The sequence below is a fragment of the Anoxybacillus andreesenii genome (assembly GCF_030813005.1).
Taxonomy (GTDB): domain Bacteria; phylum Bacillota; class Bacilli; order Bacillales; family Cytobacillaceae; genus Robertmurraya; species Robertmurraya andreesenii.
On record NZ_JAUSTU010000002.1, the window covers coordinates 1 to 57,671 of the forward strand.

The window sequence follows — 57,671 nt, forward strand, 5'->3', positions numbered from 1 at the left end:
AATATATATCGTCAACGAAAATGACGGTTAAAAATTAAAAAAATCACCGCCATTGTCGGTTCCGAAACTACCGACAAACAGGGTGATTAATAACAGCAAGGGAGCTGAACGTTTCTTCTTTACCTCTTCCGCTCGTTCATCTAATATCTTCTGTACTTCATCCCACTTTTTCTTTGGTATGATCGGTTCGTGATGCTCCTCTATATAATACTGAGGTTCTTGACCTTCATTAGGAATGTTTTTCTTTCGGCCATTTTGCACCGCTATGGTTTGTTGGAATAAAATATCGCCTTTATAAACCACATTTCTTAAGATGTTTGTAACCGTTCTGGCTCCCCAGGTTAAATTACCAGTTGGACTAGGAATTTTTTTCTCACTAAGATCAACTGCGATTTGAGCCACAGTGACTCCTTTTCGTACTTCTCTAAAGATGCGCCGGACCACGCTCGCTTCTTCTTTCACTATATGCCAACGGTAGTTATCATCAATGGTATAACCATAGTTCGGTCTTTTCCGATGGAAAATGCCCCGCTTGGCCATGCTTCGAATTCCCCATGCCATAGACCTACCCATACCGATACTTTCCTCTTGTGCAATGCTTCCGAAAATGGATAACATAAGATCTGCTTGAGGGTCCGAAGTCCATATATTTTCACGTTCAAAGTAAATGTAGGTTGGATTGGGAAGCTGACGAAGATATCTCGTGATTTCCAGGGTATCTTGAATATCCCGGCTTAGTCTCGAAACGGACTTGACCAAGATGACATCAATTCGCCCCCGTTCACACTCTCGAATAAGCCGATTCAATTCATCTCGATTTTTCATCGAACGCCCCGATATCCCTTCGTCTGCGTAGATGCCTGCAAATTGATAGTTTTGGTTTTTCAAAATCAAATAAGTATAGTATGCTACCTGTGTTTTGAGGCTTGATTGCTGCTCTAAACGGTCCGTTGAAACACGGCAATAAGCAGCTGTTCGCAGGGCGGTTTTAGTATTTAAATGGGAAGAAGGTTGTTTATTCACCCCCTCCATCGATGCTTCAATCGTCTGCAAGATCGCTTTACTGTTGTTTGGTTCAATCTTCTGTACTTCTCTTTTAGGAATGGATGATTTTTTATTTTCCTTTTCCTTTATCATCAAATCGCCTTTATCATTCAGTATTTTCAATTCAGAAGTCACCTCCTTTGTTGTTTGGCTTTCTTCAGTCGGTGATGAGTCTATATCCTTTAATAATGGTGAGCCTATGGTTGTCACCGTTCCATCCAACCATTTCACCTCATAGTCTTGTTCAGTCGTTACCGATGCGCTTAAAACCCATGCCCTGAAGTGTTCTAGAGTAGCTTGTTCGTAAAAAGTCTCCATATTCTGAATGGAATCCAACCATTGAATGGTACTGGTCCGATAAAGTCGTCCTTCTTCCACACTTTCAATATGTTCTTCAAAAGCACGATACGCTTCTTCTTTTTCCTTCAGCTCTTCATCGGTATCCGTTGTTCGAGCCATCTCCATTTCTGTCAGCCACTTTAACCGATGGAATTCAAAATGGTCTTGTTGATTGGCAACGGTCAGTATTTTCTTCAAAGTACCGATTTGAACATTTTCATCTTCTAAGAACTTTTTCTCGAAAGCCTCTAGCATCATGTTTCGTATTTGATGTTCTTGTAATTCTGGCCCTTCACAAACACCCGCATTTCTTGCATTACACCGCCAGATATTACCGCTCTTCCTTTTATGAACTCTTATGAGTTTTCCACAATGCTGGCAGATGACTTGTTTCTGAAAAGCATGTGGTTCAGTGGGAGTGGATCGCTTACGTGGAGATTTATTGTCCAAACTAAACTTCTCTTGAGCCCGATCAAAAACATCAATACTGATAATGGCTGGATGGGTATTTTCAATCGTAATGGGGTCATCCTTGTTAATCGTTTTTTGCTTGGTAAACAAATCAGTCGAATGAAGTCTGGCCACTTTATTACCGGTATAGGTAGGATTCTGCAACATATATTTAATGTTTTTTGTCCCCCATACTTTCCCGCCTTTCATGGTTGGAATCTCTTTGCGTATGAGTTCTCGCTTGATATCTGGGATGGACCAATCTTGTAAAAACCAATCGTATATCAAGCGAACTACCCTTGCTTGTTCCTCGTTGATTTCAAGGGTGGGCTGTCCATCTTTTGTGACTTTTCGATAGCCGTATGTCGCTACAAACTTTGGCTTTCCTTTTTGCAAACTTTTTTCATAGCCCCATTTGGTAGAGGCAGAGATCGTTTCAATCTCCTCTTGTGCAAGTGCTGCATACGTGCTCAATAAAAATTGATTGTATTCAACCGAGGTGTCTACCTTCTGTTCCTCAAAATACACGCCCACTCCCTTGGCTTTTAACTCTTCCACGATTTTGATAAGATGCTCAGCATTCCGGGTAAAGCGAGATACATTTTTAGTCAAGATAAAATCGACACGTCCTTCATGGCAGTGGCGGATAAGACGTTGTAACCCTTTCTGTTTGGTCGCATTTCTTCCACTCGTGCCGTTATCAAAATACACACCAACGAATTTCCAGTTTGGCTTACTTCGAATGAGATGGGTATAATGTTGAACTTGGTTCTCTAGCGAATGCAGTTGCTTTTCTATATCTGTACTCACTCGACAATAAGCTGCTACCTTCACTTCATGGTTTCCGATTAACGGACTTTCCTCCCTTGCCTTAACTGGATCCCACAATGTTCGGACCCACATGCCTTTTTGAATTTCATCCAATACAAAAACCCCTTTCCTATAAGTGATAATGGTTCGTGTCCATCTATCACTCACATCCCGAGAACATTCAAGTTCTTTTTCTGGGTGGAAAGAGGTTTATGTTTATTCAATTTGATTTAGCTTATTTCTTCTTAGGAGTTTTACGTTCTCTTACACAGAGAGTCCGTTTCACCCCACATTTAAATTGAAATTCAACTATTCGCTCCTTATAAATAATGCCCCGCTCGATTGTGTTTTTGAAAAGCGTTACATCAAAATCCTCTAGTTCTTCAGTCTCTTCTAATAAGTCTAGAAAGGATTGTAATTGCTTTTCTAAATAAAGTTGTTCTTGCATGTTTTCCTCTAGGCTATCCCGCTCCTGTTGGAGGATTTCCTGTTCATAGATGAGGTGTCTTAATGTAGCATCATAAATGGCATCCTTGGTGGCCGATTCCTTGGCAGCCAAGCCACTGATGCGATCGGTAATGGCTTCAATTTTCGTGTTCAACTCCTCTAGCCTCTGTTGTTCCGGTGGCGAGAGGGATGCCTTTTCAATGGCCTGTTGCGCTTCCTCTATTACTTCATGGAGGTTTTCCTTCATTTCTCTTATTATTTTCATAAATGCATTTTCAAGGTCTGTCTCATGAACATAGCTCGTTTTGCATTCCGTGTAGTCTGGGTCTCGTCCTGCGGTCACTCGGCATTGCCAAGCAGAAATGTAATACTTCTCTCCTTTCCTCGATGAAGTCATACGTCTTCTTATGGCTGGTCTTCCACATTCCCCACAATAAAACTGATTAGAAAATGGGCTGACACTACTAAAATGTTGGCGATATTTTTCATCGGGATCCTTCATCATCAGCCTTCGCCTTTTCATTTCTTGTTGAACTGCTTCAAAAGTTTCTTCGCTAATAATCGCTGGGTGAGTATTCTTCACAAAATACTGTGGTTGGATATCGTTGTTGCGAACGCGTTTGTGAGATAAAAACGCCGTGAGGCTGGATGGATAAAAATACGCAAAATATAGATTAAAATATCCGAGTTTCTTCTATTATATAGAGCGATATTTCTTAGGATTTTCTTGTTTCAGCTCTCATTCTGCTTTAGTTAATTAAATAGCTATAAAACAAAAAAAATTGCCCACCACGTATTGTGATGAGCATACTTTTAAACTTTAACTATGACTACTGTTCACTAGTTTCTCCTTCATCTGATCCACCTTTTTCCTTAAAGAACTCAGCTAATTCCATGCCTTCCTCCTCAGCTATTGCCCTAAACTCATAAATGAATCTCGGACTCCTTTCCATAAAGCTTTCCATCCTACTATACAAATCCCCAAACATATAACTTTTAAATAAAATATTTAACTCACTTACAACTTTTGCATCCAAAGGATTATTTTCTAAGTAGTATACAATTTTCTTGCCATTACTATTGGCAAATTGATAGCCAGTATATACTTTATTTAAATCTCCACTTTCAAACAAGGTATCTTTAATTATTTTAAAGAAATCATGTTTCCGTAATACCCTTGCTTGATCTTCATCTGGATAAGCTCCATTTTTTAGTTGCCTAGATAATTTTCTAACAAATGTCTGTCTCTCCTCTTCTGGAATAACACCACTTGTTAGTAAGGTTATAGCTAATTCCCAAAAAACATGATTAAAATTGCCTATATCTTTGAAAAGAAGTTCTCTCCAGAATACTCTGATTAACTCCTCTTTACCCAAACACAAGGTAAGTCTATCGGGAAACGTTTCAACGAATTGAGTAAATACATCTTTATCAGATGTAATAAATTCAACAAATGACTCTACTATATCTCTGTTTTCTGAGTAAGCAATCGCTCTCCAAAATTCGGTTTCTTGCTTTTTCCTACCAAAAAGGGATAAATTCACATAATCATTATAAATGTCTTTAAGTAACTCTTTTAATTCATCTTTTTTGACAACTAAGGGAATTTCTTTTATAAGGTATGTGAAATCAGAATTAGGCTTAGTATAAGTAGGATCAAAGTGTTTTTTTATTTTCTCTAATAAAGCCTGTTTCCCACCATTTACAATAAATTTTGAAAGGTTAGATCTTAGAAATAGCCAAAACATTTCTACATGACTATGACCAATTATAGTATCTTTGGCATGTGCGCACTCATTTCTTTTCCTTCTCCAAAATGGGATTTCTTCAATGATATCGTTAGTTATTAAAAATACCTTACTTTGTACTTCTTCGCTTTCATCGATTTTCTTTTTCATTTGTATTGCTTGGATGACAGCCTCCTCCCACTTTCTATCATCTTTTAATCTATTAACTAAATTGTTCCAAACCCCTTCTTCGTCTTTCATCAACTCCGGGATTTCACTTCTTAATAAACGATCTTTTATGGTTTTGAAAAATCCTAGATAAGACATAATATATGCTGCACGAAATGCCCCGACTCTATAACACATAATAGATTCATTAAATAAAATTTTTGCGTCTTCTGATACATCTTGTTCTTTAATCCAGTTTTCGAAGTAAATCTCCATAATTCCCTCCAACTAATATTTTTATAAAAATTCTCGTTTAACCACGATATTACAACCCATCTAAAGAAAAGAGCATTACATCATTTAGTAATGCCCCACTTAATTTATTCAATATTGTGTTGATCTAAAAATTCTCGTATCTGATTTGCCTCCTGTTCAGTCAAATGAGCGAATCTATCTGTGTTTGCCCATTTTAACATCCTTCTTCTTATATCCCTTTGACCATAAACATCATAGCGTCTTTCTTGATAAACATATATTAAATTCCTTGTTAACGAAATGAGAACCGCTACCAATAATCCACTTAATGAAAGTATCTCAGCCCAATAATCAACATTTGGTATTATCGGCAGTATCACTAAAACAATAACAAAAGACCCTATAATGGTTGCTGCAAAGGTTGTTGAAGAATCTTGTAATGTAGGTTTTGACGATACCATTATTGTGATAACACCGATAGTCAAAAATACTAGCGAAGATGCAAAGGAACTGTTTTTATCAGGGTCTAAGAATGAAAAGAAAATTAGAACCGACAAAATTCCAGCTACTACTATTAATACCCTTAAATCCCAAGATAGAGATCTCCAAAATTCACCCATATACATGCACCTCCCTATATTTTCCAATTTTAGCAAACCTATTAAATATATGTTCTCGCAGGTTTTATCGACCAATACTCCTATTATTCTACAACATTTAACACATCTTGCGGTTAAATTTCCCAGTTATTTTTACTAACTAATTCAAAAAAAATAAACCCATCAAGTGGCCACTAGCCTACTCAATGGGTACCTAATTAATAGTTATGTTTTTTTATCCGGTAATGAAACACTTCTCTGGTTCCACCCTTTTCCGGTGCTTTGAATCTTTCTAGCTTACCTTGCTTCATTAAAGGTCTCAAAATAACTTGGAAGATGTGCGAATCAGAAATGACCATCCGCTCATTCATAAAACGTACAATCTCTTTAAGATCCTTTGGCTCCTCGCAAAATACTAACAGCTCCTCCACCTCAGGCCCTTTGAGTAATGCCTCATGTTTTTCCTTCGTTTTCTGCTTCTTTTGCTGGCTTTTTAACTTGACATAATCAGCATAGGTTTCCGGCATTTCTTGTTCCAGTTCAAATATGAGATGGTAGGTGACCTTTCCATCTTTACACACTTCTGCTCGACTAATGAATTCTTGAAACAAATCGTCAGGAAAGTCCTCGCTTGCTCCTTCCACATGCTTTTTCACCTTTTTCATGATTTCCTTAAACATTTTTCTCTCATGTTCCACACGTCTTTCTCGTTCACTAAAGTGTTTCAGTCGGTCATGCAACTCCACCAGTTCTTCTGTCAGCTTATCCACCAGCTGAGTGTTTTGGCCGTTTTCATGAATACCCTCTTCTACAGCTTTATACAAGTCTTGGTTTTGTTTTTCCACTCTTTCTTGCAAATCTATTTTTTCCTGCTTCTCTTCCTCTGTTAATTCCAATCTATTAATCCAATGCAAGACGTCATTTTTAAAATTAGGGTCCGCATGAATTTGGTTTAAAAAGCGGATGAAGTTCCACTCTAAATAATCCTGGCGAATACGCCTTGTATCGCATCGTTCAGTTCTATATCTCTGATCATGGCGACAGCACACCCAGAAGTGCGTTTCCATTGGTTTTTTCCATCGTCTCTCTACATGCCGTCTATGCCCCATCAAATATCCACATTCACCACAATACAGTTTTTCAATAAAAGCTTCATTTTTCATTTCATCTTTTTCATACTTCCGATGTCCATCTTTGATAAATCCTTTTTTCCGTTCTTCTAAAATATCCTGAACCCGTTCCCAGTCCTTTGGCTTAATGATCGGCTCATGATGATTTTCAATATAATACTGTGGTTCCTCCCCCTGATTACGGATGACCTTGGATTGTAGTGTATCGACTGTCACATGTTTTTGAAATAAATAATCGCCTTTATATACTTCATTTGTTAACATTGCCATCACTGATTTAGGATTCCAATAGTCTTTTCCTGTCGCTGTTTTAATCCCATCACCGGCTAAGTCTTCACATATTTTATTAACGGTTTTCCCTCTCAACACTTCCCTAAAAATACGTTTGATGATTTTGGCTTGCTCTGGCTGGATATGCCACCGATATTCATCGTCCACCCAATATCCATACGTAGCCTTTTTCCACCGGATAATTCCTCGTTTGGCCTGACTCCGATGTCCCCAAGCAATGCTCCTCCCAACATTCATGACTTCTTCTTGGGCGATGGCACCGTAGATGGACATCATCAACTCTGATTGGGGGTCTGACGTCCAGATGTTCTCCTTCTCAAAATAAATATAAACAGGGGTTGGGAGTTGTTTCAGGTGTCGTGCAATGGAAAGGGTATCTAATGCATTCCGGCTAAAGCGAGAAATGGACTTTGTGATGATGACGTTAACAAGTCCTCGTTCACAATCCTTCAAGAGTTGGTTTAATTGATCTCGCTTTTCCAAGGAACGCCCTGTGATTCCTTCATCTGCGTAGATACCCGCAAATTCATAGGATGGGTCTTTCAGAATGAGATACGTATAATATGCTACCTGAGTTTTCATGCTTGTTTTCTGTTCTAAGCGATCGGTTGAAACCCTACAGTAAGCAGCTGTCTTGAGTGTTTTTTTACTTTTTTGCAAATGATCAGGCTTTTCATTTCCTATCCGTGCATTCTCAATCGTTTCAAGAATGGCCTTCCCCTCACCTGGTTCTATCTTTTGTACTTCTCGCTCAACCATAGTATTCACTTCTTTTTCCCTCTTCTCTTTTAAAGCCCCATGTTCATCGAGAAGGGTCAGTTCATGATTCACCTCCTTCTTGGGGCTAACTTTTTTCTTTGGTTTATTTTTCTGGGTTGAATGAATGGATTTGCTTTCAGATAATTGACCAACCATCAAGCTTGTCCCATCAAACCATTCAACTTGATAGTTTTTTTCATTTTCTATCGTGATTTGATGAATCCATGCACGTAAGTATTCCGTCGTTACGTTTTGATGGAACTCTTCCATAGACTGTAGTTTGTCTAGCCATTCCAATGTCTTCAGACGAAAAGGACGGTCATCTTCTATTTGAGCAACCTGTTTTTCAAACGCTTGATATTCTTTTTCTAAGGCATTTATCTTTTCTGGATCCTCATTACTTTCCTTTGCTATCTCCAATTCCGTTAACCATTTCAACCGATGAAATTCAAAATGGTCCTGCTGATTGGTCGCTTTAAGTTCTTTCTGCAACTGGGCAAGACTATCCGATTGATTCAATTCATATTTTATGCTCATCGCTTGTAATGCCATATGTTTTAATTGCTCTTCATTTATGTTTGGAGCATCGCATGTTTTGGCATTACTCGAAGCACACTTCCAGTAGTCAATTCTAGGACTAGGGAAAAATTTATATCGATATCCACAAGCATGGCAAATGAGCTTTTGGGAGAATGCCGGTCGATTTCTCTTCGTTGGTATTCCTGTATTTCTTTTGTTGCTTTCTATACGCCTCTGCACTTCATCAAAAACTTCCCGACTGATGATTGGAGGGTGGGTGTTTTCTATCTCAATCTCCTCACGATCGTGATAAGTCATTTTGTGAGTGAAAAGATCTCTGGTCGCAGTTCTTGCCATCATATTTCCCGTGTATGTGTAAGTCATTAGCATTTTTTTGATATTGGAAGCCAACCATCTATCTTTTCCGTTAGCTGTTTTAATCCCTTGTCTGTATAATTCTCTTGTAATTTCAGCCCTCGACCACCCTTGTAGAAACCAATCAAAAATGTTACGAACAACCGCCGCTTCTTGCTCATTAATCTCAAGTGTATTTCCTGACTCCCCTCGAACTAGGTTATAGCCATATAGCCTAGAGAATTTAGCTTCACCTTTTTGAAACTTTTTCTCGTATCCCCATTTTGTAGAGGTAGATAGGTTCTCGATTTCTTCTTGAGCAAGGGCTGCATAGGTGGTGAGTAAAAATTGATTAAACGTAATTGATGTATCAATTTGTTCCTTTTCAAAGTAGATCCCCACATTTTTAGCTTTTAGATCCTCTACTATTTCCATCAAATGTTCTGCATTTCTCGTTAGGCGAGATACATCTTTTGTTAGAATGTAATCGACTCTACCTTCGTCGCAATGGCGTAGCAATCGCTGTAGTCCTCGTTGCTTTTTAGCATTACTACCGCTTGTGCCACTATCAAAATACACACCTACAAACTTCCAATTTGGTTTACTTCTAATTAAGTGAGTATAGTGATGTACCTGATTCTCCAGTGAGCGAATCTGATTCTCAAAGTCGGTACTCACTCGACAATAAGCTGCGACTTTAACTTGCTTGTCTCCAAGGAGTGGGCTTTCCTCTCTTTCCTTGACTGGATCCCATAAGGTACGGACCCACATACCTTTTTGAAATTCATTCATAATAAAAACCTCTTTCCTATAAGTGATAATGGTTCGTGTCCATCTATCACTCACATCCCGAGAACTTTCAAGTTCTTTTTCCGGGTGGAAAGAGGTTTATGTTTATTCGTTTATATTAAGCTTATTTCTTTTTTGGTACCTTTCGTTCACTTGCAAAAATGGTCCGTTTCACTCCGCATTTAAATTGAAATTCAACCATCCGCTCTTTGTAGATAATGCCTCGCTCAACTGTATTTTTGAAAAGCTTCACATCAAAATCCTCTAGTTTCTCAGTTTCTTCTAATGAGTCTAGGAAGGATTGGAATTGCTTTTCTAAATAAAGTTGTTCTTGCATGTTGTCCTCCAGGCTGTCCCGCTCCTGTTGAAGAATCTCTTGTTCGTAAATCAAGTGCCTCAATGTTGCGTCGTAGATGGCGTCGTTTGTCGTAGACTCCTTTGCAGCCAAATCACTTATGCGGTCAGCAATTGCCTCAATTTGTGTATTCAACTCTTCCAATCGTTGCTGTTCCGACGGCAAGAGGGATGCCTTTTTAATGGCTTGTTCCGCTTCTTGCTTTACTTCATCAAGGTTTTCTTTCAATTCCCTCATTATTTTCATGAAGGCATTTTCTAAATCCGTTTCTTGGACATAGCTTGTTTTACAGCCCTTGTAGTCTGGATCTCTTCCTGCGCTCACTCTGCATTGCCAACCAGAAATGTAATACTTCTTCCCTTTCCTGCTTGAGGTCATCCTTCTTCGTATGACCGGCCTTCCACATTCCCCGCAAAAGAATTCGTTGGAAAATGGGCTAACTCCACTATAGTGTTGCCGATACTTTTTATCTGGGTCCCGCATCATCAAACTTCGCCTTTTCATTTCTTGCTGAGCTGCTTCGAATGTTTCCTCGCTGATAATGGCTGGGTGGGTGTTCTTAACGAAATATTGCGGTTGAATATCTGTGTTGCGTACCCTTTTATGCGATAAAAAATCGAGCGTGACGGTCTTCTGTGCTAAGCAATGTCCTTGGTACTTCTCTTGTCTCAAGATTTTGTAGACCGAATCTCCCGTCCACGTTTTATTTCCCTTCCCTGTCTTTAACCCATCTCTCATTAAATCTCTAGCAATGCTTGGACAACCTTTTCCTTCTAAAAACTCTCGGAAAATTCTCCTAACCACCTTTGCCTGTTCTTCGATGATGACTATTTCTCCATCCTCAGTTGTGTCATAACCTAGGAAAAACGTGGTTGGCATATGAACTATTCCTTGTTGAAATCTCTTCTGTACTCCCCATTTTGTGTTTTCACTTACGCTACGGCTTTCTTCCTGTGCCATCGACGATAAGATGGTTAAGAAAAGCTCTGACTTTGAATCCAGTGTGTCGATATTCTCTTTCTCGAACCGTAAAAAGTAGTTTCGTAGTGTTTAAGAACGTGCCTGAAACCCGCATAAAATCGGGGTTTGTTGAAAGTTGATTGTGTATCGTACATTTTCGTTTTGGTCTTTATTGCAAATTAAAACACCGGATAAACACCAACTATTTCTCTTAAAGTACACTTTTCTATAAAAAATGTGCTGCAAGGGATTTTTTAGCCTTACAGCACACTCGATTTTGCGTAGTGTACCCGCTTGGAGCACACTAATCAAAATATTTAAATATCTAAATTTCTATAATCAAAGCCGCATGATCTGTCTTGTCATTGTTTAATAAATATGAATCTATACGTATACTATTTAAACATTCGTACAATGATGGGGACATAATTGCATAATCAAGGCGTCTTCCTTTAATATGTGTCATCGTTGAGTTTGGGTAGCCTTTTTCCAACCAAGCATCTTTAGCATTTAATGCCAATAGTTGTAAATACTTTTTCTTTTGTTCTGTCCCCAAATCGTATACATTATAATCCCCAATAATAACAAGTTTTTGTCCTTGCTTTTCTTTATAGAAGTCAATTAATTCCTCCCAAAAGTTATTATCATAAGTTGGTGGAACATGAACACCGTAAACGATACAATCTGCTACTTTTATAACACTAGCTCTAAGAGTTTTGTTACTTTTTGAATTATGTGGATTTACAAGTTTTGTGTATAACAGTTCTTTCTTTACAAACATAATAGTTATGGACGGATTCTTAAAATTATTTTTTTCATAAGGGACTATCTCATAATCAACTTCTTTCATACAACCAATAAACTTTTCTGTAATTTCTGTGTTTAATTCAAATTCATGTAGTATTACAATAACTGGCTTCTCTTGTTGTATATATGCAAGTATTTCAGTAGCTTCACTAGTTTTATCAAGTGTACCCCATTCTGAATATTTATTTTCCTTCTTGTATTGTTCTTTAGATTTTAAGCCACCAAAGTTATTAATATTTAAACTTAATATTTTCATTAGTATCCTCCCGTTTATATCTCCATTATCCTTAATTCTACTAATCTTCATTTCTACATCACATCATCCAAGGCTTGACTGATAGCACTGGCTACCTTTTCGGCTGTTGCATTGTAGACATGGGCGTAAATATCCTCTGTGGTCTTTGTGTTGGAATGCCCTAGATGCTCTGAGATGAACTTGACCGGTACTCCAGCATTGATGAGTAGTGAAGCATTCGCATGCCTCAAGTCGTGAACGTGTAAGTCTGGCAAGTCATGCTTCTTCAGTAGTTTCTTCAGCGTGGCATTTAGATAAACCCCACTGATGTATTCTCCTTCCATGCCGGTTACCACCGCTCCTCGTTCAATCCATTTTGACCCTAGCGACTCTTTGTATTCTTCTTGCCACTTTTTATGCTCTTCTAAAATGGTAATGAGTTCAGCGGGTATCGCAATCATCCTTAAACTTGATTTGGTCTTTGGCGTTGACAACTTGTACTGCCCATCTGCTCGGTAAAGGGTATAGCGTACATGAAGGGTTCCCCTTTCCAAATCAACATCTTTCCAGTGAAGCCCACAAAGTTCCCCCGACCGCATGCCTGTGTACATCAGTGTGGTCAGTGCCACTCTCGCATTATTGTTGGGTACCTCTTCTAAATATTTTAGAAGCTGCTTGCATTGTTTATCATCAAGAAACAGTTTTTCTTTTTCTGTCCCCCTTGGTGAAGTCGCATGTACTACTGGGTTCTTCCATATAATATCTTTCTTAAGTGCGGTGCTAAAAATGGATGATGTTGCGGTTCTGACTCTGGCAATAGAAGTGCTATCTATCCCTCTGTCCTTTTCGGGTCTTTCTTCTTCGACAAACAGATCATTCAGCTTTTTGCCAAATGCCACTGCAATCTTCTCGGCGGTTGCCTTGGACACCCGACCGCCTCTTGCTGCTGTTTTAATGGTACCTAGGGAAAGACCAGCCTTTCTTGCAGTGGGCCTTCTTGTCCCATCACCAAGCAATGATGGTTCTTTCATGATATAGAACCTGCTGATTTTCCCTCGCTTGTGGAGATGGTTCAGCATTTCATCAATTCGTGCGGTGGTAATGTCCTTGAGTTTCAAATGTCCAATGTATGGCAGGACATAACTCTTCATCAATTCCTTATTGGTATACAGTGTTCTTTCCTTTAATTTGTGTGGTGCGATCTGTTCAAAGTACCATTCGCATAGCTCGGAAAACCGCATGTTCTCATTGAAGTTTGTCATTCCCATGCATTTCTTCTCAAATTCATAAGCAAAGGCTGTAGCTAGTTTTTCCGCTTTTTTCTCCGTGACATTGGGCGGTGGTGTAAATGTCGTAGTCTTTCTGATTTGCTTGCCTTCCATATTGTAGCCAAGAGAAACCATGATTCTATAGGTATCTCCCCGCTTTTTGATACTTGGCATTTCATTTCCTCCTTCCTAGAGAGAATTCATTTCTCTTATGGTATCTATCACTCTAACGGTGTTATAAAGCAAGTATATAAACACCAAAATGTGCGGTTATTTTCTCTAGTCTTCACGCAGTGAAATACCTCGTTTTTCTAGTTCCTTCTTAATGATTTCCTGTACATAGGCGTTCAAATCCCATGCCCAATAGCCTTCAACATTTAGACCGGGCATCATTTTTTCCTTCTCGTCTGATGACATCTGGGCGAGCTTTTTCAACTTCTCCATTTTGTAAGATAAGTCTTCCAGAAAGCGATAAAAGTCCACATCTGATAAAAGCTCATCCAACAACGGTACAACTTCTGAACAAGATCCGAATTTGTCTGTATCATGTGCTCTCTTAATAAGGTTGACCGCTACCTCTGATAAACCAAGGACTTTATGCACCTCTTTATTCTCAGAACTAACCCCTGTCAGTAGATAGTCCACAGACACATCAAAATATTTCGCAATCTTATAAAGGTTTTCTGCAGTAGGCTGAGTGGAGCCATCCATATACAAACTAACGGTCTGTGGTCGGATACCAATGGCTTTGGCCAGTGCCTTTTGTGTTGTTTTCTCCCCGGTGTGAGGATGTTCTTCCATCATGTTTCGTAAAGTTAAGGCAAAAATATTATCGAACCCTTTGAATTGATTTCCCACTAAGATCACCTCTATTTTTCTGTTTCACTTGAACTTTAATATTCTAGTTCTCTTATGCTTGTTATTTTGTTTTATCTGAATTACCATAAGAATATCAGATGAAACGCAATACTTCAAGCGAAAGTAAAGCGAAACAGAATTTATAGAAGGAGGTATGTTTCATGGATAAAAACACACTTGAGGCCGCTGCGAGGGAAGAACGATTGAAATACTTTCGAGAGTGGCGCCGCAATAACGCTGATAAGGTGAAGAAACACAACCAGAATTACTGGCTGAAAAAGGCAGAGAAAAAACTCAAGGAGGAGAAAGCCCGTGTCGGAAAACAAGAAACCAACCATGCTGACCGTAAGGGAAACCGCTAAAACAGGCATCCTCCCTGAACACGCCTTAAGGCTTCTGCTGAAAGCAGGCAAGCTTCCCGCTATCTTCGTGGGCAAGAAGGCATACATCAATTATGAAAAGTTATGCGAACAACTTAGCCAACTTGATGGCTCAGAAAAACCGGAAGGAGATGATATTTATGGATATCAAAATCGAATGTAAGAACTGCGATCATGTTGCCACAGTTGATGTAAATGGATTGATTAAATCCATGCATGACAGCATCGACAACGATTCCATCTATGCAGGGTTTCTTTGCAAAAAATGTGCTGATGAACTTTTTGATGAAGACTAAACAGAAAGGGGGCGGCGGCCATGGAAGAATTAAAACAACAGAAGATTTGGGTATGTTGGCGTTATGAAATGCAAAAGGGCCGCCGTACCAAAGTCTTATACAACACCAAAGGCTACAAAACCGGTACCAGTAAGAAATATAAATCCCAGTGGACAACCTTCGAGGAAGCCACAGAAGCCATGAAAGCTCATGCATTTGATGGTATTGGTCTTGTTCTACCCCATGGCATCGGGGGCATTGATTTGGATCATGTGGATGTAGACAGTGAGTTGGCTCAAGAAGTCAGAGCACTGATGAACACCTATGAGGAGGTTTCCCCTAGCGGTAAGGGCATTCACCATCTATTCAAGGTGGATGTAGAAAAGATTCCTTCATCAAATGGAAAATTGTCCAGCGAATATTACTCCAAGAACCCACACAACCAGATGGAAATCTACATCGGCGGACTGACCAATCGCTACCTTACTTTTACCGGTAATGCGATAAGTAATCATCCTGTAATGGATAGAACCAATGAAGTGATTAACTTCTTGAACGGATACATGAAAAAAGATAGTTTCATAGACTCTGAGATTGAAAGTGCTTTTGTTAATGATGACTTTGATATCATCGTTACCGCTAGAAAAGCTAAGAATGGCGATAAATTTATGGCCCTCTTTGACAAAGGTGACATCACCGAATATGGCAGCCCTTCAGAAGCCGACCAAGCACTTTGTAATATCCTAGCCTTCTACACCGGCGGGGATATGGAACAGATGGACAGCCTCTTTAGACAATCGAAGCTATATCGGGAGAAGTGGGAGCGTGATGATTACCGCACATCTACCATAGAAAAAGCCATCGAAGGTTGTCATGGCAAATTCTATACAGGCAGTAAGGACAGGCTCTCCTACATCTATTACGATGAGCGTTCCAAACGCATGAGGGTTAACTGTCCCTTGCTGGCAAGTTACATCCGGGAGAACCTTCATTACATCTTCGTTCGTGATAGTGCTAAAGGCGGCGTTTTACGATATGTCTACGAAGATGGATGTTATCGACTTTATGCGGATGAAATGCTAAAAGGCATCATCAAAAGTTACATCACTGCCTTTGATGAAAATATCCTGCAGATGCGAGATGTCAATGAAGTTTTTGGACAAATTACCACAGATTTGGCCTTTACCACCAACGAGGAGCTGAATGCCGATGAGGATATCATTAACTTTCAAAATGGAATCTTGCGGGTATCTAATATGACTCTCATGCCCCATAGTCCGGATATCAAAAGCACCATTCAGATTCCTTGTAATTGGCTGGGGGTACCTAAACCCACACCGGTCTTTAATAAGTTCATGCATACACTGACCAATGGAGACAAGGCAGTAGAAAACCTGTTGCTAGAGTTTATTGGAGTCTGCTTATCCAATGTAAAAGGTTGGCGAATGAAAAAATCCCTATTCATGGTCGGCAAAGGAGATACCGGGAAGTCACAGCTAAAGAGTCTGACAGAAAGTCTTCTTGGTAAAGGCAACTATATCGGCATTGACTTAAAGGAAATAGAGTCCAGATTTGGGACAGGCAACATTTACAACAAGCGTTTAGCCGGTAGCTCCGATATGAGTTTCATGTCTATTTATGAACTCAAAACCTTTAAGAAATGCACCGGTGGTGACAGCCTGTTCGCAGAATTCAAAGGACAAAACGGATTTGAATTTACCTACAACGGACTTTTATGGTTCTGTATGAACCGGCTGCCCAAGTTTGGTGGAGACGATGGTGAATGGGTCTATAACCGGATTATGCAAGTGGATTGTAATAATGTCATTCCACGGGATAAGCAAGACAAACAGCTATTGGATAAACTCTACGCTGAACGGGATGGCATTGTCTACAAAGCCATTCTTGCACTAAAACAAGTGATCGCCAATGGATATTCCTTCTCAGAACCACAGTGTGTAACAAATGCAAGAGTCGCTTATATGAAAGAAAACAATACAGTGATCTCCTTCTTTAAAGAGTGTATGGAAGAAAGACCGCTTGGAAAAATCCGGGATAGCTGCACAACGGGTAAAGTCTATGATGTGTACAAAGCTTGGTGCTTGGATAACAATCATGGCTATTCTAAGACAGCTAAAGAGTTTCGCACAGAACTGGCCAATTATCTAGAAACCACATTCTCGGAAATGACCGTAAGGCGTGGCAAAGGTGGCACTTTTTATCAAAGATACACCTTAACGGATGAAGCTAAGAATCAGTACCAAAGAGCCTATGGCTACGATGAGTTGCCTCTTCTCTCATGAAATTAGTGACAGTAGTGACAGTTAGGTGACAGTAAAAAAACTAACTGTCACCTCGATAAACCCACAGCTACCAAGGGTTTGAATAGGTTTAGTGACAGTAGTGACAGCTTTTCTAACTTCTAAGCCGACAAAACAAAATAGATAGATATAAAAGATAAATATATAAGTGTGAAGATGAACTTCAAATTACTGTCACTACTGTCACCAAAAGCTCTGAAACCCATGGTGTATAAGGCTTTAATGTGGTGACAATAAGCGAAAACAACTGTCACCGTACTGTCACTACTGTCACCAAATTTTTAGTATCGGAGGTGAAGACCATGGAAGAAGTCGATAAACTACCAAAACGTCTACGGAAAAATCTAGACTTAGAAAATTTTGAAGTGTTTCACGTCATCCCACTTGGCGACTCGCATCCCGTTGTGGTGATGAGAGATAAACGATCAGATGCTAAAGCCCACTGGTGCATCCAATACCAAGGCTCCGGCTATTATTTTCAAACACTGAATGAAGTCATTTATTATTGCATCTCCCGTAACTGGGTTAAAAATCATAAAAATTAGGAGGAAAACACAATGACAATTCAAACTACTTATAACAAAGCATTCTGGAACACAATGAGAGGTCAAGAAGCCTATCCGACTGTAAGGGACATGGCTGATAGCACTGGGAGCTATCCTGCCCCAGATGAATTCATCGACAGCTACACAACTGCTCTTGAAAAGGAAAATCTATTTAGAAGAATCGCCACTGTGGTTAAGACCACATCTACAGAAGGGAAGATTCATGCGGTTACTTCTACCGGTACGGCTGCTTGGGTTGGTGAAAACATTGCTATCCCAGAAAGCGCCGATACCGTTACACAATTCGCATTAGAATCTTATAAACTAGCAAGTTTGACAAGGTTGAAGCAATCCTTTGTCAGCGACAACAAGTTTGATTTAGAGAACTATTTGAAAAATGAATTTGCCCGTAGGTTTGGTAGAGAGGAAGAAAACGCCTTTATTTATGGGGATGGCATGGATGCCCCTACTGGCATTTTGCACACCACAGAAGGGGCACCAGTCGGCGTAACTGCGGCAGGAAGCGATGCCATCACCTATGATGAAGTGATCAAGTTGTACTTCTCACTTGATAAGCATTACCGTAAAAATGGGGTATGGGTTATGAATGATGAAACAGCTCTTTTCCTACGAACGCTGAAAGACACAAACGGAAACTACTTGTGGAATCATGCAGATAACACCATTCTAGGAAAACCGGTCGTCTATTCACCTTATATGCCGGGCATCGAAAGCGGAGAGAAAGCCATTGCCTTCGGTGACTTCAGCTACTATTGGATTATTGAGCGCCAGCCACTTGCGGTGAAGGCTTTAAACGAGAAGTACATTCTAGAAGGTCAGATTGGCTTTGCAGCATTTGAGCGACTAGATGCCAAGCTGATTATCCCAGAATCTATCAAACTACTTCAATTAGCATAATTGAAATAGCGGGTAGGAGAAGACGTTAATGTCCACACTCCTACCCGCTTCTTTTTAGTTTTCATCCTTTTTAGGTCTCCCGTGTTTAAAGGCCGCATTGCCGGTTAAGTTGCGAAGCAAGAACTTTCGAAGTGCCTTGTACTCATCCCCGATAAACCCTAGCCTTAAAAGAAAACATCTGAAGTCGTATTTCTCATTCTCGCTTTTCCTCGGTGTGGATGCAACTCTGTTTCGCTCAATTGCCATTTTGCATAAGGCTTCGATAAAATGTGTGTAATGGTTCACCTCATCACTGTTCTCTGTTTTGGGGAACCATGGAAGCTTTACTTTCACATCGTTTTCGATGATTCTCAAATCCATGGTGCCGATGGCCTTGCTGATGAGTTCTCCTTTGGCGTTTACAATCTTGTGCAAATTTTCGATGGCCTTCTCTGTAAACATGTCCCTTGGCATGGCTACTTCGATGCCGTCAAAGGCATTTCCACCGTAATTTGTGGGCATGAAACCTTGTTCTTCGAGCACCGTGACCATTTTGTCCACTTCCGCCGGGGTCATGCTGTCATTTAGTATAACCGCTCCCTCCCGGTCAACCACCAAGTCTCCTATTTCATAAGCACATGTTGGGACACCTTTATATTTGGGTATGGTGTTTAAGAACTCACTAATTGCCTGTACCAGTTCCTTTCTCCGTTGCCCTTTGACTTCATAAGTGATTTTGAATTCCATTCCTTATCATCCTTTCGTTTTTTGGTTACACCATATATCACTCTGAAGCCACAGAATAGCAAGTCATTTGTGTACGAAAAAAGAGACCATCAAAAGATGATCCCTGCTTCAGCTAATGCTATTCCTCATTTCGTTTACAATCTTTTGAAACCCTGTTAAATTTCCTTTTCCCAAAGTGGAATAGTAGTCTATGTGTTTTTGCGCTGCGTTTAAAGCAACTTCAAGTGAATCCCGGCCATAATCTTGCATTATACTTTCGAGCAAGAATTTGTTTGTGGCATTATTAAAAGCTCTTTTATATTCTTCACCATTCATCATAGCAAGAAATATCGTGATAAAAGCCTGTGCAGAACCTTCACTCATGCCTGTAGCTCTGTTAATTTCAATTTTCCCTTCATTTCTTGTTAGTTGTTCCGAATATACTTTTTTGGCTATTTCATAAGCGCCTTTACTCATCTCCATAGTAATCTTCAAAACTACCACCTCACCTATATTCTTATAGTTATAACATAACACAAAAAATGGTAGCTGAGTTTTAGCAAATTTATCGGTAAAACACTTTCTGTTAATATCTTTTGATTAAGTGTGGTTGCAATGTGATCATTGAAATAAACCAATCCAAGACCCGCTATCTCAATGACTTTTATTCTTCTATGGCAGTGTACCGTGGGTATTCATATCCTTCTGTGTTTACTAAAACCCGCTCACCAGTTTCCACATTCTTAACTCGGATGCAGCGAAGTTCACCTGATGCATTGCTACCGCCATCAGTTCTTTCTATCCAAGGTTGTTCATTAAAAAAGTCGCTGCAAAATTTCTTAAACTCGTGATCACTTAATTCTACCTCTCGGGTGACTGTGTAGTCTGAACCTCTTACGCCTCTTTTCTTCGCATTCTCCGTAGCTTCTCTCAATTCCTTGATATCAGTAAACTTTCGACCAAATAATGCCTTCATTGAAACACCTCCTGCATTTTCACTATTACATACATCACTCAATTTTGCGAAAACATCAAGTCGATTACCTCATTTTATGGGCCAAAAATGGCATTAAATCAAGGTTTTAACAGGTAATTTAATAGCAAAAACATATACTATCAGACGAAACAAAAATAGCCACATAACCCGCAAACCCTTTAATATCAAGGTTTACAAGGCTATGTGGCTCTATTTTGGCACTTTCAGGGTACCCCCCCTATCGAATTATGCGATTTTTCGCGTGTGGTTGGGGCGCGGTCGCCATATTGATAGTTGTAGAGATTTGACCGCCCCTTCGGAGTTCTTCGCCATCAAAGCCACCAATCCTCCCATGTAATCACACCCGTGTAAATAATATTAATTTTTAATGCATAGTATATTTGTACTATGAAGCAACAGTACCTTTAATAAATAACAGCTATAAATTCAACTAAACTCCGTTTGTTTAATATGAACCAGATTTTCTTATCCATTACTTTCGGTGTCAGGTTCAGGTTCTGCGCAAGCACAATCATCACCACAGAAACAACCCGAAAGAGAGAGTGTGGATACTAATGTCAAAGAAAAAATATATTTTTTTATCTAAGAAAACCTTCTTATTTAACAATTTATTTCTAAACTCATTTGCCACTTTATTAAGTACATCATTTCACATTTCCACCATAATCACGCCATTTTACCGTAGAAAGTCAACCGTGAACATAAGAAATATGAAAATATTCAATCGAATAAAATACCGATTATTTTTTATTAAAATTTTGCAAATATTAATTTTGCATCATCTGAAGAAGAACCATGGTCAGTATTATCGTAAGAAATTGAAATAACCTCACCTTCTTTTAAGCTGACAACTACATCATCATTAGTAGCAGTATACATTTGATCTCTGCTCTCACCATTTTCATCGTTATATATTGTAATGCTCCATCCTAAATTATCAAATTCAGGATTTAATTTAACATTAGTTGAAAGTTTATAATCTCCAGGCATGATATCTCTTCCAACTATAAACTCACCTATACCTAACTCATTAGAAGGTTCAACCTTTTCAGGTACTGCATTAAATTTGACTTTAGAAATATCGCTAAATTCAAGAGTATCACCTTCAAAAAGTATCATTCGTATTTTTGAAGGATATCCTCCAGTATTTCCTTTTGCTCCTCCAACCCAATTTATGAATAACGAAGAAACAGAAGAACGGTCACCTAATATATTTCCAGAACCTCCTGTGATTTCTAAATCATAAATACCAGGTGTAACTTCTTCATTTTCGCCAATTACTATATCACCTGTAACATAAAGCTCTTCTGTTTGGGTAGAAAGTGTTGCAAGTTGATTCAAAATATCTAGAGGTGCATACTTCTCTTCGGATTTATCCTCTGTGGTGTTTTCAACTTTTTGTACTTTGTTTTGAGTATCTTCTGTAGATCCACTTGGCTCTTTTTGGAGTTTAACCTTTGTAGTCGTCCCCATAACGGAAACCTCATAACTTAATACTTCATTTTGGTATGTCATAGTTTTAGTATCATCCGAAGATGCAAGCATAGCACTATCAGTTTTGCTATGGTCATTTTTTGAATCCCATGTAAAAGGTTCGTCAGCAGTTGTCGGAGCGATAAAAGAGCCAGCCCAATAAAGTGATTTTGTGTCGCCGTTATCACTTACCCAGTATATTTCAATCATATCGCCACTTATTGTAGCGGCTTGATAAGAGTCTTCAGATTTACTATTTGATTGTTTCCATTCTCCAATTAAGTCTGGCATTTGCTTTTCAGTGGTTTTGAGTGTGGAGCTACACCCAGTAAATAGCGTTATGAGTAGAGTCAGACAAAAGGTAATAATTGTTAGTTTTTTCATTTTGCTATCCTCCTAATCTTCATTAATCCAAGTTTACCAAAAGTTTGTTGCTATCTATGTTTGAATTTATTGTCCATGACAGTTCTAAACTTGAATTTCCAAATTAGTATAATTATTTTATCTTGATAAATTGTATTAACCATTTTTTATCTACAACATCATTACTTCTTTCTTCTTGAGGTCGAATTCTTCTTGAGAAAGAATTCCAGCATCCAGCAATTCTTTTAACTTTTTTACAATTTCAATTTGTTCATCTAATGACATTGCATTCTTAATTTCGGCTTGTGGACTTAGATTTTGTGCCATATTCATTCCGAATATCGTACCTGCGCCATCACCGAAGCCATGATTTTGTATTCCTTGAGCAATTTTCTGTTGTGCGCTTATATTTGATGCTTTTTGTGATACATCGTCATAAGCCTTAATATTCATCTTGTTTGATGAATATTGTTTGACAAGTTCACGAGATTCAGAGGAAAACTCGATATTTTGAATGCCAACCTTAACGATTTCAAATCCGAAACGCTCTTTCCATGTACCGGCATTTACAGAATCTGTAGAAATTTTAGAAGCAATTTCATTTGCTTGTGACGGTAACTGAGAAATTCTGTATATGGTGGACAATGAATTTAATGCAACTGAAAATGACTGTAAAAACTCAGAAAATATTTGTGCTCTAGCTTCCTTATTATCAAACGAATAAAAAGTAACGTTAGCTGGTACATAATTTTTTATAAAAATTTCCGGATTGCTAATCTTTAGAGAAAAGGTACCATATGCTACTATTTCAAGGTCGGTTCCATAAAATAAGTCATTGTATACCAACGGACCCTTTGTTCCAAACTTGATATTTCTTATTTCTCGAAGATTAACAAACGCAATTTGGGTTTGAGATGATGTTTGTCCGCCATAACGAATTCTATCTTTAACTTGGTTAACAATTGCACCTTTGAAACTGTTTCCATTAAAGATACTTTCTTCACCATTTTCATATACATATCCACCAGGTGTTGTAATAATTTCCTCAATTCCAGATTGATTAAAAATGAATGCTGCCGTATTTTCTGGTACAAATATTTTTGAGCCTTTCGAAATCACCGCAACAGAGCTGCTTGTATTGGATCCTCTGCCATTGTTTGTCTTCTTTAAAATGCCCGGACTTACCACAGTATGTTCGTCAAATGGTCCGGCAGTAATAATATCTTTCCATTGATCAGCGAAAGTACCCTCTATTGCCCCCGTAAATGCTTGCATGATACCCATGACTTGTAAGACCTCCCCTTCTATAATTGTTGATCCGTATCACAGTAATCGCAGTGAACTACCTGTCCTTTTATTCCGGAAATAGGTGCACTACACGAACTGCACTTCTTAGCAACCTTCTCGTTTATAGTTTCATTTTGTTTATTCTGTTTTACACCAAAAGCATCCATAAATACGTCGACTGTACCTTTCAAAACTTCAGCTGCTTTTCCAACTCCCGGAATCGAACTATTTCTTAACTCGTAAATATTTTCAGTACTTCCTGTCACAGTATGATTGATGCTGTTTGCCATTTTCTTTACTTCATCTTCACTCTTGTTGATAAATTCAAATGTTGCTTGACCATTCTTAAAGAAAATTATTAATCTCGGATTCTCTCCAATTTTCTTTTCAGATTTCACTTGAGCCTTACCATTAAACACTTTAATAGAGTGTAAAGGATATTGCTGTATGTTTTTTGCCTTACCAATCAAATTCTTTGTATACCAGACTAAATAAAGATTGGTAAGCATTAATTCTCCGCTTATTAAAGAAAACATCGATTTTTTATGTATAACCTGATCGACTTTCTTGATTACCACTTCATCTGGTTGCAAACTGTAACTTTCCATAATATTATTCTCCTATTCTCCATAATTGTAAAATCTATGGATCGTATGGGTTTGGTTTAAAGAAATGAGTTTTTAAATCAAAAAACACACCTATTATTAGCCATTCTACCCTTCATTCTTCAATAAGCTTTATCTTATTTCAGTAGAAACTGGCTCAAGCAAGAAAAGCCCTGAATTTTCATTGTATTCTTCCACTACAGCTGTAATATGAAGATTTTGTCCCATACCAATAGTATCTGGGATGTTAGAACCAATAAGATTTAAATCAGAAACAATATTTACATCCTCGAACTGAAAATTAGGTCCACTAAAAGTTGTTTCACCATAATCACCAGCTAAAATTAAAATGTTATATCTTGTTTTATAATTCCCATGTTGCATCATATTTGCGATATATCCATCAAATTCAATGGTTCTACCTGCATATTTTTTTGCAAATTCATCGATGATTTGGTCAGCTTCATTCTTCACAGCCAAGACAGCTGCAAAATCTTCATTATTTTCTACTGTTAATATTTCCTGAGCGCTTTCGGCAGATGTATCATTGGTTGATTGGGCATCTGTCTCAGAACTGTTTTCATTGGCAGGTTCGGTGTCACTTTTCTCTTCTTCTGAAAATGTGTGATATGTAATGACTACTTCTACGTCGTTAGAGTACCATACATCTGGCGAATAATCTTTATCTCCATCAACCGAAACAGATTCAACTTCGCCATCTTTTGTCAACCAACCTGTTATTAAATCTTCTAGCTTTTCTGTTTTAATGTTCTCGAATCCTTTTCCCTTAAAATCATTAATAACCTCTTGGTAATCTCTACCTTTTTGTATGCTTGAACCTGATGGTGTTTTTGCTTCACCTTCATGTCCATTTGAGTCTCCAGAACACCCTACTAATGTAATAATAATACAAGCAATAAAAATACTAATTATATTTTTCATTTTGCTCCTCCTCGTCCTCATACTTAAATCATACCAGAAGTTAAATAATTTTTGTTACTATTTTCCATACTTATATCAAACTGATTTTGCGTAGTATTTAGGCTACTTCGTAATATAGAATTACTTCTAAATCTCGTTCGATTGTTGAACCAACCTACCCTCTTCATTTTATTGTGGACATTTTAATAATTAGTTGTTTTCACAAAAACAACCTATACTAATAGAAGGAAATAAGGACACTTCCAAAGAGCTAACAGAAAGTGTGGAAAGATCTGCTTTGTATGATATTATTCAGTTTTGTTTACTATCTTTAAACACCAAACAAACACCAAACCAAAATCAAAATCGCATAAAATCGCGTGTTTTCGCCTTTTGTGCCGTATCAGTGTTAATGTTCTCGAAAAAAATTCCAATCCCTAGACCCTTGAGCTCACGGATATATTTCAAACAGTCCAGAGTGTTTCTTGCAAATCTAGAAATGCTTTTAGTCAAAATATAATCAATTTTCCCTTCAATACAATCGTTTATCAAACTTTGAAATCCTAGCCGCTTCTTTGTTGAAGTTCCGGATATCCCTTCATCACAGTATACTTTTACCAACTCCCAGTTTGGATTGCTTTGAATAAATTCCGTATAGTGAGCAACCTGGAGCTCGTAACTTCCCGCTTGGGATGGGTCATTTGTAGAAATCCTTGCATATGCGGCTACCCGCTTTTTTACACCGCCTGCATTGGGTTCATTTCGTCCTGTCCTAACTTTTGCAGGTATAACCCTAACTTTAGGTGAACGTATTTCACTCAATTTTGTTCCACTCCTTTAAAATTCCACTTCTATATTCTCCCCGGTCACAAATGTGAAAGAAAATAGAAAAGGTGATAGTGCCTTCACACGTATCACCCATGCTCTCATACATTCGATTTCATTTAATTCTTCCATTAAGCTATCAAAGGATATACTTGTAAAAGACATGTTTCTTAGTTTTTCAAGTACGTTTTTTCTTAATTCCGTATCGGCTTCAATAAGATTCCACCACTCCTCTTTTTCCTTTATTTCTAGCTCTGTTGCAATCCTCATAGATCTTAAGTACTCAATTTTCTCATCTTTCCCTTCAAGGAGTGCATTACTCTCTTCATAAAGGGTTTTTTCCAGTTTAATGCGAAGTTGGTTATATTCGGCATCACCTTTTATTTCGATGTTATTTATATCCTTCATCATTTTAAGGATAGTTTTTCTTGGTTCCTCATCTTGTTCCGTTGGCTCATACTTTGCTTTTAATGCCGCTAACATTGCTGAATGAACATATTCCTCTTTAATGCCTTCCATCGCGCAAAGCTCATGGCTCTTAGTTCTTTTTCCACATCTCCACGTAACTACCCCTCTACATATGAACCTTTGCAAGTTTCCACCACATTTTCCACATACAATTCTGCTAGATAAGGGGTATCTATTCCTTTTCCCTTCCTTACTTGGCTTAGCTCTTTGCTTCAGTTTTTCTTGAGCTCTTTTAAAAGTTTCCCTATCCACAATTGGTTCGTGATGATCACTGATTAGGTATAAATTTTTCTCGCCCTTGTTTTTTATAGATGCGTGGCTTATGTGATCCTTACTATAAGTTTTCTGCCCCAGAACATCGCCAACATAATTAATATTTTTCAGCATTTCCCTTATCGCTGTTCCAGACCACTCATTCTTGCCTTTAATAGTTTTATAGCCTTTTCTTATAAAGATTCTAGCAATCTCTGGTGGTGTGTACCCTTCAACACATAGTTCAAATGCCTCTTTCACAATACCTGCTTCTTCTTGATTAACTATCCAATTTTTATATTTATCTTGACCATACCCAAGTACACGATGAAACTTTGGCTGCCCTCTTTCCAGCCGTTTGACATTAGCCCATTTGATATTTTCGGAAATACTGCGACTTTCTTCTTGAGCCACTGCCGCCATCATCGTTAATATAAACTCGCTTTGCATGTTCTCGGTATCAAGATCTTCTTTTTCGAAGATTAATCTGACCCCATTCTCCTTCAACATTCGAACTGTCTCCAACGTATCCAGAACATTTCTCGCAAAGCGGGAAACACTTTTGCAAAGAATCAAGTCTATTTTTCCTTCCAGTGCATGTCGAATTAATCGGTTAAATCCAGAGCGGCTTGAAGTTAATGTCCCACTTTTTCCGTGATCCGTATAAATTCCTACCATTCTATAATTTGGGTTTGAACGAATATGTCTAGCATAGTAGCTAGTTTGATTCTCCAATGAATCTTCCTGTTCATCCGAGAGGGTACTAACTCTCACATAAGCTGCTACCTTCAAAGGTTTTAACTGCACTTCAGTTCCTTGCTTTGTTAGTAGGTAATTTGATGTAAACTCACTTAATTCTCCATTGTCTGTCAATGTTTGGCCAAACAAGGTTTCTCCCATTTGACTTCCTCCTTCCTTCGTTCTACCTGATTATTAAGGTAATAGTCATTTAACCATTCAATCAGCCTAGTTTTAAAAAAACATTGCTGAAACCCGCATGGTTAAAAGGTTTTCAGCTATTTGGGTTACAGTATATATCACTCAAACTGGGGTATATAGCAAGAGAATAATTAGATAAATTCCATTAAAAAAGGACCGATATGTCCGTACATACCAGTCCAAAATAGCAAAATTATTTTCATTGATATCTAATAAAAGCATCAGGAAATCCAGCTGATTTTACTTTTTTCAAAAGTGCCTCAGCATTATCTTGATCAGCAAAAGCTCCTACCTGTACCCGATAGTATTTCTGCGCTCCACTTGGTTTTGCCACTCCTTGAGCAAAGCCTTTGATGATTATAAGGGCATCCTTATCAATCCAACTCATAATACCCGCAGATTTTACCCCAGTCTTTTTATTCACTTTCTTGCCAAGGAGTACACAGGTCTTACCCCCTTTTACAACAGGCTTCCCATTTGAAACAACCTGTGACACTTCATGATATGAATCAGTTTTTACCCAAGTAGGAATGGTTGCCCCACCGGGATAATAGGAATTGGCTGATGCTTTTACCTCTACCAAATCCCCTACCTGAATCCCTGTAGGTAAATCCGGTGATTTATTTAAAGCTGCCCTCACTGCTGCCCGAAAGGAATCCATATTTTCTCCGTGCTTCGGGAACCAATGCATGACGTCCCCATGATTACTTGCAATTCCTTTTTCAGCTCCTTCTGAATGACAAATAATATCTTTCTCTGTTAAATCATATTGTTGGCAAAGCATCACACAAAGCTCCACGGCATTTTGCCAAGCCTTTCTAAAATAGGCCTCATTCTTTGAAACATTGTAGCCAACCATCGTAGATCCTTTCCCGTAAGAAAAACCACTCGGCTCACAAATTTCAAAGCCAATGTGCGTATTGTTCCCTGTTCCTCCGCAATGCCACCCTCGGTGATTCCAAGGCAAGTACTGCCACACCCCTTGATCATCAACAAAAGCATGAACAGCGACCTGCCTGCTTGTTTCACCAGCTTTGTAGGATTTATTCCACCGGCTAAACCAATCTGCTGCCATGACTCCTGGTGTTGCAGTGGAGTGGACCATAATTCCTCTTGGAATGATTTTCTTTCCCGCTGTGAAACAGTCATTTCTTGTCATAAACCTTGTGTTTAGTTTCATCCTAACCATTCTCCTTCTTATCCCTTAGCTGAGCTAAAATATCTTTAAGCTTTTCAGGAATAGACAGTCCAATCCGTGAAGCATTTTCGACAATACTTATCCCTTCATTTGAAAGATAAAAAAAGATGACAGCTGTGCGTATTGCACTACCGTCACCGATAATCTTGCTATCAATAATATGGGCAACTCCTACTAGGAAGAAAATCAGTACTTTCTTAAAGATGCCTTTTGCTCCAATTTCACTAGAAAGGTGTTTTTCAATAACCGCACTCATAAGACCAGTAATGTAATCAATGATTACAAAAACAATAAGGGCATATAAGAATCCATCATAGCCACCAAGAGCCCACCCAAACCAACCACCCAACGTTGCAATAACTACCTGAAAATAGTTCCATATTTCTTTCATTTTTATGTTCCCTCCCGAGAGATCATTTATCTATTAAAAAAGAGCCAGTCCTATAAAACTGCCTTCTTGTTGTAATACCTTTATTAATACTGCGCATAATACACATACCCACTCGCCTTCACATAAAATCCATCTCCCGGAACATAGATTGCTCCACCAAAGGTATCTGAATTGGTTGTTGTAAAACCGGGCTGCTCGACCCCTTCCCATGTTAGACCATCAACAGACACATATAGCATGCTTTCCATAAAAAGAGCATATTTCCCCCAATCTTGCATCCAGATGATGTTTTGTGGATTAGGGATACGGTTATCAGCCAAATCTCCAACATGAGAAAGGTTGGTTTCCGTAATCTCAGTGGCGTTGTCATTCATTACGCAGAGTTTCACATGAAAGACACCGCTCACATAACGATATTTCATCACAAACAGTTTATTGTTAATCGAGCGAATATACATATAATGTGTTTCATTTAAATCTTCTGGAATGGTTGTCGTCCATGATCCTGGGGTTGCTGAACTTGCGATAGCGATAGACTTATCACCACCCACAATGCCGATAAAGTTCCCTTGGTGTGCTGTCATGTAGCTAAAAATCGGTACAGAAGTTCCATCAGCCCCCACTAATGTCCATGCTGTTCGATCCATTAATGAATCAAAGCTGTAATAGACAGGCGACTTATAGTACCACCAACTAACAACCCCAGAACCTCGGCTGGTGTCATAGGCTCCTGTCGTCATAGAATTTTGGGCCCCTTGGCAATAACCCGCATTATACCAAGTGATACCATCAAAGGAGGCAATAATATTCGCCAATCCTGTAATTTTAGCGAGAAACACACCATCACCTGCCCACAAGATAACAGGTGCTCCATAGCTCCACCATGAGACACTAACCACTGTCCATTGCTTAGTGGTTTGATCAAAATAGGACATATACGGTGTTTTCGCATGATAAACAGCAATCTGAGCGTTTCCATTATCATGCACATCTATTTGCGTTTCACTACCGTATTGTGTATACCCAAAATCCGAGTAGTATTTCTTTTGCCAATTTAAAGTGGGTGTAGGAAGAATGATGCTGCCCCTGCCGCCAAAAGCGGTCCAAATGGCTACTGTATTATTAAAATTCCGTTCATAACTCATGAATTCCTCCTCCGTTTGAGTATAAAAATCCCCCCCTAACCAACTGAAATAATGAGGGCATTTCCAAATGAATTACTTACTCGTATGGGCAAGTGGCTGCAACAAGTAAATTTTTGATTGCAAGTTAAATGCTCCTATAGAAATGGTTAACTTGAATTCATTTTATTGAATATGGTAATAATAAGAGAATCTTGTATTTAGACAAGCGCATCACATAGGTACTGTGATAAAATTTTTATATACATCGTTTTACCTTGTTCGGAGGATTATTATGGTACCTTTTGATAAAATTTGGTATAGCATTGAAAATATTTATAAACGTCATGGATTGAGCTTTAGCTTAGCAAAAAAATTACACGAGTATGATGACGATTTATTTAACACGATTATAGAAGAGAAAGATAAACTTATTGTTGATACTTTAGATGAAATCATGCACTTAGAAGAAGACATGAATAATATCAACCAAGAAGTTGATTTCTTATATCGCTACAAAACAGAAAATTCTATCCAAAATAAACTAATGAATCAAACACAAGTCAGACAACTTTATAAAGTATGTAATGACATTATTGGGTTTAGATTCATAATAAGAACAGATTCAGATGGGCTGTTAGAGATTGCGAATAATTTTGCAGAAAGTTGCCCTTCCGATAATATTGACTGCCATATTCATGACCAAAGAAGCGGAAAGAGTAACGATGATGGGTACAAAGGCATCCATGTTAACATTAGAATGAAACATAACTTTGCTTTCCCCATTGAAGTCCAATTTTGGACACGACCAGACGCATTGTTAAATGACTATCTACATGATAATATATATAAAACTCAAGATGATGAATTCTTAACTGATTATGCAGTTTCACTAAGGCAATGGTTAGAAAATGTTCCTTCTGCTCCAGGAGATATTGGAACAAAATCTTATGTTGACTATTTATACGAAAAAGCTTATTCGATTGACTTTGGATATGAATTCTAATAAAACATTCCAAAAGAAAGGGTGGTAATAATGAGTAAGGTTTACATTTGTTCAACACACCGTGGTACTAAAGCAAAAGTTATTCTGGAATTATCGACAAGTGCAGAAGCAAAACAAGCTCTTCAACGGATCAAAAGTGTAAATCCCAAAGTGAGCCTTGGTGTTTACGGATCAAGAGATTTAGCTACATTTAAAAGAACACAACGGACTTTTAAAGCCTCTACATTAGTAAAATCCGTAGCTGATTTTGTTGATGCCATGGACAAAAAAGAAATAGAGACTGTTTAATTCACCTAAAGCAGCCAGAAATACTATATAAGCAAGTTTTCTTTTCCCGCTGCGGCTTTTTTGCAGGTCTGGAAAGTCATACAGATATTAAGATAACTTCCCTCGCTACCAATGATGCAGGGCTAAGTTATCTTTTATTTTGCAATCATTATTACACTGCACATCATTCCACCTTTTCAATTGCTGTAATTCTTCCACTGCTATCTGTCGTGTAATTATAGCTTGCCGTTTCTCCATCCACATACGTCACTTCAAACCTTGTAGTATCTACCATTAGTGTGGAGACTTCCTTCAACAACAATTCTGAAAAAATATCCTCTAAGGTAATACTTGTGATTCTACCGTTCGTATCTGTTGTGTAGGAATATTGTGCATGATATTGATGGGTATCCCCTTTTTCTACTTCATATGTGACGTTAATAAAGCCCGCATCAATGGAGAGTTCCTTTACAACCGTGTACGAAACTTCCAGCTGATCGACTTGATATTGCAGTCCATCTACAGAATTCCCAACTTGATTCAATGAGCTCTCCACGGTGTTTAACGAATTTTCTATTCGATAAAACGTATTTGAAATGCTCGGCCTGTAGTTTCCCACCTCCACTCGGATATCATAGCGATAAAAGGGATTGTATTCTAAAGAAATAATCCTCGTTTTCACATCAATTCCTAAAGGTTTAAAAACAATGTGCACATGATCGCCGACTGATAAATTTTGCAGCTTAAAAAAGGAAATATGGTACGAAGAAGCATTTTCTCTAGAGTCATGAGAAACAGAAACATCCGTCACATTTTTTGTATCCATTACAGGTATATAATCCAGGCTGCCACGGTGTTGTCGAATATTGATCTGGTAGCCATCGTATTCGATTTCACCACCGACAATCGCAATATACTGCATGAGAGCCGCTCTCCTTGTGACCTCCTGGTTAATCTTCATCGTACAGCTTTCTGTAAATTCAACCATTCCAGCTGAAAAAGGCGTCCCCATAAGGAGCTGATTCAAACCAGTTGCCGGGTCACCTGTAAAATCAAAAGTATCTATTTTATATATCTCATCATTCAAAATGTATGACACATGTTCACATGTCACCGAACAAATAGGTAAGCTGCTCTGAAGCGATTTATTGATTTGAACAATTTCAAAATATTGATTGTTTAGCTTGGCCAGCTGCTTTGTTTTTAGAGCGAGGGCAGACTTGGCCAGAACAGTAAAGGATAGAATAAATTCGCCTTCAAGTGTTTCTCTGACATTCGCTGTCATGACCTTACGAATTGTTTGAATGAGCGTGTTCCCCGCATAAATTTCAATCACCAATCTGCCCTCCTTTTACGAGCCAGCGATTCCTAAATTTCTAACAGTGACCGTGTTCTGATTCCATTGAAGCTGTGCAATAATTCGAGTTAACACATTTCCATCGATGGTCAAGGGAATCGTAACATCAAATGCAGCAGCGCTATTTCCACCCTCTACACCACTCACCACACTATTCATGTCTAGGTTAAAATCGGTCGGAATCGCTCCCTCCATATCCTTTTCGACATTTCGCATAGCGTCTGTAAACCCTACACCAATTCCTGCCCCCATGTTCTCACCAATTCCTGCAAATACTCTTGAAGGAGAGTGGATTCCGAGGATACCTTTGACACTACTCACAATGCCACCAACAAAGTTGCTAACCTTTTCTTTGATCCACCCAACCATCGAAGCAATTCCATTCCAAAGACCTCGGACAATGTTTACTCCAACCTGTCCAATTGAAACGGCGGCCTTTCCGATTCCAACTAGAATGGCAGAAACAATAGCTGGTAATTGCGCCACTAGTTGAGGAATAGCCCGAATAAGTCCTGCTGCTAATTGAATAATAAGTTTAATCCCCATTTCGACAATTTTTGGTAGATTGGCTGTAATAAAATTGATAATCGTTGATATCAAAGTTGGCAAAGCTTCGATTAATCTAGGTAAAGCATTAATTAGCCCTACCGCTAGTCCTTCAATAATTTTAAAAGCCGCCTCTAAAACCTTATCGAGGTTATTCAGGATGGTTTCTACAATTAAAAGAATGGCTGCAACAATAGAAGGAATGAGATTCGGTAAAGCTTCTCCAATTCCAGTCGCAAGCGTAATAATCATGGTTAAAGCTGCTTCAACCAAGGCTGGCAAGTTAGCAAGAATTCCTTCTACTAATGACAAAACGAGGTATAATGCCCCCTCTGTTATCTGAGGAAGTGCTTCGATAATCCCTTGAAGCAATGTCGTGACAATTTGCATAGCTGAATCGATAATGGTGGGAAGATTATCAATAATCGCTCCCGCAATCGACATGATAATTTGAAGCCCTAATGTCACCAACTGTGGAAGCTGTGAAGCGATTAAATCGGTTATTCCCCTCACGGTTTCACCAATAACCTCTGAAATTTTACTGAAATCCCCTTCCGCTGCATTGATACCATTCGTAAGATTCGAAAATAAGTCCGTTATCCCTGATGACACTTCACTGACAGCAGGTAAAAACACCCCTTGTAAGGAACGCTTCACCCCTTCAAGCCCCTCGGTTAGGTTGTCATATTTCACTTCTTTGATTTGATTCAATGCATCCCCACTTGCAATAGTGCTATCTTTGATGCCTGCAAGAACAGGTAGTACATTGGCCTCCAAATCTTCAAACTGCGTACCGAATAGCTGAACACCAATCGTATTTTTGAGGAGCGGATCTTCAATTTCCTGTAGCTTTTCAACCACAGTGAAAAAAGCAGCATTCGCGGTCTCTCCACCTTCAGCAAACTTGCTCATCATCTCTTCTGCATTGAGCCCCAAAGCCGTGAAGGCTTCTATACTCGTTTTACTTCCGTCTTTGGCTCGGATATTAAATTCCTTTACCGCATCCCCGACCTTATCAATACTAAATGCTCCACTTTCAGCGCCAGCAACTAAACTAGCAATAAACTCATCGGCACTTAACCCGAGTGATGCATATTGAACGGAGTATTCGTTCAAGGTATCTAACAGGTCGCCATTTTTGTCGGCCCCATTTTGAGCACCAGTTGCAATAATGTTGTAAGCTTCATCGGCGGAAATCCCAAAGTTTTTCATAAGAGCACCTGCAGCTCTGGCTGATTCTTGCATATCAAAGCCAAAAGTATCCCGCAAAGCAAAACCGGACTCAGTGGCTTTTTCTAACTCTTCACCCATGAGTCCGGTTATCTTTTGTACTTCAGAAATTCCAATAGCCACATCCTCCAAGTTGTCACCAAAATTGTGCTTGTACACGTTTTGAGCAACCTTACCTAATTCCTCAAGCTCTGCCCCGGTAGCACCTGTGGAGGCGGAGATCTGATTGACCGCCATATTGTACTCATCACCAAGTTTAATCAGGCTTGCACCAGCAGCAACTGCGGCAGTACCAATGGCGGCTACGGCTGCCCCAATCGTTACCCCAATTCCTTTTAAAACACCGCCCAACTTTTCAAAACGACCAGAGGCATTCTCTGTTTGGTCGGCGGCATTTTGTACCTCATCCGCAAACTGCTCTGCCTCATCTTCAGCCTCATTAAACCCCTCGTTCAGCGTTTGAATGGCTTGGTTATTATTATCAAGCTCCTTCTCCATCTTCATTAATTCGGATTTCGCATTATTCAGCTGAATCTGCCAGTTTTGTGTTCGTCTGTCCGTTTCTCCAAATGATTCAGCAGCATTTCTAAGAGCAGCTTCTAATGTTTCGATTTTTTCTTTCTGAGCATCTACGGACTTGTTCAGCACTCCGTTTCTAGTAGTCAAAGCTTCAAGAGATTGATCTTGCTTATCAAATTGAGCGGCAACAAGATTCATTTCACTGCCTAGCACCTTGAAATTCCGGTTGATATCCCTCAACGCATTTTTAAAATCTTTCTCCCCTTCAACACCGATCCGAAGCCCGAAATTATCTGCCACGACTCCACCTCCTCTCTTTTTGGGCATAAAAAAAAGAAACCCTAAATTATAATGGGTTCCATTAGTACTACTTACCTTTTCTTGAGTTTAGTACTCTTTCTGCATTAATAATTCTTTCTGACTTACTAAGTTTCAAATCATTAGGAACATTTGTATGTCTAATCTTAGTACGTGGAGATGATATGAGCTTTTTAGCCGCTTCTTCATCTAAAGTAAATTGTCCAAAAAATGATTCTTGAGGCATTTTAATCCCTTCCTTCATTTTTTGATAACAGTATAACTCTAGAAGGAAACTTACCTCAACAGGTATTGCATCTTTAATTTGCTTTCATGCTTTAATGGCTTTTGATTTGAGCATGAATGCAAAAGTTAAATCCCCACCGGAATCACATCATCAATGAAGATTTCCTGCTTTGGTTTGGTTATTCCTGTAAACTGCTTATGGCATTCCCATAAATCCAATAAATACCCCATGGGCATAAGCCACACTTCTTCTTCACACCTGTTTAATTGGGCAGTTCCATAATAAATAAGTCGGATAAACAATTCATCATCGCTTACCCGACTTCCACGTTTTTTGATGGCTCACTCTCAATATGTCGTTTAGTTCCTTTCAACATGCTGGCCATGATCGCATTTTTGTACTCTGCCAACTCAAAAGGAGTGGTCAATAATTCCACATCCTCCTCTGTCAGCAGCTCTTTCTTCGCATCTTTATTTCGTAAATTATGAATGAGAATCGACTGATTTGCTAATAAGGTTATGAGCCAGACGATTTCATCTAGTGCAAGTTCAAAGTCTTTCGTGTTCATCAGCTTGGCACCAAGATTCTCAAGGCCACCATAGCGTTTCGCGATTTCTTTCGTGGCCTTTGTGGTTAAAATCAATTTATATTCCGTACCACCAATATCAATTACAGCACTTCTTTCTTCTGCTGCAAAATCAATATCTAATGGTGCCGTCTCTACAGTTTTATTACTCACTTTTCATCATCCTTTCCAGCCTATGATACCGTCACGGTCGCTACAGTCGTGGTAACACTATTAGCACCAACAGAACTTAACACGCAGTAATAATAATAAGTTCCTGCTGTAAGATCAGTTGGGATGTCAAAGCTGGCTGATGTTTCCCCATTGATAATGGTTCCACCGACTGTACTATCCACCGAGTTTTCATACCACTGATACGTGATTGGATTGCTGGTGTTAGTCGTTGCAACCACCGATAAACTACCAGAAATACTTCCTGCCACCACTTCCGTTAAATCAGCTGGCTGAGTTGTAATGGTGATGGTTGGCGTTACGGGTGAAAAATCCGGCTCGTAAACGGTGGAAAACCAATTTGTAATGGTTTCTTGAGATACGCCATTATCCCCTTCCGTCACTTCTGCCTTCCAAGGATGCTTGTTTTCTGCATCCAGTTTGTTTCGTCTAAAAACCGTTCCTTCTATGGTGGGACTACTAAAGGTAATCGATTCACCTTTGGTCGCAAGGGAAGTTGTAGGAATGCTAAAGATAACGCGATACAGCCAAAAATATCGATACTTTCCGTTTGATTTCTTTGCACGAAACCCAACTGCGACAGGCTTTCCACCATCCTCACTCCTCGATATCACGACATTATTACTATCAATTTTGCTACCTGTTAAATCCTGGGCTACCAGCGGGCCAATATCATCAATTCCAAGAGTTAACGTGCCGCTATTAAACTCTTTCACTACTTCTGCTGCCCCGTCATCCGCATACAGAATGGCTTCCATCAGCTCGACACTAAGTTCGGCAGTCATGGCTTTTGCCAAGATCTTAGGCGTTCCATAAGTTTCATCACCATTCTCATCTTCCGTGATGTTGGCATAAAACAATCGATCCAATCCTATCGTTGCCATTTACTCATCCTCCATTTCATATTCTTTCAAAACATCTATTGCATAATGATGGTACTTCGTATCATGTTCAAACCCGATATATTGCCGGTCTGTGATAGTCATGCCTCCAGCTAGAAATACCTTTGTTAATTGTTTTTTCAATGCCTGGTAATTTCTTTTCGTAAAAAGTGAAAGTCTTGCTTCCTCAATAATGTTATGGGCCTGGTTGTCCGCGTAAAAATCCAATCGATCTGACATAGGAGTAATGACGATATATTCATCAGGAGGCTTTCCCGAAAAAACACCTGTTTCAATTGGAATGCCCACAGGTTCTAGCAGGTCCATGATGTCTTTTAAAAGACTCATAGTTTTTCAATCTCCTTCTCCAGCGCCTTTTCCATCGCTTCAACACAAGCTTTTCTTGTTGCTGATTTGGTTGGTTTTAACCAAGGCCTAGGAGGCTGTCCTGATTTTCCATACTCGAGTACGGCCGCCTTCAAGGCATTGGATACTCCTTTGCTGTCTTTTGTTGTCGGGACTCCTACTCGCAAATTCCAGTCTCCGTTTGCATTTTGCGTAGGCCTTGTCGTTTCAAGAGAGGCTAACAATTCACCAGTGGATTGAGAAGACTCTTTTGTTCCTTGTCCAATTCTAGCAGCTAAGTTTGTTTTTGCTTTCTGAATAACGGGCTCAGCCCCTTTTTCTAACACTCTTGGAACGATTTCATCAAAGCGATTGTTTAACTTGGAGATTCTTTCTAAAAACGCATCCGGCATTTTCACTGCTGCTCTTGCCATCCCATCACCCCTTCGATCCAGTTACTTTTTCAGCTAGTACCTCCACATATATGCCCCGCCCTTTGATATCCTCAACACTTAAAATGTTATAGCGTTCATCTTTGCAAACAATGATGAATTCAGTCGTAATATTGATGCCTCTAGGTTTTCTAAAACGAAAAAGAGAACTAGCCTCACTAAAGCTAGCCCTATTCTTCCACGCTTCACTTCCATGGCGATTTTCCTTATAAGCTCTCATAGATGTGACAAGCAGGTCTTGTTTGGATACAAACCCTTCTTCATCCCTGATGGATACATTCTCATATATTTCTATAAAGCTATTCATTTTCCCAAAGCTCATATGATCACGTCCCTATTAAGGCGGAGAAGCGTATTAACCACATTCCAAACTTGCTTACTCGCTTCCACATTATCCGCAAAAAAGCCGCCCGTGCTCCCATCCCGACTCTCATAAAAGTGGGAAGATAGCATGATGACGGCTTGTTCGGTCGTTGGACTCATTGGGTTTTCCGCATAAAAGCCCTCTGGTTTCTTTTGATAACTCTCCGCATAGGAAACAGCGGCGGTGATGAAGCTGTTAAGCAGAGTATCATCTTCGTTATGTTCTATGATCAGATTTTGTTTCACTTTTGAGAGTAAGTTCTCCATCACCGCTTACCTCCTATTGTGAATTCATTAAACCGGCAGCTTTTAACTTGGCTAATAGTGCATTAAAATCCACCACTAGCCCAGCGACATCCACCGCTGTACTATCCGCTTGGTTATCGGCTGGTTGGACTTCTGTACCTCCAAACAACAACTTGCCTTCAGAAGTAATTTCTAAAGTGCCTCCAATAACAGTCCTCTCGCCGCCTTGCTCAGTATAGTTTTTTACATTACTCATTAAGCCTCACCTACGCTTTCTGCTGAAGTACTTTAATTGCTTCAGGAAGAATTAACTTTCCATCTACCCGCTGCGATGCCTTAAACCCTACTTGTCCTGTTGCGGCATATAGTTCATTCAATCGTTGGAAAGAACGACCTTGGCGGTCAGCTACCCAGTAATACCCGAAGTCACCAAAAGCGATCGTCTTGGCTCCTGCAGCAACCGTTGGGACGTAAGCGGAAGTTTTCACCGGACGATTTAAAATCGTGTCTGGTTGTCCTGCCTGGATAGATGGTTGCCAGAGATATTGGCCATTGCCGTCTTTTAGCTTACGAATGAGTTTGATTGTGGCATCGTTCATAACAAAGATTGCCTTTTTACGATATGGCGATTTTAATGAATAGAATAAATCCATGATCTCATCCACAGTAATAGCAGTTGCTGATGCGGCTGTGATTCCAAGTTCAGCTCCACCGGTTGCATTAAAAATGCCAGTCGGCTTTCCGGTACCATCTCCCACGAAGAATGCTTCCTCTTCCTTGGCACCAATCCGTCTAGCAAATTCTTTTGCGATATAGGCTTCTAAATTAAAAACACTGTCGTTTAATAACTCTTCTGATACTTTAATCATTGTAGCTAACTTGTAAGCTCCAATGGAAACTTGACCAAAGCTGTCATCTGACTCAGGAATTAAACCTTCTTCATCCACCCATGATGCTGTTCCTTTGGATGCCACAACTGGAATTTTACGATCACCTGATGAAGTGGTGATGACCTTGGCTAAGGAACGGAAGATATTTTCCTCTTCTAGAGCTTCAATAAGCGTTCTTTCAAATTCATCAGGAGCAAGGTAACCTCCTTCAGAATCTGTTCCAATTTTTAAGGAGTTTTGTACGTCAAAACTGCTTTTGTTTCTCATCGCCTTCCAGAATGAATCTCTGTATTCATCAGTTGATCGTCCTGTTTTTTGCCCCTCAGTTCCTGTGGGTTTTGAGGTGATCGGATTGTTTAAAGGTTTGGATAGCTCCAGGTCAATGGCTTGTTGTCGTTCAAGACGGTCGATTTCTTTTCCGAGATTCACAACCTCCGCTTCCATCCTTTCATAAGTGTTCGTATCTTCTGCTGAAAGAATGCCATCTTCTCCTCTTTTTGAATCAAGAAATGCCTTGGCTGCTTCCCATGCCTTTGCTCGTTTTTCACGAAGTTCTAAAACTTTACTCATATTGTTTGTCTCCTCCTTAAAATTTCAAGAGTTCTAGTCTCTTGTCCAAAATACTGATATCTGTGCCTGTTTTCTTTTCCCTTTGCGGTAACTTGTGCAGGAATGAATTGACGACAGCCATTTGGCTATAAATCATTCCTTCCTCTGGTGAGGTTTCTTCACTTTCATTTTGAAACATGATGCCATCGGCGAATCCAAGTTCGACTGCCTTTTTGGAGTTAAACCAGCTCTCCGCATCCATCATGTGCGAGAGTTTTATCCTCGAAAGACCGGTTTTTAATTCATAAGCATTGATAATGCTCTCTTTTACCTCACTCAACATCTGGATCGCTTTCTTCATTTCAGCTGTATCCCCAAAGGCGATGGTCATCGGATTATGAATCATCATCATGGAGACTGGCGACATGAAAACCTCACTACCCGCCATCGCAATAACGGAGGCAGCACTTGCCGCAATTCCATCAATTTTTACTGTTACTTGGCCTTTGTAATCCATCAGCATGTTGTAAATTTGACTGGCTGCAAACACATCACCTCCAGGCGAATTAATCCAGATGGTGATATCGCCACCCTCATTCATTAGTTCTGACTTAAACTGTCTCGGTGTGACTTCATCACCAAACCACGATTCTTCAGCAATGACGCCATCAAGATAAAGGGTCCTGCCCTCTTCGTTCTTGACCCAATTCCAAAACTTCTTCAAGGTTTATCCCTCCTCATACTGTTCTGTCCAAGCACCTGCTTTTGACATATCTACAAAATTCCCATTCACTAAGTACTTGTTTCCACCCTGTTCTTCCGGGATTAAGTTCATCTCTTCCAGTTCGCGGATATCGTTCGCTGACATTACCCCGTTTTGCCGCATGATCTGATAGAATTGCGCTCTGGATCCTGCATCTCCTCTGAGCCGCCCATTTAAATTAAATTTAATAAAGTACTTTTTCTTGTCAGCCTCACTCAACAACGCCTTTTTCATGGACTGTTCGATTCGAGTGACCCAAGGCATGATCGTATTATCAATAAAGCTAATCGATTGGTGTTCAATATTGCTGAAGGTCGCTTTATCGAGATTTGCCACAAGATGAGGTGGCACCCGAAAGATTCGGCAAATCTCTTCTGTTTGAAACTTTCTTGTTTCTAAAAACTGAGCTTGCTCTGGTGGAATGCCGATACTTTGAAATTTCATTCCTTCCTCAAGGACTGCAATCCGATGGGCGTTGCCACTTCCTTGATACACCGCATTCCAACTCTCTCGGATTTTGGCAGGATCCTTCACGACACCTGGGTGCTCCAAAACACCTCCGGGGCTGGCACCATTTGCAAAAAACTTGGCTCCATACTCTTCAGTGGCAATTGCCATTCCAATCGCATTTTTGGCCATCGCAATCGGAGAGTAGCCTACCAAACCATCAAATCCAAGCCCAGGAATATGGAGGACTTCCTCCCTTCGAAGGATTGCGGTGCCCGTGTCCATTCGGTATTCATAGTAAAGTTCCCCGGTAGACGTTCGATCCACCGTCATCCGGTCAGGCAAAAGCGGATAAAGTGAAAGCACATTGCCTCTACCATCCCTAATAATCTGAGCATAAGCATTTCCCCATAATAAAAGATGACTCATCAGTGTTTCCCTAAACACGAACGAAGTCATCTCTGAATTGGGCTCATCATGGAGCTTGTAATATAAGCTGTGGTCCAGCGCTTTTTCCTTACCGTTATTGGTATACTGATAAAGATGAAGCGGAAGGCTAGCAATCGTCTCAGCTAGAATCCGCACACAGGCATAGACCGCTGTGGTCTGCATGGCTGTTCTTTCGTTGACCGCTTTCCCGCTTGTGGTCGTACCAAAGAAAAAGCTGTAGGTACTGCCAAAAAGATTATTTTGGGGGCTGGCCCTTGATTGAAATAGTTTTGATAAAAACGGTATTTTCATAGTTTCACTTCCTAAATTAGAGAATCAATATCCCTCGCCCATCATAAACACTCTCTCGATTTTCATTCCGAATCGCCCGGTCCAATGCCATAATCATTGCCACCGCACCGTCAATTCGTTCTGTACTTTTCTCTTTATCCGGCTTAATGTTGCCCGCCGGGTCTGTTTTCACAAAGATGTTATCCATCATCCATCGTAAAACCGGATTTCCACCGTGAACGATTCGTTTCTCAAGGGTAATTTTCATCAACTCTTTTGATGCTGGCGACATATCCTTATACCCTTGTCCAAATGGAACGACCGTGAAGCCCATCCCTTCTAGGTTTTGTACCATTTGAACTGCTCCCCATCGGTCAAAGGCAATTTCCTTAATGTTGTATTTCATTCCCAGTTCCTCAATAAATGCCTCAATGAATCCATAATGAATAACGTTCCCCTCAGTTGTTTTGATGTAACCTTGCTTTTCCCAAATGTCATAGGGCACATGATCTCTCCTTACCCGCAATTTCAGGTTTTCGTCGGGAATCCAGAAATAAGGGAGAACAATGAATTTCTCGTCATCTGTCCTAGGTGGAAAAACCAACACAAAGGCGGAAATATCTGTTGTACTTGAAAGGTCAAGCCCTGCAAAACATTCTCTTCCACGAAGACTATCAAGATCAATAGGATCGTCACAAGCATCCCACTTCTCCATCTGCATCCAGCGAGTGGATTGCTTCACCCATTGATTGAGCCTCAGTTGCCTGAAGATGTTTTCTTCGGCGGGATTTTCTTTTGCACTAATAAACGCATTTCTTACTTTCTCTATGTCAATGGTATGGCCAAGGGATGGATTGGCTTTATACCAGTTCTTTTCAGCAGTCCAATCATCATTATCATCAATTCCATAAATTACTGGATAAAAAGTCGGGTCAATCTTTCTTCCTTCTAAAATATCCATCGCTTTTTGATGCACTTCATAACAAATCGAATTTCGGTCAGTACCCGCTGTCGTAATCAAAAAGAAGAGCGGCTGGAGGCGAGCATCTCCAGAGCCTTTCGTCATAACGTCATATAGCTCTCGATTCGGTTGCGCATGCAGTTCGTCAAAAATAACCGCATGAACATTGAGTCCATGTTTCGTATAAGCTTCAGCTGATAGTACTTGATAAAAACTATTCGTTGGCTTGTAAACCAATCGCTTCATGGACATGACAGGCTTGATTCTTTTCTTCAGCGCAGGGGACTGTTCGACCATCTCTACTGCTACATCGAAAACAATCGAGGCTTGCTGCCGGTCAGAAGCACATCCATAAACTTCCGCTCCCCATTCACCATCACCACAGGTCATTAATAGGGCAACGGCTGCAGCGAGCTCACTTTTCCCATTCTTCTTTGGAATTTCAATATAAGCGGTGTTGTATTGCCGATAGCCATTATCCTTGACAGTACCAAAAATATCTCGGATGATTTCATCTTGCCAGGGGAGAAGATCGAAAGGAACACCACGCCACTGACCTTTCGTATGCTTTAGACAGTTGATAAAGTTGACGGCGTGTTGAGCTTTTTTCTCATCATACAACCTTACCCACCACCTTTAAAGAGCATGAATTCCATTGGATCATCCGGGTCACTCGGCTTGTCCGCAACAATTCGACTTCTCGAAGATGGGGTCAACCCGAATTGCTCACAAAAGCGATTCATGATTTTAAGATAGCTCTGGGCGATGGATACTTGTGGCACCTGTTGCCAGTATCCCGATGGAGTTTTGACAATCGTTCCATGTTTCGTAATGAATTCTTCAGCTTCTTTCCACCTAGCATAGGCTTGGCAATACCCGGCAAATGCGGCCATATCCACTTCCGTCAGGATCCCTAGCTTCTCCAGCTGCTTGACCATCCTGCGCCATTCTTTTTTGGCTTCCGGCTCTAGCCATGACGGGCATCTTGGTGCTTTGTTTTCAGGTTTGGGCTCATTTAGATTGAGTTCCCTTTTTCCAGGATTGCCTTCCAATACTTTAATTGCTGTAGGTTTTGGTTTCCTTCCTCGTTGGGCCACAGGCACCACCTCCTTTCTCATTGGGCATAAGAAAAGAGCCTACCGCTTGATAGACTCTCATTAAACGTTTATTTAAATCATTTAAATCATTTAAATCTTCCATATCTCCATCTTGAATTCCCCTTCAAAAACCATCCAGCGTACTTCGCCATCTTCAAGTTTCAATACTAACATTCCCGGCAAAAAGTACATTTCGTTTTCCTTGTATCCAGCTGCCAATAATTCTTGTTGCTGCTGAAGTAATAGTTCCATACCTTGTAGCACATCCACATTTCCCTGAAGGAGTTGCTCCCCATCTTTCACCAATGAAAAAACCTCCCTGTGTTTTGGTAGTCTATACATCACTCTAAACACAGGGGATAGCAAGTACTATTTGCCTTCAATGCCTATATAATTGTAATTGCCCTTCTTAATCTCCTCATGTTCCGCTTTGACTGCCTCGCGATAATCAGAACGCTTCGATTCTTTGTCCTTGCAACTCAAGCAAAGGCAATCGGTGTTGTACATGGACATGATCCTTCCGCTTTTTAAACTGCCACCGCAGCGGTCACAATGTGTTTGTGTAAAGAACTTATCCATCGCGCCTCACCTCACTGTACCTCTTCCTTGTGGCTTCAATAAATGCATGGAGGTCGCCGGCCTGCGGATTCAAGTCCTCTTCACTGTTCCAGAACTGGTCCAATTCTTCCAGCAAGTCGAGCAATTCAAGTACATCATTCTTGGCTTCTACTTCCCCGAACACCACTTCTTTTTCAATTATCGTAGCCTTCAGACCCTGGATCATCGCTTGGTAGATTTCTTTATTCATTTGTCTCACTCACCTTTCTAAATGCCCCGCTCCCTTCAAGGTTTTTCATGAGCACCTTTCTCGTTCTTTTGTACTCAGGGCCATTCATCCCTAGTCGAATCAACCAAGTTCTCAAGGCGTATTTTGGATTATCATCCTGCGCTCGTTTGAAAGAAGCCCGCTTTTGCTTTTTCGCATTTTGGTTGATGAAGGCGGCAAGGTCTTGGAAGGCAGAAACCTTTTCAGCATCCAAGTTCCCAGCTGCTAGTTTGATAGTAAAAGTCTCATTTTCAAAATCAAATGCTAAACCCGATATTCTTTCCTTTCCAAGTTCATCCAAAGCCGTTCTGAACTCTTCCAAAGTACCCGTTTCCTTTGTGTTCAAATCTTCCGGGAAGGTTTCATCCATTAGCGGCTCGGTTGTTTCAAAAGCCTTCATGATCAGGTGCTGTTTGCTATAAAGCATGTTTACTAGATTCTTGAGTGTGTTTCCGGTGTGCCCTTCAAGTGGAAGGGTAACCTCCCTTCCATCGAGGTCAAGGATTTCTGGCTGTTCTTCAACTTCATCCTCAGGCGCTGGCGGATTTAAAATCTCCTCAAAGGTCTTTACTTCCCCAGCTGAGTTTGTAATCACCCCATGCCTGTCAATGGTGTAGGTTTCATCTTCCGTTTCAATTTCGTAGTTAAAGGTTGGAACATTGAGATACCTTGGTTTCACTCCAAAAAATTCTCCAAGCTTTTTGACCATTTCTTTTCGGTCCATTCACATTACCTCCTGTGTTTTGGTGTAGTACATATATCACTCTAAACACAGGGAATAGCAAGTCATTCTAAGCCGATATTGGTATATTTATAATCAAATAGAAACAGGCACCTTAAGGCCCGCCTCTAATCCTTTTCTATGGCTGTGTATCTCGGATAACTATACCCTTCGCTGTTCACAAGCACCCTTTCACCGGTATCTTTGTTAATAATCCTAATGCAGCAAACTTCCCTGTTTTCATTCATGCCGCCATCTTCCTCACTGATCCAAGGCTGGTCATTGAAAAAGTCGCTTGCAAAGCTATGAAATTCGCTATCTTCCAACACAACTTCTTTTGCAACGCAGTAGTTTTGGCCTTGCTGACCCTTCCTTGCTGCTTCCTCGGTGATTTCCTTTAGCTCTTTTAAGTTAGCAACTTTCCTTCCAAACAGTGCTTTCATGTAAAAATCACTCCACCTCAACATATTCCATGATAATTTGGAGGGCAGCTTCATAGGAGCCGGATGCCATCACCCGCTCATAGACTTCTTTGGCTTGTTCAGCCTTCCCGTGTGCTTTTAAAGTCCTGCTGACACGCCCAAGAATAGAAAAGATATTTCCATCCTCACCGACTAGTTTACAGGTGGGCTTTAGGTTTTCTTCCATCGCTATGCCTCCAATCTCCTCAAGGTAGTAGCATAGTGCCATACACGTAAAAGCATAGCAACTTATAAGATATTGCTATTTTCATATTCTTCTACACTAGGTTTCGGCACATCCTGATACGGAATCGTTTCTCCATTTCGCTCTAGAAAAACTTCACTATCGGAGCCAACCTGCTCGATATACCGTTTGACAATGACATCTGCATACTTCTCATCCAGTTCAATCGTATAGCAGATTCGGTTGGTTTGTTCGCAAGCCATAAGAGTGGACCCGCTCCCACCAAAAGGATCGAGCACAATGCAATTGCTCATGCTGCTATTCTGGATCGGATAAGCGCAGAGGCTAACCGGCTTCATCGTAGGATGGAGGGCATTCTTTGATGGCCGATCGAAATTCCAAATGGTACTCTGCTTTCGGTCCGCATACCAGTTATGCTTGCCACCCTTCAGCCAGCCAAAAAGAATCGGCTCATGCTTCCATTGGTAAGGGCTCCGTCCAAGCACCAGGCTTTGCTTTGCCCAGATGCATACACCAGATAAATAAAACCCCGCATCCCTGAAAGCTTTCCTGAAATTGTAGCCTTCCGTATCGGCGTGGAACACATAAATCGATGCATCCTTTTCCATACTTGCAGCCATATTCTTATAAGCTTTGAGTAAGAAGTTATAAAACTCTTCATCTTTCATGTTATCGTTCTGGATACTGCCCGCTTGTGAAGAGTAATTTACGTTGTAAGGCGGGTCCGTCACGACAAGATTTGCTTTCCGGTCATTCATCAGCACTCTGTAAACCTCCGGATCGGTACTATCCCCACAAACTAACCGATGTCTTCCGAGCAACCACACATCACCTTTTTGTGTTATAGCTGGTTTCTCGAGCTCCTTCTCTACATCAAAGTCATCTTCTTTTATTTCTTTATCATGAATCTCGTTAAACAGCTCATCAATTTCTGGCGGGTCAAAGCCAGTAAAGGACACATCATAATCCAAGGACTGCAAATCTTTAATAAGGTCAGCTAATAATTCCTTGTTCCATTCACCGCTGATTTTATTCAAGGCAATATTGAGAGCTTTTTCTTTTGTCTTATCAATATCAATGACAACACAGTCAATTTCTGTATAACCTAACGTTTTCAAAACCGTAACCCGCTGATGTCCGCCAATCACCGTCATGTCCTTGTTGACGATAACAGGATCCACATAACCGAACTCCTCAATACTGTTTTTTATCTTTACAAATTCACTATCTCCAGGCTTTAGTTTTTTCCTCGGGTTATAGCTGGCTGGAATTAAATCCTCTATTTTTAGCTTTTTAAACTCCATCTTCTTCACTCCAAAATCGTGATTTGATATAACAATCGTGGCTGCAGAACTTCCGTTTCTTGTTCCCGTAGCAGCTAAACTCTTTTCCGCACTGCTCACAGGTAAAATGATAAGTGGCTGTTTCTCTTTTCTTACGTGCTTGAGGATTTTGATTCCACCACTTCCGTCGGCACTCATCAGAACAAAACTTCCGAGCTCTACCTTTCTTCTTTTGTTTGATCGGTTTGCCGCAGCAGAAGCAGAGCAGACCATTCTTCATTTGCTCATTGATATTAAGGGCAACCACTTTTGAATCACCATCAAGGCCATTCCTTTGGCAAAAAGCACGGACCGTGTCTCGGGACTTTCCCAGCACAGCAGCAATCGCTTTATAACCAACTCCTTTCAGGCGCAGGTCATAGATTAGTTGTTTTTCTAAATCCGTCATCACTCCCACCCCTTTCTGCGCAAACAGTTGGAAAGAGGACCATAAAAAAACACCTTAACCAGCTATTTCACTAGCTTTTAAAGGCATTTAAGTTACTTTTTATGTTTCATGGTCAATACTGGCCAAACCCTAGTGTTTATAAGGCTTGAACCACATTTTTATCATTTCCTCAATTAAATCATTCCGCAAAATTGAAAAGTGCCCAAACCATACTGCTATTGGGTGTAAGCTCGATAACCCGTTCCCAAAAGTAACCCCCCTTGTTTAATTCCGCGAAAATTTACGCGAAGGGGGCGCGCGGTCGCCGTATAAAAGGTTGTAGAGATTTTATAACCCCTAGGGGGTCCATCAAAAGGTATAAACGGGATACTGATCTTCAGTCCTTGTCTTTCGGTCGTGACATCTCTTACACAAAGGTTGCCAGTTGCTTTCATCCCAGAACAATCTTTGATCACCTCGATGAGGAACGATGTGGTCCACCACCGTAGCCTGCGTCAACTTGCCTTTCTCTTCGCAGTGCTTACAAAGAGGATGGGCGTTTAAGAATCGTTTGCTCGCTTTCCTCCAGCGGTTATCATACCCACGCTCGTTTGCATTAGCTCTATCATCTACATGAAGCTTCGCATGAAACTCACAGTACTTGTCGTCCGTTAACAAAGGACAACCGTTGTGTTTGCACGGCTTCTTTGGTTTCTTTGGCATTGTTCTCAACTCCGTACTCCAATTAAAAAAGCCCCGAAGGTTGTCCTTCAAGGGCTACGTCTATGCTATTTCTACAGCTTATACTCTATCACATGGTGAGGGTGGCTTATAATGGCTTTTCATGGCGTGTCTATAAAAACAAAAGAAAAACCCTTAAAGGAACATTTACCTCCAAGGGGTGTGATGGGTCACTCATATACATTCCACCGTACTGCTTTCCAATAGTTCATTCGCTTCTTTCAATGCCTTTCGATGCAACCGATAAATCCACCGCAAATCGTACCCCATAATCGCAGCAACTTCCTCCCAAGTGCTACCGCTAAGGTAACGCAGTTCAAGTAGCAATCGGTGTGAGGAATTCTCGATTTTTGAAACGAAGGCTGCCAACTCCCGCTTTAAATCAATTAATTGGTCAATATCATCATTGATTTCTTCCTCAAGGCTCATTAACTTCACGAGGGCATTTTCCATTGGCGATCGCTGCTTCGTTCCTTGAACTTTATCATCTTGGAGGACCGATGTTGTTTTTAAAGCGAGGTCCCTTAGCACTGACACTTGTTCCAGTTTACAATTGATTCTTTGATCAAGTTTAAAAGCCTGAGATAAATATTCTTTAGCATTCACCGGCCATTCCTCCTGTCTATATCATCAACCTCACTTTCCATGAGGTACATCCTCTTTGTATTTAGCCACCCTTGCTTTCACCGCTTCAATCAATGCCGCTTGGCTCACATCTTTATCTTCCAACGCTTTCATTACTCGTTCATCAATGGTATCTTTGGCAATGATGTGGTGAATGACGACCGTTTGTTTTTGACCTTGCCGCCACAGTCTGGCATTCGCTTGTTGATAGAGTTCAAGGCTCCAAGTCAGGCCAAACCAGATGATGATGTTCCCACCTGTTTGTAGATTCAGGCCATGACCAGCGGATGCCGGGTGGGCTAATAAAATTGGCACTTGGCCTTTATTCCAATCTTTAATATCTTGATCTGTTTGCAAGAGCCTCGGTTGTAACTTCTTCAAATGAGTTAATAGCCTGTCCTTATCATGCTGGTACCCATAAAACACAAGCACCGGTTTTCCGCTTGCTGCTTCAATCAACTCATCCAAAGCTTTTAACTTTTCATCGTGAATATGTTTCACTTCGCCATCCTCATCGTAAACAGCACCATTCGCTATCTGTAATAATTTATTAGCAAGAACTGCAGCTGATCCAGCTAACACATCCGTATCTGCAATTGATAAAATCAGTTCCTTTTCTAACACCTCGTACTGTTCCTTCGCTTTCTTGGGCAGGTCCACCGGAATGATATTATCCAATCGTTTAGGCAGTTCGAGATAATCTTCTGCCTTCATACTGACACAAATATCCGAGATCTTTTCAAAAATGGCCTCTTCTGCTCCATCTTTCAATTTCCAAGAGTAGATAATCATTTGATTTCGCTTATTGGGAAGAAAAAATTTCTCCCTGTAGCCAGTAATTGTTTTTCCAAGCCTCTCTCCACCATCTAACAAATAAATCTGCGGCCACAAATCTATCAGGCCATTCGGTGCTGGCGTTCCTGTTAGTCCAACTAATCTTTTTATAAACGGCCTCACCTTTTTCAATGATTTAAACCGTTGGGCCTTTGATGATTTGAAACTTGATAATTCATCAATCACGACCATGTCAAATGGCCAGTCAGATCCAAACCGTTCGACAAGCCAAGTGACATTTTCTCTATTAATGATATAAATGTCAGCTTTTTTGTATAAAGCAGCGATTCGTTCTCTTTCACTACCAAGCACTTTCGAGATTTGAAGCCCTTTTAGATGGTCCCATTTGTCTATCTCTTCTTCCCAAGTGCTACTTGCCACTCGAAGCGGTGCAATCACCAGAACCCTCGACACATCAAAATAGTCATACATCAATTCGAAAATGGCTGTTAAAGTTGTCACCGACTTTCCCATTCCCATTTCAAGAAAAAGAGCCGACTTCTTTTTATCGATAATCCACTGGGTGGCATAGGCTTGATAATGATAGGGTTGGTACTTCACCGTATCATCTCCTCTAGCATTCGATCGACAGCCTCAAAGCTATCAATCTTATAAACTTTAAAACCCAATGCCTCCAGTTGCTTTTTTCGTTTTCGTTGCAAGGCCCTTAGCTTCTTAGCCGGTGCCTTTAATTCCACAAAAGCGACCTTTGCACCGTTAAAGAGCACCAGCCGGTCTGGCACACCTGCAAAACCGGGGGAAATTAGCTTGAAGGCTAACCCGCCATGTTCGCTTACTTTCATCTTTAGCCTTTTTTCTATACTCACTTCATTCATCTCGAATCACTCCAACATGAAGGTATACATCCAAAACCTAGTATTTACGCTGTTTCCAGCCATTTGTATACTCTGTATACCTTTTTTAAGTGGACTTATACTTATAAGCGTATTAGAGAGTATAGAGCATATATATTTCTCTCTATTACCTCTATTTTCTTTCTTATATAGAAGAAGGTATACAAGGTATACATAGTATAAGAGCTACTATTCTTAAGGGTTTTGATGTATACTTTAAAAATTTTCTAGGTTTACATTGTATACATCTTCCCGTCTAAAACCTTTCTGCATTCCGTACGTTTTATCAAATCGAATCGAACTCACCCTTTTCCAACCTGGGGTGTTCTGGATGATCATATTGATTTCCTTTGCATCATATCTGGTCATGAGAGATACATCCTTTTGGTAAAGCTCCTCCCACACCATCTGAGCACAGACCTTATTTAACTTCATTTTTGGATTTGAGTTGCTATCCGGTTGTTCCATATGCAAATAAGCCCTTCTTGTCCCGATGTCGAGTTCATACCAATTCGTAGGAACCTCGGTTTCCAAATAGGTCCTAATGCTCTCAGCAATCGGATTCTCTTGGGTATGGGCTGCTTGAAGTTCACGTGCTTTCTCTTCGATGTCTTTACTTAAGGCTAAGGTCTCTCCCTTTTCATACAGTACCTTTGCCTCCGCCCATATTTGGTCGACTTCCTCATCGGTTAAATCCACCCACATTTTTTTAGTACCACCGCCGCTTACTGTTATGGGCAAAAAGCGACGATTCCCTGTTGGGTCATTTAAAAAGTCATAGTCATTAGTTGTTCCAAAAAACACACATTGCCGTTTGAATGTTTCATTGTGTCTGCCATATGCAACACGAAAAGTGTCCTCGGACTTCGAAATAAAATGCTTAACTGCCTCCACATCAACCTTCTTCGTTGCTGTTAGTTCCGCCATCTCTAAAATCCACGCCCCCTGAAGCTGCTCATAGGCTTCTTTGCCCTTCACAGTAATCAAAGAATCCGAGTGCCATTCTTTGCCTAAGAGCTTAATAATATAGCTTTTTCCAACTCCTTGAGGGCCAACAAGGACCACACAGTAGTCAAACTTTGCACCTGGATGATAGATTCTTGTTACAGCGGCTACAAGGATTTTTCGAGTGAACGTTCGAACACAATCATTGTCTTCCGCACCAAGGTAATCAACCATAATCGTTTCAAGTCGCTCTATGCCATCCCATTGAAGGCTGTCTAAATAATCTTTAATTGGATGGAACGCATGGTTAATGGCTACTTCACTCCAAGCATCACCTATGATACCGGCTCCTTTAATACCATAAATTGAATACAGATAGTTTCGTAGACTTGCGTCATCTGTATCCGTCCAATATTCTCCCCGCTCAACACTCCGCCAAGGTAAATCATCTTTGATAACAACCCGGTGGACAAAATCGTTCATCGCAATTCGATCCTTTAATACCGGATCATTTTCTAGAATAAGAATGACATTTGGTGCACAAGAGACGATATTTCCTTTTTGATCTCTAGTCAGTTCTGTTAACCATTCCATATCTTCGTCTTCAAAATCAGCAGCAGCAAGGCTTAACTGTTCTTTACCAAGTGTCAGCTTCACTTGTTTATCTTTTAAAGCTTCTTCAACCATTGCTTTATAGGAAGGTAGCCTGTTGATGGGTGTTCCCTCTTTTACCGTTTCATCCAAATCACCAAATAGATGGATTCGCACCAAATCAAAAGCATTGCATAACTTTCCAGCAATCGGGTCGGTTGAATGATGGGAATAGGCAAAATCACCATTTTCATAAATTACTAGTCCACCTGATGTAGACCCAGCTGAATAGGTGTAGCGGTTAGGATCCTCGCACGGAGCATATACATCACTTAAGTATTTCTCAATCACATCAACAACCGAGTAAGTCCGGCAAAACGCACCGACGATTCCATCTTTTGCCTTCGGATCTCCCTGCTTATCAGCGAGTTTCTTTCGTTCATGGACCGTTCGTGAGCTTTCTGGCCAATAAGAGGAATCCCTCCAATCTGGATATCTCGCCAATACAGTATCTGGATCAATCCACGGCTCGTCCAGTACTTTAAACACAAACTCTCCATCCGATGATGTCGATGGCCAATACATCAGCCGATGCACTTGGTAGGTCGTATCATCGAAAAAATCAATTCCAAGGTCAGCAGCAATTCTTCTGGCGATAGGTACATATTCATCAGCGGTCACAGGTCTTGATAAAGGAATGACAAGTCTGAGTCTTGGACTCCTTGGATGGTGTTTGTGAGTAGAATACATAACGCAGCCATAGCCAAATATGGTCTCAATTGATGCCCATAAGTCTCCTTTTACAAAATCCGCATCCAAGGAAACAACCTGCCGCCAAACGACACTATCCTGTTTTCTTCTTCCACCTTTTAACGTACCACCGACAAATCCACCAACATCTTTTATTTCATCTTGCTTTGATTTAGAAAGCTTCTTGTATTCTTCATAGGTTTCATGGGTCCTTATCGTATTGCTTAATTTCTGCACCACTTCAGACCAAAGCATTTCACGGTTTTTCCAATGAAGTTCTTTTCTATTTCGTCCGATGGCAATCGATAGTTTGCCATCATATTTTAATTTGGGTTTGTTTCTCTCATTGGGTTCTATCACATTCACCAACCCTCCTGCGTAACACGGTACCAAGGCCTTTTCTGGCTCCTTCCAATTTACCGGAAAGAGCCTGACCTCTTAGTGTTTTAATCGTTTGGTTAGGTAACACGTCCCTGTACTGTTTTAACTCCTTTAGAAATTTGGAAGTGTTCATCTAATTTCACCGTTGTTAAGCTGTTTTAATGGAACGTTCGATTAAAGGCACTAAATCTTTTTCATTCTTCAATAGGTCATAAAGAAAGAGTCTGCCTTTTTGCGTCCAATATGTGTGCATCACACTTTTGTCTGCATCAATGGCATGAGTCTTTGATTGGGTATACCCTAATTCGGCATACTTTTGATATAAGAGCCACGTTTTACCCATCTTATATTGCACACCTAACTCATATAGGATGGCGTTTAGTTTTCTTGCGGATAAACCGTAATCCTTCGCAATGAGGCTGATTGGAACAACGGATTTATTCTGAAGAATCAAGTCATAATAGGATGCTTTCGGTCTCAATTCTCCAATGATCTGTTTATGTTGAGCATTTTCAAGTTCCAGCTTTCTCGCTTTTTCCTTGGCTTCTTTGTATTCGGTAAAAAGCTTGATACCCAAATCAGGATTTTTCAAAATATCATCTAGCAAAGACTCTGAGGCATACAGTCCATGTTTTCGGATATCTGGCAGCACTTCATCAAAAATCCAATGTTCAAATTGCTCTGCCTTTTTCTTCACTTCTTTATTTTTGCTTTGTGATGAAGCACCGATAATTAAACGGTAGACATCCCCTTCAGGAATAAAATTCTTTACTATTGTTTTGCCTTTACTCTGTGGATGAGGTACCTCTCTTTTTGATAGGTACCGGCAGTTCTTGATAATAGCCTGGTGGGGGTTATTGTAACAAAGCATTTTCGCTACCTCTGTCGCAGGAAAATATTCTTTCCCATCAATCACCATGACTTCTAACTGACCAAATTCCGAAGAATGAAATACTTGTAAACCATTCATCTCATTTTCCTCCTCATCTATTAATCTTTCTTGTAATATTCTGTTTCAAAGCTATCGGCACTTAACGGCAATCCCGGAGCCCAATCTATGGGTTGTCCCATCAGCTCTTCTACTTCTTCCATGGCTCTTGTTCCGTTTGGTACTTCTAAAACCACTTCATCGTGGACATGAAACTTTATTCGATATCCTGCTTCTGCTAATCTAAGCATGGCAACAGCTAAACAATCTCTTGCGATCGCCTGGATAATATTCTCCGTCAGCTTTCCTCCATACGTGGCAATCCTGCCCCACTGCTTCGACCCTTGTTCGACACCTTCATAGGTTAGTTGCTCCTTACCAAATCGCTCATCCATTCCGATTCTTGGTCTAACATAAGCAAGGGAACGACCTGATGGCAAAGTAATGAACAGAATCCCTCTTGCATAATGAAAGGTAAGGCCACACTGCATTTTTACTACTGCTTTTTCTTTTACCGCTTTGATGGCAGCCGCCTCAACATCCCACCAAAGATTTACGATATTAGGATTAGCCTCCCGCCAAGCAGAAACCAACTCGGGAAGTTCGTCATCAGTCAGACCCATTTCCAATGCCCCCATTTGCTTTAAAGCACCTTTTGAGCCACCGTAGCCAAGAGCCAATTCAGCAATTTTCCCTTTCTGCCTTAGCGGACTACCCTTATCGATGGTTTCAATGGGGACTTTGAACATTTGAGCAGCTGAGGCCTCATAGATCTTTCCATGGGTCTGAAACACTTCCATCCGCCAGCGCTCTCCGGCCAGCCAAGCAATCACCCTTGCTTCAATTGCTGAAAAGTCAGCAACAATAAACCGATGCCCCTTGGATGGAATAAACGCCGTTCGGATTAATTGCGATAACACATCTGGCAGATTATCAAACAGCAGCTCCAAAGCTTGATAGTTTCCTGACTTCAATAGGTCTCTCGCAACCTGCAAATCTTTCATTTCATTCCTTGGTAGGTTATGAATTTGGACGAGCCTTCCTGCCCAGCGTCCTGTGCGATTGGCTCCGTAAAATTGAAGCAATCCTCTGATTCTATAATCAGGACAAATGGACCTCTCCATTGCCTCGTATTTCTTGACCGATGTTTTTGACATTGCTTGTCTTAATTCCAACAACCGTTTCACATCCGGATTTCCCACTTCACCCATTAGCGCTTCTACATTTTTCTTTGCAAGACTGTCCACTTCTAATCCTTGCGTTTGCAACCAGTCTTTCAGCTGTGCCGGACTATTTGGATTTTCTAATCCGGTTAAACTAACCGCTTCTTTATAAAGGTTTTCTTGAAAGACGGTGTCTGCCTGAATGGCATGACTGACAAAGGTAATATCAATCATAACCCCATCATCATTGATGTTTTGGTCCAGCTCCCAAAGTCTCTGTTCCATATCAGGTATTGGGAATGCCTCCAGTTTCTTTCGAATCTGCCGTTCCACCTCAACGTCTTGTTTGCAATACTCTTTAAAAGTTCGCCACTTATCCGAATCGTGTTCCGGCAGGTTTCTGTTTCTCCTTCCGTTCACTTTGGTCGGCTTACAAGGAACGGAGAAATAGCGAATTAAAGCTTTCCCTTCCTTCATTTTCTGTTCTTTCAACTTCAGGCATTTGGCCACTCCATCCAAATGCCCCGGTAACCCGAGTATTAAGGCATGGACAGAAGAACAACGCCATTGTTCCGGAGGCATTGGTTTACCAAAGAATTTGGCTAAACAAGTCCGTTCAAAGTTGGCATTATAAGCTGTCTTTATCACTGCAGGATCCGTAAGAGCTTTTAAAAGGGCATCCGGCAATTTCTCTCCAGATGCTATATCAACAATTTGGACTTCTTCCTCATCAACCGCATAGGCAAAAAGGAGAATTTCAAAGTCGGCTGATTCACAGTAGGCATAGACCCCGCATTTTACGAGGTCCACACTACTGTACGTTTCAATGTCAATCGATAATAGTTTCATAGATATCAACCTAAAATATCATCATCGTCTTCTTCACTGTCATCAGCAAAGTCATCTTCCGCACTGCTTCGACCACCAAGTGGCTCGCCATCATCTGTTTTCATAATGTTTTGGAGTCCCGCCGCAATGCCCTTATTGCCATTTACATTAAAAGCATAAAAAGTGAGACTAACCCTTCCGTAACAACCGGAGTAAAATTCACTTTGGTCCATGATTGGATTTAAGTCCGCATCGACAATTCCTGGTTTAATCTTGCTGTTAGCATTAATGAAATAGGAATTGGTATAGGCTTCATCATCTTCACGATCCACATCGCCATCTCGCAGAGGGGTCTTTAAGTTGGCCGGTACTTTACCACCGAACTTGTCCTTATTCTCTTGGGTAGCTTTTTGAATGGCATCTTTAATTTTCTTAATCGTCTTCTTGTCCGATTTCGGAATAATGATGCTAACGGAATACTTCAAGTCACTTCCGTTGACACTGACAGGTTCATGTACATTTGCATAACTGAATCTCACCGGGTTTTCCTTTGTTCCAATCGTAATTTTTACCATTGTTTTGTTCCTCCTCATTTATTGAAAGTCTACTTCAGGTGATAATTTGATTTCTGGTCGCTTGTCCTCTTCAGGCACGAGTTTAATCTTGCCTGGAGCTTTGGTAACCAATGAGCCAAGTAACTCTTCAAATGCTTTTTTACCAAGCTCTTTCTCAAGAGCAGTGATGGTATTTAGGGATTTCTTGTAAATCACATCATCATTAAATCCAGCCGCAACTAACGTTTCAACAACTGCATTTTCATCGGTATATTTACGGCTGCCTCTTCCCTCAACTAACTTCATGCCTGGCCATTGTTTGTTTTCATCCATAGCCTTAGCCAAGGCAAATTCCTGCACATCTTTCGCCCAACTAATCAAGTTATCAATGGAAATTAACACTTCCACCACTTCTTCATCTGTCAGGAGCGCTGGTTGTTGAAAATCCAAGGATGCTAGCTTCATAT

Annotated in this window: 60 protein-coding genes and 2 pseudogenes (1 of these 62 running past the window's edge); 8 read left to right on the forward strand and 54 right to left on the reverse strand. The window is 40.2% G+C overall.

The features are described 5' to 3' along the window. Positions 1-27: 27 nt before the first annotated feature. From J2S07_RS02070 to J2S07_RS02110, 11 genes and pseudogenes are all read right to left on the reverse strand, one after another. Complete coding sequence (locus J2S07_RS02070; RefSeq protein WP_307148744.1) at positions 28-2,757, reverse strand: recombinase family protein; 2,730 nt, start codon at positions 2,755-2,757, stop codon at positions 28-30. A 121-nt stretch (positions 2,758-2,878) separates the two neighbouring features. Next, a complete protein-coding gene (locus J2S07_RS02075; RefSeq protein ID WP_307148745.1) occupies positions 2,879-3,613 on the reverse strand; it encodes a recombinase zinc ribbon domain-containing protein in 735 nt (244 codons plus the stop codon). Then, positions 3,614-3,703, reverse strand: a pseudogene (locus J2S07_RS21885) (recombinase family protein); the annotation flags it as partial. 217 nt (positions 3,704-3,920) lie between these two features. Beyond that, on the reverse strand, positions 3,921-5,261 hold the full coding sequence (locus tag J2S07_RS02080; protein WP_307148746.1) for a hypothetical protein: 1,341 nt from the start codon (positions 5,259-5,261) through the stop codon (positions 3,921-3,923). A 104-nt stretch (positions 5,262-5,365) separates the two neighbouring features. Continuing rightward, positions 5,366-5,860: a hypothetical protein gene (locus J2S07_RS02085; RefSeq protein ID WP_071392655.1), complete on the reverse strand. Its 495-nt coding sequence runs from the start codon at positions 5,858-5,860 to the stop codon at positions 5,366-5,368. Positions 5,861-6,057: 197 nt separating this feature from the next. Next, a complete protein-coding gene (locus tag J2S07_RS02090; protein WP_307148747.1) occupies positions 6,058-9,684 on the reverse strand; it encodes a recombinase family protein in 3,627 nt (1,208 codons plus the stop codon). A 121-nt stretch (positions 9,685-9,805) separates the two neighbouring features. Further along, a complete protein-coding gene (locus tag J2S07_RS02095; RefSeq protein ID WP_307148748.1) occupies positions 9,806-10,915 on the reverse strand; it encodes a recombinase family protein in 1,110 nt (369 codons plus the stop codon). A 21-nt stretch (positions 10,916-10,936) separates the two neighbouring features. After that, a pseudogene (locus J2S07_RS21890) lies at positions 10,937-11,065 on the reverse strand (recombinase family protein); the annotation flags it as partial. Positions 11,066-11,321: 256 nt separating this feature from the next. Further along, the gene (locus J2S07_RS02100; protein ID WP_307148749.1) at positions 11,322-12,059 is read right to left on the reverse strand and encodes an exonuclease/endonuclease/phosphatase family protein; all 738 of its coding nucleotides are present in this window, start codon (positions 12,057-12,059) and stop codon (positions 11,322-11,324) included. A 53-nt stretch (positions 12,060-12,112) separates the two neighbouring features. Continuing rightward, entirely contained in the window at positions 12,113-13,480 is a 1,368-nt protein-coding gene (locus J2S07_RS02105; protein ID WP_307148750.1) for a site-specific integrase, read from the reverse strand. 105 nt (positions 13,481-13,585) lie between these two features. After that, positions 13,586-14,164, reverse strand: coding sequence for a transcriptional regulator (locus J2S07_RS02110; RefSeq protein WP_307148751.1), 579 nt, complete (start codon positions 14,162-14,164; stop codon positions 13,586-13,588). Positions 14,165-14,325: 161 nt separating this feature from the next. Here J2S07_RS02110 and J2S07_RS02115 point away from each other — a divergent pair, with 161 nt between their 5' ends. The 6 genes from J2S07_RS02115 (at position 14,326) to J2S07_RS02140 (ending at position 18,603) form a co-directional block, all read left to right on the forward strand. Further along, entirely contained in the window at positions 14,326-14,526 is a 201-nt protein-coding gene (locus J2S07_RS02115) for a phosphatase (protein WP_307148752.1), read from the forward strand. Further along, complete coding sequence (locus J2S07_RS02120; protein WP_160549538.1) at positions 14,477-14,707, forward strand: hypothetical protein; 231 nt, start codon at positions 14,477-14,479, stop codon at positions 14,705-14,707. The genes J2S07_RS02115 and J2S07_RS02120 overlap by 50 nt, the downstream gene beginning before the upstream one ends. Then, complete coding sequence (locus J2S07_RS02125; RefSeq protein WP_307148753.1) at positions 14,685-14,840, forward strand: hypothetical protein; 156 nt, start codon at positions 14,685-14,687, stop codon at positions 14,838-14,840. Before J2S07_RS02120 ends, J2S07_RS02125 begins: the two co-directional genes overlap by 23 nt. A 20-nt stretch (positions 14,841-14,860) precedes the next feature. Then, on the forward strand, positions 14,861-17,122 hold the full coding sequence (locus J2S07_RS02130) for a phage/plasmid primase, P4 family (protein WP_307148754.1): 2,262 nt from the start codon (positions 14,861-14,863) through the stop codon (positions 17,120-17,122). Between the two features lie 320 nt (positions 17,123-17,442). Then, a complete protein-coding gene (locus J2S07_RS02135; protein WP_307148755.1) occupies positions 17,443-17,685 on the forward strand; it encodes a hypothetical protein in 243 nt (80 codons plus the stop codon). Between the two features lie 12 nt (positions 17,686-17,697). Beyond that, positions 17,698-18,603 (forward strand): phage major capsid protein, encoded by a 906-nt coding sequence (locus J2S07_RS02140; RefSeq protein WP_307148756.1) that lies wholly within the window; start codon positions 17,698-17,700, stop codon positions 18,601-18,603. A gap of 54 nt (positions 18,604-18,657) precedes the next feature. Here the strand turns inward: J2S07_RS02140 and J2S07_RS02145 are convergent, their stop codons facing one another. From J2S07_RS02145 to J2S07_RS02200, 12 genes are all read right to left on the reverse strand, one after another. Next, positions 18,658-19,329, reverse strand: coding sequence for a virulence protein (locus tag J2S07_RS02145; RefSeq protein ID WP_307148757.1), 672 nt, complete (start codon positions 19,327-19,329; stop codon positions 18,658-18,660). A 108-nt stretch (positions 19,330-19,437) separates the two neighbouring features. Beyond that, the gene (locus J2S07_RS02150; RefSeq protein ID WP_160549533.1) at positions 19,438-19,803 is read right to left on the reverse strand and encodes a hypothetical protein; all 366 of its coding nucleotides are present in this window, start codon (positions 19,801-19,803) and stop codon (positions 19,438-19,440) included. A 169-nt stretch (positions 19,804-19,972) separates the two neighbouring features. Beyond that, complete coding sequence (locus tag J2S07_RS02155; protein ID WP_160549532.1) at positions 19,973-20,284, reverse strand: hypothetical protein; 312 nt, start codon at positions 20,282-20,284, stop codon at positions 19,973-19,975. Positions 20,285-21,055: 771 nt separating this feature from the next. Then, positions 21,056-22,162, reverse strand: a complete 1,107-nt coding sequence (locus J2S07_RS02160) for a hypothetical protein (RefSeq protein WP_307148758.1) — start codon at positions 22,160-22,162, stop codon at positions 21,056-21,058. 150 nt (positions 22,163-22,312) lie between these two features. Continuing rightward, on the reverse strand, positions 22,313-23,425 hold the full coding sequence (locus J2S07_RS02165) for an SPFH domain-containing protein (protein WP_307148759.1): 1,113 nt from the start codon (positions 23,423-23,425) through the stop codon (positions 22,313-22,315). Positions 23,426-23,445: 20 nt separating this feature from the next. Then, positions 23,446-24,036, reverse strand: coding sequence for a Bardet-Biedl syndrome 5 protein (locus J2S07_RS02170; protein WP_307148760.1), 591 nt, complete (start codon positions 24,034-24,036; stop codon positions 23,446-23,448). A gap of 129 nt (positions 24,037-24,165) precedes the next feature. Beyond that, on the reverse strand, positions 24,166-24,975 hold the full coding sequence (locus J2S07_RS02175; RefSeq protein WP_160547814.1) for a DUF4839 domain-containing protein: 810 nt from the start codon (positions 24,973-24,975) through the stop codon (positions 24,166-24,168). A gap of 339 nt (positions 24,976-25,314) precedes the next feature. Further along, on the reverse strand, positions 25,315-25,776 hold the full coding sequence (locus tag J2S07_RS02180; RefSeq protein ID WP_307148761.1) for a recombinase family protein: 462 nt from the start codon (positions 25,774-25,776) through the stop codon (positions 25,315-25,317). A 15-nt stretch (positions 25,777-25,791) separates the two neighbouring features. Further along, entirely contained in the window at positions 25,792-27,399 is a 1,608-nt protein-coding gene (locus tag J2S07_RS02185) for a recombinase family protein (RefSeq protein WP_307148762.1), read from the reverse strand. Between the two features lie 238 nt (positions 27,400-27,637). Continuing rightward, positions 27,638-28,618, reverse strand: a complete 981-nt coding sequence (locus tag J2S07_RS02190) for an N-acetylmuramoyl-L-alanine amidase (protein WP_307148763.1) — start codon at positions 28,616-28,618, stop codon at positions 27,638-27,640. Position 28,619: 1 nt separating this feature from the next. Then, positions 28,620-29,027, reverse strand: coding sequence for a phage holin family protein (locus J2S07_RS02195; RefSeq protein ID WP_307148764.1), 408 nt, complete (start codon positions 29,025-29,027; stop codon positions 28,620-28,622). A gap of 83 nt (positions 29,028-29,110) precedes the next feature. Then, positions 29,111-30,172, reverse strand: coding sequence for a hypothetical protein (locus tag J2S07_RS02200; RefSeq protein ID WP_307148765.1), 1,062 nt, complete (start codon positions 30,170-30,172; stop codon positions 29,111-29,113). Positions 30,173-30,443: 271 nt separating this feature from the next. On the opposite strand from J2S07_RS02200, the gene J2S07_RS02205 reads away from it, so the two are divergent. Together J2S07_RS02205 and J2S07_RS02210 are read left to right on the forward strand one after the other, a co-directional pair. Then, positions 30,444-31,154, forward strand: coding sequence for a RelA/SpoT-related domain-containing protein (locus J2S07_RS02205; protein ID WP_307148766.1), 711 nt, complete (start codon positions 30,444-30,446; stop codon positions 31,152-31,154). A gap of 30 nt (positions 31,155-31,184) precedes the next feature. Then, positions 31,185-31,442, forward strand: coding sequence for a hypothetical protein (locus J2S07_RS02210; protein ID WP_307148767.1), 258 nt, complete (start codon positions 31,185-31,187; stop codon positions 31,440-31,442). Between the two features lie 163 nt (positions 31,443-31,605). Here J2S07_RS02210 and J2S07_RS02215 read toward each other — a convergent pair whose 3' ends face one another. The 31 genes from J2S07_RS02215 to J2S07_RS02365 all read right to left on the reverse strand — a co-directional run. Continuing rightward, a complete protein-coding gene (locus tag J2S07_RS02215; RefSeq protein WP_307148768.1) occupies positions 31,606-32,757 on the reverse strand; it encodes a phage tail protein in 1,152 nt (383 codons plus the stop codon). 15 nt (positions 32,758-32,772) lie between these two features. Continuing rightward, positions 32,773-35,373 (reverse strand): phage tail tape measure protein, encoded by a 2,601-nt coding sequence (locus J2S07_RS02220; RefSeq protein ID WP_307148769.1) that lies wholly within the window; start codon positions 35,371-35,373, stop codon positions 32,773-32,775. 67 nt (positions 35,374-35,440) lie between these two features. After that, positions 35,441-35,617, reverse strand: a complete 177-nt coding sequence (locus J2S07_RS02225; protein ID WP_307148770.1) for a hypothetical protein — start codon at positions 35,615-35,617, stop codon at positions 35,441-35,443. A 313-nt stretch (positions 35,618-35,930) separates the two neighbouring features. Next, complete coding sequence (locus J2S07_RS02230; protein WP_307148771.1) at positions 35,931-36,356, reverse strand: hypothetical protein; 426 nt, start codon at positions 36,354-36,356, stop codon at positions 35,931-35,933. Positions 36,357-36,376: 20 nt separating this feature from the next. After that, positions 36,377-37,258 carry a major tail protein gene (locus J2S07_RS02235; protein ID WP_442320004.1) on the reverse strand — a complete coding sequence of 294 codons (882 nt, stop codon included), beginning with the start codon at positions 37,256-37,258 and terminating at the stop codon, positions 36,377-36,379. Next, positions 37,259-37,603, reverse strand: a complete 345-nt coding sequence (locus J2S07_RS02240; protein WP_307148772.1) for a hypothetical protein — start codon at positions 37,601-37,603, stop codon at positions 37,259-37,261. After that, complete coding sequence (locus tag J2S07_RS02245) at positions 37,600-38,034, reverse strand: HK97-gp10 family putative phage morphogenesis protein (protein ID WP_307148773.1); 435 nt, start codon at positions 38,032-38,034, stop codon at positions 37,600-37,602. Before J2S07_RS02245 ends, J2S07_RS02240 begins: the two co-directional genes overlap by 4 nt. A gap of 4 nt (positions 38,035-38,038) precedes the next feature. Further along, the gene (locus J2S07_RS02250) at positions 38,039-38,374 is read right to left on the reverse strand and encodes a head-tail adaptor protein (RefSeq protein WP_307148774.1); all 336 of its coding nucleotides are present in this window, start codon (positions 38,372-38,374) and stop codon (positions 38,039-38,041) included. Then, positions 38,371-38,682, reverse strand: a complete 312-nt coding sequence (locus J2S07_RS02255; protein ID WP_307148775.1) for a head-tail connector protein — start codon at positions 38,680-38,682, stop codon at positions 38,371-38,373. The genes J2S07_RS02250 and J2S07_RS02255 overlap by 4 nt, the downstream gene beginning before the upstream one ends. Before the next feature lie 13 nt (positions 38,683-38,695). Continuing rightward, positions 38,696-38,917, reverse strand: coding sequence for a head fiber protein (locus J2S07_RS02260; protein WP_307148776.1), 222 nt, complete (start codon positions 38,915-38,917; stop codon positions 38,696-38,698). 10 nt (positions 38,918-38,927) lie between these two features. After that, a complete protein-coding gene (locus tag J2S07_RS02265; protein ID WP_307148777.1) occupies positions 38,928-40,121 on the reverse strand; it encodes a phage major capsid protein in 1,194 nt (397 codons plus the stop codon). Between the two features lie 16 nt (positions 40,122-40,137). After that, positions 40,138-40,824, reverse strand: a complete 687-nt coding sequence (locus J2S07_RS02270; RefSeq protein WP_307148778.1) for a head maturation protease, ClpP-related — start codon at positions 40,822-40,824, stop codon at positions 40,138-40,140. A 3-nt stretch (positions 40,825-40,827) separates the two neighbouring features. Then, positions 40,828-42,051: a phage portal protein gene (locus J2S07_RS02275; RefSeq protein ID WP_307148779.1), complete on the reverse strand. Its 1,224-nt coding sequence runs from the start codon at positions 42,049-42,051 to the stop codon at positions 40,828-40,830. 16 nt (positions 42,052-42,067) lie between these two features. After that, the gene (locus J2S07_RS02280) at positions 42,068-43,612 is read right to left on the reverse strand and encodes a terminase large subunit (RefSeq protein ID WP_307148780.1); all 1,545 of its coding nucleotides are present in this window, start codon (positions 43,610-43,612) and stop codon (positions 42,068-42,070) included. A gap of 2 nt (positions 43,613-43,614) precedes the next feature. Continuing rightward, entirely contained in the window at positions 43,615-44,088 is a 474-nt protein-coding gene (locus tag J2S07_RS02285) for a phage terminase small subunit P27 family (RefSeq protein ID WP_307148781.1), read from the reverse strand. Between the two features lie 90 nt (positions 44,089-44,178). Next, positions 44,179-44,394, reverse strand: a complete 216-nt coding sequence (locus J2S07_RS02290) for a hypothetical protein (protein ID WP_307148782.1) — start codon at positions 44,392-44,394, stop codon at positions 44,179-44,181. Positions 44,395-44,659: 265 nt separating this feature from the next. Then, complete coding sequence (locus J2S07_RS02295) at positions 44,660-44,896, reverse strand: hypothetical protein (protein WP_307148783.1); 237 nt, start codon at positions 44,894-44,896, stop codon at positions 44,660-44,662. Continuing rightward, positions 44,889-45,638, reverse strand: a complete 750-nt coding sequence (locus tag J2S07_RS02300; RefSeq protein ID WP_307148784.1) for a hypothetical protein — start codon at positions 45,636-45,638, stop codon at positions 44,889-44,891. The genes J2S07_RS02295 and J2S07_RS02300 overlap by 8 nt, the downstream gene beginning before the upstream one ends. 125 nt (positions 45,639-45,763) lie before the next feature. Next, a complete protein-coding gene (locus J2S07_RS02305; RefSeq protein ID WP_307148785.1) occupies positions 45,764-46,078 on the reverse strand; it encodes a hypothetical protein in 315 nt (104 codons plus the stop codon). Positions 46,079-46,085: 7 nt separating this feature from the next. Further along, the gene (locus tag J2S07_RS02310) at positions 46,086-46,283 is read right to left on the reverse strand and encodes a hypothetical protein (protein ID WP_307148786.1); all 198 of its coding nucleotides are present in this window, start codon (positions 46,281-46,283) and stop codon (positions 46,086-46,088) included. Positions 46,284-46,345: 62 nt separating this feature from the next. Next, complete coding sequence (locus J2S07_RS02315; RefSeq protein ID WP_307148787.1) at positions 46,346-47,605, reverse strand: site-specific DNA-methyltransferase; 1,260 nt, start codon at positions 47,603-47,605, stop codon at positions 46,346-46,348. Continuing rightward, entirely contained in the window at positions 47,595-48,032 is a 438-nt protein-coding gene (locus tag J2S07_RS02320; protein ID WP_307148788.1) for a helix-turn-helix domain-containing protein, read from the reverse strand. The genes J2S07_RS02315 and J2S07_RS02320 overlap by 11 nt, the downstream gene beginning before the upstream one ends. Before the next feature lie 348 nt (positions 48,033-48,380). Next, on the reverse strand, positions 48,381-48,734 hold the full coding sequence (locus J2S07_RS02325; protein ID WP_307148789.1) for an HNH endonuclease: 354 nt from the start codon (positions 48,732-48,734) through the stop codon (positions 48,381-48,383). A 192-nt stretch (positions 48,735-48,926) separates the two neighbouring features. Further along, the gene (locus J2S07_RS02330; protein WP_307148790.1) at positions 48,927-49,358 is read right to left on the reverse strand and encodes a DUF1492 domain-containing protein; all 432 of its coding nucleotides are present in this window, start codon (positions 49,356-49,358) and stop codon (positions 48,927-48,929) included. 30 nt (positions 49,359-49,388) lie between these two features. Continuing rightward, positions 49,389-50,771, reverse strand: coding sequence for an SNF2-related protein (locus J2S07_RS02335; RefSeq protein ID WP_307148791.1), 1,383 nt, complete (start codon positions 50,769-50,771; stop codon positions 49,389-49,391). Next, positions 50,768-51,046 (reverse strand): PDDEXK family nuclease, encoded by a 279-nt coding sequence (locus tag J2S07_RS02340; protein ID WP_307148792.1) that lies wholly within the window; start codon positions 51,044-51,046, stop codon positions 50,768-50,770. Before J2S07_RS02340 ends, J2S07_RS02335 begins: the two co-directional genes overlap by 4 nt. Before the next feature lie 234 nt (positions 51,047-51,280). After that, the gene (locus tag J2S07_RS02345; protein ID WP_307148793.1) at positions 51,281-53,710 is read right to left on the reverse strand and encodes a virulence-associated E family protein; all 2,430 of its coding nucleotides are present in this window, start codon (positions 53,708-53,710) and stop codon (positions 51,281-51,283) included. Positions 53,711-53,879: 169 nt separating this feature from the next. After that, complete coding sequence (locus J2S07_RS02350; protein WP_307148794.1) at positions 53,880-54,701, reverse strand: phage antirepressor; 822 nt, start codon at positions 54,699-54,701, stop codon at positions 53,880-53,882. Positions 54,702-54,721: 20 nt separating this feature from the next. Further along, positions 54,722-56,671, reverse strand: coding sequence for a DNA polymerase (locus J2S07_RS02355; protein ID WP_307148795.1), 1,950 nt, complete (start codon positions 56,669-56,671; stop codon positions 54,722-54,724). A 5-nt stretch (positions 56,672-56,676) separates the two neighbouring features. Next, positions 56,677-57,225, reverse strand: a complete 549-nt coding sequence (locus J2S07_RS02360; RefSeq protein ID WP_307148796.1) for a DUF2815 family protein — start codon at positions 57,223-57,225, stop codon at positions 56,677-56,679. A gap of 18 nt (positions 57,226-57,243) precedes the next feature. Beyond that, positions 57,244-57,671, reverse strand: the final stretch of a protein-coding gene (locus tag J2S07_RS02365) for a DUF2800 domain-containing protein (protein ID WP_307148797.1). The gene runs 724 nt beyond the window's last position; only the last 428 of its 1,152 coding nucleotides appear in the window; its start codon lies off the right edge, out of view; its stop codon occupies positions 57,244-57,246.

Excerpts from the sequence above, each read along its gene's own strand:
- J2S07_RS02195 (WP_307148764.1), bottom strand. The coding sequence starts at position 29,027 with ATGAAAGAAATATGGAACTATTTTCAGGTAGTTATTGCAACGTTGGGT.
- J2S07_RS02140 (WP_307148756.1), top strand. The coding sequence starts at position 17,698 with ATGACAATTCAAACTACTTATAACAAAGCATTCTGGAACACAATGAGA.
- J2S07_RS02155 (WP_160549532.1), bottom strand. The coding sequence starts at position 20,284 with ATGAAGGCATTATTTGGTCGAAAGTTTACTGATATCAAGGAATTGAGA.
- J2S07_RS02340 (WP_307148792.1), bottom strand. The coding sequence starts at position 51,046 with ATGAATGAAGTGAGTATAGAAAAAAGGCTAAAGATGAAAGTAAGCGAA.
- J2S07_RS02190 (WP_307148763.1), bottom strand. The coding sequence starts at position 28,618 with ATGAAACTAAACACAAGGTTTATGACAAGAAATGACTGTTTCACAGCG.
- J2S07_RS02095 (WP_307148748.1), bottom strand. The coding sequence starts at position 10,915 with ATGCCAACCACGTTTTTCCTAGGTTATGACACAACTGAGGATGGAGAA.
- J2S07_RS02225 (WP_307148770.1), bottom strand. The coding sequence starts at position 35,617 with ATGCCTCAAGAATCATTTTTTGGACAATTTACTTTAGATGAAGAAGCG.
- J2S07_RS02310 (WP_307148786.1), bottom strand. The coding sequence starts at position 46,283 with ATGGAAGAAAACCTAAAGCCCACCTGTAAACTAGTCGGTGAGGATGGA.
- J2S07_RS02210 (WP_307148767.1), top strand. The coding sequence starts at position 31,185 with ATGAGTAAGGTTTACATTTGTTCAACACACCGTGGTACTAAAGCAAAA.
- J2S07_RS02145 (WP_307148757.1), bottom strand. The coding sequence starts at position 19,329 with ATGGAATTCAAAATCACTTATGAAGTCAAAGGGCAACGGAGAAAGGAA.
- J2S07_RS02300 (WP_307148784.1), bottom strand. The coding sequence starts at position 45,638 with ATGGACCGAAAAGAAATGGTCAAAAAGCTTGGAGAATTTTTTGGAGTG.
- J2S07_RS02355 (WP_307148795.1), bottom strand. The coding sequence starts at position 56,671 with ATGAAACTATTATCGATTGACATTGAAACGTACAGTAGTGTGGACCTC.
- J2S07_RS02130 (WP_307148754.1), top strand. The coding sequence starts at position 14,861 with ATGGAAGAATTAAAACAACAGAAGATTTGGGTATGTTGGCGTTATGAA.
- J2S07_RS02320 (WP_307148788.1), bottom strand. The coding sequence starts at position 48,032 with ATGACGGATTTAGAAAAACAACTAATCTATGACCTGCGCCTGAAAGGA.
- J2S07_RS02260 (WP_307148776.1), bottom strand. The coding sequence starts at position 38,917 with ATGAGTAATGTAAAAAACTATACTGAGCAAGGCGGCGAGAGGACTGTT.
- J2S07_RS02135 (WP_307148755.1), top strand. The coding sequence starts at position 17,443 with ATGGAAGAAGTCGATAAACTACCAAAACGTCTACGGAAAAATCTAGAC.
- J2S07_RS02115 (WP_307148752.1), top strand. The coding sequence starts at position 14,326 with ATGGATAAAAACACACTTGAGGCCGCTGCGAGGGAAGAACGATTGAAA.
- J2S07_RS02315 (WP_307148787.1), bottom strand. The coding sequence starts at position 47,605 with ATGGAGTTTAAAAAGCTAAAAATAGAGGATTTAATTCCAGCCAGCTAT.
- J2S07_RS02185 (WP_307148762.1), bottom strand. The coding sequence starts at position 27,399 with ATGGGAGAAACCTTGTTTGGCCAAACATTGACAGACAATGGAGAATTA.
- J2S07_RS02075 (WP_307148745.1), bottom strand. The coding sequence starts at position 3,613 with ATGAAAAGGCGAAGGCTGATGATGAAGGATCCCGATGAAAAATATCGC.
- J2S07_RS02100 (WP_307148749.1), bottom strand. The coding sequence starts at position 12,059 with ATGAAAATATTAAGTTTAAATATTAATAACTTTGGTGGCTTAAAATCT.
- J2S07_RS02360 (WP_307148796.1), bottom strand. The coding sequence starts at position 57,225 with ATGGTAAAAATTACGATTGGAACAAAGGAAAACCCGGTGAGATTCAGT.
- J2S07_RS02350 (WP_307148794.1), bottom strand. The coding sequence starts at position 54,701 with ATGAATGGTTTACAAGTATTTCATTCTTCGGAATTTGGTCAGTTAGAA.
- J2S07_RS02105 (WP_307148750.1), bottom strand. The coding sequence starts at position 13,480 with ATGCCAAGTATCAAAAAGCGGGGAGATACCTATAGAATCATGGTTTCT.
- J2S07_RS02175 (WP_160547814.1), bottom strand. The coding sequence starts at position 24,975 with ATGAAAAATATAATTAGTATTTTTATTGCTTGTATTATTATTACATTA.
- J2S07_RS02085 (WP_071392655.1), bottom strand. The coding sequence starts at position 5,860 with ATGGGTGAATTTTGGAGATCTCTATCTTGGGATTTAAGGGTATTAATA.
- J2S07_RS02125 (WP_307148753.1), top strand. The coding sequence starts at position 14,685 with ATGGATATCAAAATCGAATGTAAGAACTGCGATCATGTTGCCACAGTT.
- J2S07_RS02295 (WP_307148783.1), bottom strand. The coding sequence starts at position 44,896 with ATGAATAAAGAAATCTACCAAGCGATGATCCAGGGTCTGAAGGCTACG.
- J2S07_RS02205 (WP_307148766.1), top strand. The coding sequence starts at position 30,444 with ATGGTACCTTTTGATAAAATTTGGTATAGCATTGAAAATATTTATAAA.
- J2S07_RS02165 (WP_307148759.1), bottom strand. The coding sequence starts at position 23,425 with ATGGGTATCATGCAAGCATTTACGGGGGCAATAGAGGGTACTTTCGCT.
- J2S07_RS02305 (WP_307148785.1), bottom strand. The coding sequence starts at position 46,078 with ATGAAAGCACTGTTTGGAAGGAAAGTTGCTAACTTAAAAGAGCTAAAG.
- J2S07_RS02275 (WP_307148779.1), bottom strand. The coding sequence starts at position 42,051 with ATGAAAATACCGTTTTTATCAAAACTATTTCAATCAAGGGCCAGCCCC.
- J2S07_RS02160 (WP_307148758.1), bottom strand. The coding sequence starts at position 22,162 with ATGAAAAAACTAACAATTATTACCTTTTGTCTGACTCTACTCATAACG.
- J2S07_RS02255 (WP_307148775.1), bottom strand. The coding sequence starts at position 38,682 with ATGGAGAACTTACTCTCAAAAGTGAAACAAAATCTGATCATAGAACAT.
- J2S07_RS02170 (WP_307148760.1), bottom strand. The coding sequence starts at position 24,036 with ATGGAAAGTTACAGTTTGCAACCAGATGAAGTGGTAATCAAGAAAGTC.
- J2S07_RS02325 (WP_307148789.1), bottom strand. The coding sequence starts at position 48,734 with ATGCCAAAGAAACCAAAGAAGCCGTGCAAACACAACGGTTGTCCTTTG.
- J2S07_RS02200 (WP_307148765.1), bottom strand. The coding sequence starts at position 30,172 with ATGAGTTATGAACGGAATTTTAATAATACAGTAGCCATTTGGACCGCT.
- J2S07_RS02235 (WP_442320004.1), bottom strand. The coding sequence starts at position 37,258 with ATGGCAACGATAGGATTGGATCGATTGTTTTATGCCAACATCACGGAA.
- J2S07_RS02090 (WP_307148747.1), bottom strand. The coding sequence starts at position 9,684 with ATGAATGAATTTCAAAAAGGTATGTGGGTCCGTACCTTATGGGATCCA.
- J2S07_RS02265 (WP_307148777.1), bottom strand. The coding sequence starts at position 40,121 with ATGAGTAAAGTTTTAGAACTTCGTGAAAAACGAGCAAAGGCATGGGAA.
- J2S07_RS02245 (WP_307148773.1), bottom strand. The coding sequence starts at position 38,034 with ATGGCAAGAGCAGCAGTGAAAATGCCGGATGCGTTTTTAGAAAGAATC.
- J2S07_RS02240 (WP_307148772.1), bottom strand. The coding sequence starts at position 37,603 with ATGAGTCTTTTAAAAGACATCATGGACCTGCTAGAACCTGTGGGCATT.
- J2S07_RS02250 (WP_307148774.1), bottom strand. The coding sequence starts at position 38,374 with ATGAGCTTTGGGAAAATGAATAGCTTTATAGAAATATATGAGAATGTA.
- J2S07_RS02080 (WP_307148746.1), bottom strand. The coding sequence starts at position 5,261 with ATGGAGATTTACTTCGAAAACTGGATTAAAGAACAAGATGTATCAGAA.